The sequence below is a fragment of the Phytohabitans rumicis genome (genome assembly GCF_011764445.1).
Taxonomy (GTDB): Bacteria; Actinomycetota; Actinomycetes; order Mycobacteriales; family Micromonosporaceae; genus Phytohabitans; species Phytohabitans rumicis.
The window spans coordinates 1,719,198-1,776,868 of record NZ_BLPG01000001.1 but is presented as its reverse complement, the minus strand read 5'-3'; the positions used below and the strand labels follow the sequence as shown (position 1 = coordinate 1,776,868).

The window sequence follows — 57,671 nt, the reverse complement described above, 5'->3', positions numbered from 1 at the left end:
CGAGGAAGACGACGACGTCGAAGACAAGGACGCCGAGGAGAAGGACGCCGAGGAGAAGGACGCGGAACCGGAGTCGTGACCAAGCGCCTCGTCGACGCGTACGACCTGGTCATCTTCGACCTGGACGGCGTGGTTTACCTGATCGACCGGCCGATCCCGGGCGCCGTGGAGGCGGTGGGAGAGCTGCACCGGGCGGGCGTCGCGCTGGCGTACGCCACCAACAACGCCTCCCGCCGCTCGGGTGAGGTCGCGAACCTGTTAACGGGCCTTGGCGTACCCGCTGAAGCTGATGAAGTGATCACCTCGGCGGGCGCGGCGGCGGCTGTTTTGTCCGAGAGATTGTCGCCTGGATCCAAAATCCTGGTGGTGGGTGCCGAGGCGCTGCGCGCCGAGGTGCGCGAGGCGGGCCTGGTGCCGGTGTCGCTGGCGCAGGATGGGCCGGCGGCGGTGGTGCAGGGGTATGGGCCGCAGGTGGGCTGGGCTGACCTGGCCGAGGCGGCGGTGGCGATCCGCGGCGGCGCGCTGTGGATGGCGACGAACACGGACCGGACGCTGCCGAGCCCGCGCGGCCCGCTGCCGGGCAACGGGTCGCTGGTGGCGGCGCTGCGTACGGCGCTGGACCGGGAGCCGGACGTGGTGGTCGGCAAGCCGGAGCCGGGGCTGTTCGTGACGGCGGCGCGCCGGGTGGGGGCGCAGCGGCCGCTGGTCGTCGGGGACCGGCTCGACACCGACATCGAGGGCGCCAACCGGGCCGGCATGGACAGCCTGCTGGTGCTGACCGGCGTGAGCGGCCCGCGCGACCTGCTGGCGGCGTCGCCGGAGCGCCGGCCGACGTATGCGGCGGCGGACCTGGCCGGGCTGTTCGAAGTGGACGATGCGGTGCGGGTGCCGCCGGTGGACGTGGCCGGGTGGAGCCTGGCGGACGGGCCGGCGCCGCGCCTGGACGGTGCGGGGTCGACCGTCGACGCGCTGCGGCTGCTGTGCGGGATGGCCTGGTCCGGCGGCGACGTGGCGGCGCTGACCGCGCAGTCGTCGGCGGCGCGGGACGCGCTGCACGCCCTCGACCTGCTGGGTTGATCAGCGCTCTACAGGAGCTTGCGGAGTTTTAGCAGGTCGAAGGGGCTCGCCTTGAGAGAGACCCGGCGCGCGGCCATCGCCTGGGGCAGCGCCAGCGTGCCGGCGACCAGGGCGAGCAGGTCGTCGCTCGTGGTGATCAGGGCGATCTTGGCGCGCGGGTCGTCGCCGTCCGTGATGTCGAGCAACTGTCCGTTGAGCAGCCGGGCGTGGAAGGCCACCCCCAGATCGGTGATCCGGCAGGCCAGGGTGCGGTCGAGGTCGAGGCGACTGCGGGCGTCTTGGGCGTTGGCGGCCAGCCGTTGTGCCAGCTGCTCCAGCGCCTTGCGGCACTCCTGCTCCGTGGCCACACCAACCTCCTGATCGCGCCTGCGTGGTCCACCGCACGGTACCGCACAGAGGTGGCATGGCGGACCGGTAGCGTATGTGGGTGAACACTCCGTGATGGCGAAAGGAACTGGCATGCAGGAGGCGTGGCGGGCGTATCTGGAGCTGGCCCTCGGGCTCACAGACGCGTCCCGGAAGAAGGCGCAGAAGGTGGCCAAGAAGCTCGTCGGCAAGAGCGGCGCCACCGCGTCGCAGTTGCAGGCGGTGGCCGAGGAACTGGTCTCCACCAGCCTGGCCAACCGGGAGGCGCTGACCAAGCTGGTGCGGTTCGAAGTGGACCGGACGCTGGCGCGGGTCGGTCTGGTCAAGGCCGAGGAGGTCGCCGACCTGACCGCCCGGGTGCGCGACCTGGAGGAGGAGCTGCGGCAGGCCAAGGGCGCCGGCGCGCCGGTGCCGGCCGCCGTCGCCGCGACCGTGGCCGCCGAAGCGGCGGCGCCCGCGAAGAAGGTCACGAAGACGACCGTGGCGAAGAAGACCGTGGCTAAGAAGGCCGTCGCCAAGAAGACGGTGGCCACGAAGGCGTCGCCCGCGCCGGCTGCGGACGCGGCTCCCGAACAGGCTCCGGCCCCCGTCCCGACGCCGACTCCGGAGCACGCGAAGGCGGCGCCCGCCAAGAAGGCCGCGACGCCCCGCACGACGGCGGCCGTGAAGAAGGCCGCGCCCGCCAAGAAGGCGGCGACGCCGCGCAAGAAGGCCGCCCCTCCGGTGGCCGGTGACGCGTGATGCACCCGGTTCCGGGCCCATATCGGCCGCCCGTACCGGAGCCGCCCACTGTGGACAGTGAGGGTTCGTCGGGCCATCCGGCGGTCGACGCGGCGATCCAGGCGCTGTCCAACGCGGCCGACCTGCCGCTGCGCGACCAGATCGCCGAGTACGAGGCCGCGCACCAGACCTTGCAGGAAACCCTCGCCACCATCGACCAGAACTGATGGCACGCCGCGCCCGCCTCGACGCGGAACTCGTCCGCCGTGGCCTGGCCCGCTCGCGTGAGCAGGCCGCCGCGCTGGTCGAGGCCGGGCGGGTGCAGGTGCGTGGCGTACCGGCTCGCAAGGTCGCCGCGATGGTGGACCCGGCCGACGCGGTGCGTGTGGTGGGCGACACCGTCGAGTACGTCTCCCGTGGCGGCCACAAGCTGGCCGGGGCGCTTGCCGCCTTCGCGCCCGACGGGCTGGAGGTGTCCGGCCGGCGGTGCCTCGATGCCGGGGCGTCCACCGGGGGCTTCACCGACGTGCTGCTGCGCGCCGGGGCGGCCGAGGTCGTGGCCGTCGACGTCGGCTACGGCCAGCTCGCCTGGTCGCTGCGCACCGACAGCCGGGTCCGGGTGTTGGAGCGCACCAACGTGCGTACCCTCACCGTGCAGGACATCGGCGGGCCGGTGGCGTTGACGGTGGCCGACCTGTCGTTCATCTCGCTGCGGTTGGTGTTGCCGGCGCTGGCCGGCTGCACGGCGGCGGACGGCGACCTGGCCCTGATGGTCAAGCCGCAGTTCGAGGTGGGCAAGGAGCGGGTCGGCGCCGGTGGCGTGGTGCGCGACCCGGCGGTGCGGGCCGAGGCGGTGCTGGACGTGGCCGCCGCCGCGCGGGAGTTGGGGTTGGGCGTGGCGGGCGTGGCGGCCAGCCCACTGCCCGGCCCGAGCGGAAACGTGGAGTTCTTCCTGTGGCTGCGCCGCGGCGCGCCGGACGTGGACGAGGAGCGGGTGCGGGCGGTGGCGGGAGCCTTTCGCGGGGACGCCTCATGAGCGGGCGGAGCGCGCTGCTGGTGACGCACACCGGGCGGCAGGACAGCACCGACCACGCGCGTACGGTGGCGGCCGACCTGATCGCGGCCGGCTTCGAGGTGCGCGTGGTCGCCGAGGAGGTGGCCGACCTCGGCCTGCCGGAGGTGACGCCGGTGGGCGGGCCCGAGGCGGCCGACGGCGTCGAGATCGTCTTCGCCCTGGGCGGGGACGGCACGTTCCTGCGGGCGGCCGAGCTGGCCCGGCCGGCGGCGGCGCCGCTGCTGGGCATCAACCTCGGCAAGGTCGGTTTCCTGGCCGAGGCGGAGATCCACGACCTGGACCAGGCCGTGCGCGACGTGGTGTCACGGTCGTACACAGTGGACGAACGGCTCACCCTCGACGTGGTGGCCGAAGTGGACGGTGCGCCGATCGCCGAGTCGTGGGCGCTCAACGAGGTGACCGTCGAAAAAGGACAGCGCGCGCACATGCTGGAGCTGCTCGTCGACGTGGACGGCCGGCCGCTGTCCCGGTACGGCTGCGACGGCGTGCTGTGCGCGACCCCGACCGGCTCTACCGCGTACGCGTTCTCCGCCGGGGGACCGGTCGTCTGGCCGGAGGTGGAGGCGCTGCTGCTGGTGCCGATCAGCGCGCACGCGCTCTTCAGCCGGCCGCTCGTCACCGCCCCGACGTCCACCTTCGTGATCACCGTCGACCCGTACACGTCGTTCGCGGCGCTGTGCTGCGACGGGCGGCGGGTCTTCGACCTGCCGCCGGGGGCGCGGGTCACCGTGAAGCGGGGCGAGCTGTCGGTGCGGATCGTCCGGTTGGGCAAGGAGCCGTTCACCGACCGGTTGGTGGCCAAGTTCGCCCTGCCGGTGGGCGGGTGGCGGGGCAATCACAGGCCGTAGGCTGGGTCGCGTGTCCAAGACGCGGCAGGAACGCGATATCGAGCGGGGGGTGCGGGTCAGCACCCTGGAGCTGTTCTTCGATCTCGTCTTCGTCTTCACGCTGACCCAGCTGACCGCCCTGCTCGCCGACGAGCTCACCGTCCGCGGGGCGATCCAGATCACGCTGATGCTCGGCATCGTCCTGTGGATGTACGACGGGTTCGCGTGGCTCACCAACGCGATCGCGCCCACCAGCCGGCTGGTGCGCACGCTGATCCTGATCGCCATGGGCGGCCTGCTGGCGATCGCGCTTTCGATCCCCGACGCGTTCGGCGACGCGGGCTGGGTGTTCGGCCTGGGATACTTCGTCGTCAACGCGGTCCACACCGGACTGTTCATCCACGCGGGCGGTCCGGGCGCGGCACAGGCGATGCTGCGGTTGGCGCCGGTGAACCTGACCAGCGCGACGCTGGTGCTGGTCGGTGGGTTCCTGCCGGGCAACTGGCGGTACGCCGCGTGGGCGCTGGCGTTGCTGCTGGACGGGGTGGCGCCGTACGTGCGGCCGATCGGCGGATTCACCATCTCGCCGGCCCACTTCGTGGAGCGGCACGGGCTGCTCGTCATCATCGCGCTCGGCGAGTCGGTGGTGGCCATCGGCGTGGGCGCCGCCGGGCTCGAGCTCGACCTGGCGCTGGTGACCGTGGCCGCGCTGGGACTGACTCTGTCGTACTTCATGTGGTGGGTCTACTTCGGAGACGGCGAGGCACCCGCTGAGCGGGCACTCAGCGCGGTCCCACGGGAGCGGCGGGCGTTGGTGGCGGTCCGGGCGTACGGGTACGCGCACGCGCTGCTCCTGCTGGGCATCGTGGTCGCGGCGGCCGGGGTGAAGAAGGTGATGGGGCACGCCGGCGACGAGCTGAAACTCGCCGAGGCGATCGCGCTCGCCGGTGGTCTCACGCTGTACCTGCTCGGCGATGTGGCGTTCCGGCTGGCGCTGGGGCTGGGGCGGCTGCGCTTCCGGATAGCCGGCGCGCTGGTGGCGCTCGCGACGATCCCGCTGGGCATGGTGGTGGCGGCCGGCCAGCTGGTGGCCCTCATCGTGGTCCTGTTCGTGATGTTCGTGGTCGAGGCCGTCGCCTTCGGGTTGGACCTGCGCGGGCGGATGCCCGTCTGAGCCGGGGTGGGGCGCCGGGTGGTCAGATGTCGCAGGACGCCACTACTGTCTGATGGCGTGCTGGAAGAGCTGCGCATCACCGGCCTCGGCGTCATCGAGGACACCACCCTGCCGCTCACCGGCGGCATGAACGTGATCACCGGCGAGACTGGTGCGGGCAAGACGATGGTCGTCACCGGCCTCGGCCTGCTGTTCGGCGGGCGCGCCGACGCCGGCCGGGTGCGCGCCGACCCCGGGCGGGCGGTGGTCGAGGGGCGGCTGCGGCTGTCCGACGCGGCGGCGGGCGCGGTGGCCGCCCGGATCGCCGACGCCGGTGCCGAGCCGGACGAGGACGGCACGGTGCTGCTGAGCCGTACGGTCACGGTGGAGGGTCGCTCGCGGGCGCACGTGGGCGGGCGCAGCATGCCGGTCTCGGTGCTCGGCGAGGTGGGCGAGCAGGTCGTCGCCGTACACGGGCAGTCCGACCAGCTGCGCCTGCTGCGGCCGGCCGAGCAGCGGGCCTCGCTCGACCGGTTCGCCGGGCCGGAGCATGAAAAGCTGCTCGACACGTTCCGCGAGTCGTACGCGCAGTGGCGGCGGGTCGAGGACGACCTGGCCGACCGGCGCCGCAACGCCCGCGAGCGCAACCAGGAGGCCGACCTGCTACGGCTGGGCCTGGACGAGATCACCCGGGTCGACCCGCAGCCCGGCGAGGACGACGACCTCAAGGCCGAGGTGCAGCGCCTGGAGCACGCCGAGGGACTGCGTACGGCGGCCGCGCTGGCGTACCAGGCGGTGGCCGGGGGAGCCGAGGGCGGCGGTGACGACGCCCCGGACGCGACCGGGCTGCTCGGCACGGCCCGGCGCACCCTGGAGGCGCAGGCCGGCCTCGACAGCAAGCTCGGCGACCTGGCCGTACGGCTGGAGGAGGCCGCCACGCTGGTCGGTGACGTGTCGGCGGAGCTGTCGGCGTACCTGGACGCCCTCGACGCCGACCCGGCCCGCCTGGAGGCCATCTACGAGCGCCGGGCCGCGCTGCGCGGACTGACCCGCAAGTACGCCGACGACGTCGACGGGGTGATCGCCTGGGCTTCGCGTGCGCGCGAACGCCTGGGCGAGCTGGACACCTCCGACGAGCTGCTGGATGAGTTGGACCGCGAGCGGCAGCGGCTGGCGGCCGAGGTCACCGACCTGGCCGCCCGGCTCACCGCGGCACGCCAGGAGGCGGCCGGCCGCTTCGCCGAGCAGGTGACCGTGGAGCTGGCCGGGCTGGCGATGCCGCACGCCCGGATCCAGGTCGCGGTCGTGCCGCGCGAGGTGGGGCCGGACGGCGCCGACGAGGTCGAGCTGCGCCTGCTCGCGCACCCGGGAGCGCCGTCGCTGCCGCTGCAGCGGGGCGCCTCCGGTGGCGAGCTGTCCCGGGTGATGCTGGCGATCGAGGTGGTGTTCGCCGGTGCGGGTGGGCCGCCCACGCTGGTCTTCGACGAGGTCGACGCGGGCGTCGGCGGGCAGGCCGCGGTGGAGATCGGCAAGCGGCTGGCCCGGCTGGCCCGCAGCCACCAGGTGCTCGTGGTGACCCACCTGCCGCAGGTGGCCGCGTTCGCCGACCGGCACCTGGTGGTCGCCAAGGACACCGGGGGAGCGGTGACCACCAGCGGCGTACGGGTCGTGGAAGACACCGACCGGGCGCGGGAGCTGTCCCGGATGCTCGCCGGCCTGCCGGACTCCGACCTGGGCATCGCCCACGCCGAAGAGCTCCTCGCGGTAGCCGCCCGCGAAAAGCGCGCCTAGCCCTCCGCCCCGTCGCGCCCGCCCGGGCCCGGTTTTTGCGCGCCCGGTGCGGCGCGCCGATCAAGGACTTTCGCGCCGATCAAGGGCAAACGGCCGTGGATTGGAGATCAAACCACGACCGTTCGCCCTTGATCGACGGCGAATCCCTTGATCGGCGCGCCGGGCGGGGCGCGACGGGGCGGGGCGGGGGCGCGACGGGGTGAGGCGCATCGCGACGGGCGAGCCCCGTCAAGATCCCGGTGATCAGGGACTTGGTCGCTCGCCGCGCCGCGACACGCCCGAGGTACTCCCTGATCATCCGGATCTTGGCGAGGGGTGAAACGGGTGGGGAAAGGGCGTCAGGGGTGACGCCGGTCACAGGGTTTTCGCGTTGGTGCTGGTCAGGCGCGTCGTGGCCGGAAAAAGTTTGCCGGTCATGCCACGATGGTCACGATGCGTCTACCAGCCTTGCGCCGGACCCGGAGCGCAGAACCGGGCAATGTAACCGGCACCGCGCGCCTCGACCGCCGGACGAAGCGTCTGGCTGGCCGGTTGCGCCCGGGCGACATCGCGGTCATCGATCACGTGGACCTCGACCGGGTCGCCGCCGACTCGCTCGTCGCGGTCGGCGTCGCCGCGGTGCTCAACGCTAAGCCGTCCGTCTCCGGGCGGTACCCCAACCTCGGCCCCGAGGTGCTCGTGCAGGCCGGCATCCCGCTGGTCGACGACCTGGGCGAGGGCATCTTCGACCAGGTCCGTGAGGGCGACACCGTCCGCATTGACGACAACACCGTGTACATCGACGGCGAGCCGATCGCACTCGGCGTGCGGCAGGACGCGGAGAGCGTGGCCAAGGCTATGGCGGACGCCCGGGAGGGGCTGTCGGTCCAGCTGGAGGCGTTCGCGGCCAACACGATGGAGTACCTGAAGCAGGAGCGTGACCTGCTGCTCGACGGCGTCGGTGTGCCGGACGTCGACACGCACATCGGCGGGCGGCACTGCCTGATCGTGGTGCGCGGCTACGACTACAAGGCCGACCTGGACGTGCTGCGGCCGTACATCCGCGAGTTCAAGCCGGTGCTGATCGGGGTGGACGGCGGCGCCGACGCCCTGGTGGAGGCCGGCTACACGCCCGACATGATCATCGGTGACATGGATTCGGTCACCGACGACGTGCTGCGCTGCGGCGCCGAGGTGATCGTGCACGCCTACCCGGACGGACGGGCGCCGGGGATGGCCCGGGTGCAGCAGTTGGGCCTGGCGGCGATCACGTTCCCGGCGGCGGCGACCAGCGAAGACCTGGCCATGCTGCTCGCCGATGAGAAGGGCGCCTCGCTGATCGTGCTGGTCGGCACCCACAACAACCTTGTCGAGTTCCTCGACAAGGGGCGCGGGGGCATGGCGTCGACGTTCCTGACCCGGCTGAAGGTCGGCGGCAAGATGGTCGACGCGAAGGGGGTGAGCCGGCTGTACCGGCAGAGCATCTCCGGCTCGTCGCTGTTGTTGCTGGTCCTGTCGGCGGTGGCGGCGATGGCGTCGGCGGTCGCGGTGTCCACCGTTGGCAAGGCTTACCTCGCTGTGGTTTCGGAGTGGTGGGACAATTTGGTGTTCCAGCTCGGACAGCTTTTCTGAGGGCGGCTGTACTCGTGATCAACTTTCGGTACCACGTGGTGTCGCTGACCGCGGTGTTCCTGGCCCTGGCGATCGGCCTGGTGGTGGGCACGGCGGCGCTCAACGGCCCGGTGGCCGACTCGCTCAGCGACAACGTCAACGCGTTGCGCAAGGACAACCGGCAGCTGCGCGAGACGGTGAGCAGCCTGCAGGAGGAGGCCAACCGGGAGGAGGAGTTCGCCACCGAGGCGGCTCCGATCATGCTGGCCGGCAAGCTGACCGCCCGGCGCATCGCGGTGGTCACCACGCCCAGCGGCGACGACCACGTGGACGGCGTGGTGGAGATGCTGGAGCTGGCCGGGGCGACGGTGACCGGGCGGGTCGACATCGAGGACAAGTTCGTCAACCCGGACAACAGCGTGGAGCTGCTCGACCTGGCCGACCAGGCGTCGCAGCCGAGCATCCCGCGCACCGACCTGCCCAACAACGTCGACGGGGTGGAGAGCGCGAGCGCGCTGCTGGCGACCGCGCTGCTGGACCGGCCCTCGCCGCAGACGCCGGTCTCCTCGACCGACCTGCAGGCGCTGCTGACGGCGTACACGTCGGCGGGGTACATCAGCGTCAAGGACAAGGTGACCGGCCCGGCCGAGGCGGTCGTCGTGGTGTCCGGGCAGCCGCACACCGACCGCGACTCCGCCGCCAAGGACGAGGCCGTGGTGACCATGGTCGCCCAGTTCGACAAGGCCGGCCCGGTGATCGTGGCCGGCAGCTGGGGCGGCAACGGCAACCTGGTCGGGGCGGTGCGGGGCGACCCCACGCTGTCCAAGTCGATCTCCACGGTGGACAACGGCAACACCGCGCAGGGCCGGCTGGTCACGGCGCTCGCCGTGGTCGAGCAGCTGGTCGACGGCAAGGCCGGCCAGTACGGCCTGAACGCCGGCGCCAGCTCCCTGCTCCCGAAGCAAAAAGAGTGAGGCGGGTCCTCGCCGTCGCCGCCGGGGTCGCCGGGGCCCGGGCGGTGCTGCGCGCGCTCGGCACCCGGCAGGAGCTGGAACGCACGAACTTCCGCGGCCGTACCGTGTCGCTCGCGGGCGGGCCGGCGCTGGCCGCGGGCGCGTCGATCGCGGCCGCGGTGAGCGCGCCGAGCCCCGCCGCCGCGGCCGCCGCGCTGACCGCCGGGCTCGGGTCCGGGGCCGTCGGCATGTACGACGACGTGGTGGGCAGCCGGCCGGAGCAGAAGGCCGCCAAGGGGTTCGCCGGGCACCTGTCCGCGCTGCGCGAGGGGCGGGTCACCAGCGGCCTGGTCAAGATCGCCGGGGTGGGCGCGGCCGGGCTGGCCGCCGCGGCGCTGCTGGCGGCCGATCCACGCCGTCCCCGCCGGGCGACCCGCGCCGGCCGGGTCACCGATGTGCTGCTCGGCGCCGGCGTGATCGCGGGTACGGCCAACCTGCTCAACCTCTTCGACCTGCGCCCCGGCCGGGCGCTGAAGGCGGGCACGCTGATCGGTGCCCCGCTGGCCGGTGGGCGTACGGGCGGGCTGGCCAGCGGGCCGGTCGCGGTGGCCGCCAGCGTGCTGCCGGACGACCTGGACGAGCGGGTGATGCTCGGCGACAGCGGCGCCAACGCGTTCGGGGCGCTGCTCGGCGTCGCGCTGGCCGCCCGCACCGGGCCGGTCGGGCGGGCCGGCGTGCTCGCGGCGGTGGCGGCGTTGACCGCGGCCAGCGAGAAGGTCAGCTTCACGAAGGTCATCGAGGGCACGCCGGGGCTGCGCCAGCTCGACGCGCTCGGCCGACGCACCTCCTGACGTGGCCGGCGGCCCGGGTACGGCAAAGATCGCCGGTGCGGCGGCCCTGATCGCCGTGCTGACCGTGGCGGCCCGGCTGGCCGGGTTCGTGCGCACCGGCGTGTTCACCTGGGTGGTCGGCGACACCAACCTCGGCGGCATCTACGTCGTGGCGAACACCGTTCCCAACATCATCTTCGAGATCGTCGCGGGTGGGGCGCTGGCCAGTCTCGTCGTACCCCTGCTGGCGGGAAGTGTCGCGGCGGGCGACCGGGCCGCGGTCTCGGCCACGACGTCGGCGCTGCTGACCTGGACCTTGACCCTGCTCGTGCCGCTGGCGGCCGTGGTGGCGCTGGCCGCAGGCCCGATCATGGCGGCGCTCGGCGCCCCCGACGAGGTCGGCGCCCGGATGCTGCGGGTTTTCGCGCCGCAGTTGCCGCTGTACGGCATCGGGATCGTGCTGACCGGCGTGCTGCAGGCGCACCGGCGGTTCGCGTGGCCGGTGCTGGCGCCGCTGCTGTCCAGCGTGACGGTGATCGGGGCGTATCTGGCGTTCGGGACGGTGGAGGGGCGGCGCGCGGACCTGCCGCAGGTCGGCCGGGCCGGGGAGCTGATCCTGTCGGTCGGTACGACGCTGGGCGTGGTGGTGCTGTCGCTGTGCCTGGTGGTTCCGGTGAGCCGGCTGGGGCTGCGGCTGCGGGCCGGATACCGGTTCGCGACCGAGGCGCGCGGCGCGGTGGGCGGGCTGGCGCTGGCCGGCGCGGTGACCGTGGGCGCACAGCAGGTGGCGCTGCTGGTGGCGCTGCGGCTGGCGCTGGCCGGTCCGGTGGGTACGCCGGTGGTCTTCAACCTCGCGCAGACGATCTACCTGCTGCCGTGGGCGGTGCTGGCGGTGCCGGTGGCGACCGCGGCGTACCCGACGCTGGTGGCGGCGCGGGCCGGCGGCGACGAGGACCGGTACCGGGACACCCTGGCCCCGGCCACCCGCGGCGTGTGGCTGCTGTCCTGCGTGGGCGCGGCGGCGCTGGTGGCGGTCGCGGGCCCGGTGGCGCGGTTCTTCGAGGTGCCGGAGGCGGCCGCGGGCATCGCCGGGTTCGCGCCCGGCCTGCTCGGCTACGGGCTGTTCGCGGTGCTGACCCGGGCCCTGTACGCGCGTGGCGAGCCGCGACCGGCGGCGCTGGCGACGGCGGCCGGATGGGCCTGCGCGGCGCTGGCGGCGGTGGGGCTCGCGGCCGGGCTGGCCGAGGACCGGCGCGTGCTGGCCATCACGTTGGGTAACTCGATTGGCATGGTGGTGCTGGGGGCGTTTTTGGTGGCGGCGGTGCGGCGCCGGGTGGCGCTGGTCGGGCTGGGCCGGGCGGCCGGGGTGGGACTGCTGGCCGGTGGCCTGGCCGCGCTCGCGGGTTGGCTGGTCACCCGGGCGACCGGCACCCCGACCGACGGCGGTGCGGTTCTGCAGGGCATGCTGTCCGGAGCCGTCGTTGTCGCGGCGTTCCTCGCCGTCGCTTACCCACTGGACCGGCACGACGTGCGTCCGCTAGTGATGAAGGTGGCGGGCAGGCTGCGACGGGGGAAGGGGTAGCGCCTTGAGCTTTGACGGGGCCGTCGCGCTCGTGCTCGCCTCCAGCACCGGCGGGGTGGGTCAGCACGTCGCGTCGCTGGCCCGCGGGCTCGTCGCCGGCGGCGCGAGGGTCACTGTGTGTGGGCCGGCGGCGACCAACCAGCGGTTCCGGTTCAGCGAGGCGGGCGCCCTGTTCGCGCCGGTGGAGATCCCACCCAACCCGCGGCTGACCGACGCGCGCTCGGTCGGTGACCTGCGCCGCGCCATCGGGCAGGTCGACGTCATCCACGCGCACGGGCTGCGGGCCGGGTTCGTCGCGGCGCTGACCCGGCCGCGCCCCCCGCTGATCGTCACCTGGCACAACGCGGTCCTGGCCGCCGGCCTGCGCGGCACCGCGTCGCGCCTGCTGGAACGGGTGGTCGCGCGGGCCGCGCGGGTCAGCCTCGGCGCGTCCGAGGACCTGGTCGAGCGGGCCGTCGAGCTGGGCGCACGGGATGCCCGGATGAGTCCGGTCGCGGCGCCGGCGCTGCCGGCGCCGCGCCGCAGCCGCGCCGCGGTCCGCGCCGAGTTCGCGGTCGGCCCCAGCACAGGCCAGCTCAGCCGGCCGCTCATCCTGTCCGTCGGGCGGCTGCATCCGCAAAAGAGGTACGACGTCCTGATCGACGCCGCGGCCCGCTGGCGCGACCTGCCGCAGCCGCCGGTGGTGGTGATCGCCGGGAGTGGGCCGGCGTACATGCCGCTGGCCCAGCGGATCTCCGCCGCCCGGGCGCCGGTCACCCTGCTGGGGCACCGCACCGACGTGTCCGACCTGCTGGCCGGCGCCGACCTGGCGGTGGTGACCAGCGACTGGGAGGCCCGGCAACTGTTCGCGCAGGAGGCGCTGCGAGCCGGCGTGCCGCTGCTGGCCACCGCGGTCGGCGGGGTGCCCGGTCTGGTCGGCGACGCCGCGCGGCTGGTGCCGCCCGGCGACGTGGACGCGGTCGACGCGGCCGTCCGCGAGCTGCTGGCCGACCCGCAACTGCTGGCCTCGTACGCGCGGCGCGGGCCGGAGCAGGCGGCGACCTGGCCGGGGGAGGCCGACACGGTCGCGGCGGTCCAGGCCCTGTACGCCGAGGTCGTGGCCGCGGAGACGGCACATCCATGAGGCGGCCAGGGCCGGTCTGGTGGATCTTTGTGGGGCTGCGGCGGGTCCAGACGACGACCGGCGGCGCCGGGCGGAAGGCCGCATACAACACCGGTATGCGACCTTCCGCCCGGCTGGCCGGATCGCCGTCTGGACCTCGCCTCGCACCCACAAGATCCACCAGACCGGCCCTAGCGCTGGCCGTGCTGGCGCTGTTCGTCGCATCCTGGGCGACCCCGGCGCAGGCGGCACCCGCCACCACGCCCTCGGCCGACTACGTGATCATCGCCGGGGTGCCCGGGCTGCGCTGGGACGACGTGGACCCGCAGGGCACGCCGACGCTGTGGGCGATGGCCGAGCGCGGGTCGATCGCGTCGCTGTCGGTGCAGTCGGCGGCGCAGCCCACCTGCCCGCTGGACGGCTGGGTGACCCTGGGCGCGGGCGAGCGCGCGACCTGGAGTGACGGCACCGGCAGCGGCACCGCGCCGACCGCCGGGCCGCAGTGCCCGCAGATCGCGGTGCCGGTGCAGCGGCCGGACCGGATCGGCGCGTACCTGCCCAGCCAGCGCGGCGTGGTGCGGCACAACCAGGAGGTGGAGCCGTACGGCGCGGTGCCGGGCGCGCTGGCCACGTCGGTGCGGTGCACGGTCGCGGTCGGCGCCGGGGCGGCGGTCGCGGCGGCCCGCCCGTACGGCCGGGTGGACCAGTACCAGCCGACCCTGCCCGCCAACGCCGAGGAGTTGCTCGGCACCTGCGTACTCGGGATGGTGGATCTGGGCACGGTGTCCGCGGCGGACACGGCGACCCGGCAGGCCGAGGCCCGGCGGGCCGACGAGCTGCTGGCCCGGGTGCTGGCCGCGCGGCCGGCGAACTCGCTCGTGATCGTCGCCGGGCTGTCCGACACCGACCAGTCCCGCCGGCTGCACGTCGTGGTGGCCGACGGGCCGGGCTGGGACGGCGGCTGGATCACCTCGGCCAGCACCGGCCGCAACGGCTACCTGCAGCTGGTCGACCTGGCCCCGACCGCGCTGGCCGCGCTGGGCCGCACGCCGCCGGAGGGGATCTTCGCCGGCCACCCGGCCCGCAGCGTGCCGGGCCGCCCGGCGCAGCTGGACGTGGCGGTCGCTCAGCCGGCCGACGCCGACCGCGAGGCGGGGGCGCAGCGGCGGATCACGACCTGGTTCTTCGGGCTGCTGGCCGGCTTCCAGTTCCTGCTGGGGGTGGCGGTGGTGCCGCTGCTGCGCCGGGCCCGGCTGCCGGCCTCGACGCTGGGGTCGCCGTCGCCGCGGTTCGGGTTCGCCGGGCTGGTGCGCCGGGCCGGGCCGGCGCCGCCGCCGCACTCCGCGCCGCCCCGGCTGGTCGCCGTCGTCGAGGTGCTGCTGGTCGCGGCCGCGCTGGCGATCCCGGCGGCGCTGGTCGCGGACGCGGTGCCGTGGTGGCGTTCGGCCCATCCGGCGCCGCTGTTCGGGGCGGTCACGGTGCTGCTGCTGGCCGCCGGGACCGCGGCGGTGCGGTTCAGTCCCGCGTACCGGCGCACGCTCGGCCCGCTCGCGATGGTCGCCGCGATCGCCGCCGCGGTGGTGGCCCTGGACGTGGTGACCGGCGCCCGGCTGCAGCTCAACGGGGTGGCCGGCTACTCGACGCTGACCGGCGGCCGGTACGCCGGGCTGGGGCGGGTCGGGTTGGGTGTCTTCGCCGCCGGGGTCCTGCTGGTGGCCGGTTGCCTGGCGCAGCGGGTCCGGCGTCCCTGGCGGCCGTACGTCGTCGGCATCGTCGGCGGGCTGGGCGTGCTGCTGGCCGGCAGCCCGTACCTGGGCGCGGACGCGGTCGGCGCGATCGCGCTCACCGCCGGGGTCGGCATCGCGGCCGTGATCAGCACGGGTGGCTGGCTGACGTTCGCGCGGCTGGCCTGGGCGACCCTGGCGGGGCTGGCGGTGACCGCGGGGTTCGCGGCGCTGGACCTGAGCCGGCCGGACGCCGAGCAGGACCGGCTCGGCCGGTTCCTGACCGCGCTCGGCGACGGCACCGGTGGCCGGGCCGTGCAGCGGGCGGCGGCCTCCAGCGTCGGCGCGCTGGACAGCCCGCTGACCGTGCTGGCGATCGTGGGCGCGGTGCTGGTGTGGTTCGCGCTGCTGCGCCCGTGGGGCGGGTTGAAACGACTGTTCGGGATCTATCCGGCGATCCGGGCGTCGATGGCCGGTATCGCCACCGCCGCGGTGATCGGCGGCGTGCTGGGCGGGTCCGGGCTCGACGTGGCCGGGGCGGTGGCGGCGCTGACCGTACCGATGGCGGCGCTGGCCGCGCTGCGGGTGCTGCATCACGCATCGGATAGGACCCAGCCACCGGTTGTGCCGTTGTCGGTCCCGGTGCCCGCCGTCGCGGGCGACGAGCCCCGTGATCAACGACACGAGCAGGGCGGCGGCGTGCGCTTGGCGGCAGAGGTGTTACCGTGGAATCCCGTGGATGGCGCGATCAATCCTTGATCAAAATTATGCGCCGGTCTGCATGACAGGACCGACGACCACGGGAGCAGTCTTGGCCCCATCAGCACGGACGACCAGGCACATCTTCGTCACCGGGGGCGTCGCCTCCTCGCTGGGTAAGGGCCTCACCGCCTCCAGCCTCGGCAACCTGCTGACCGCGCGCGGGTTGCGGGTCGTGATGCAGAAGCTCGACCCCTACCTCAACGTCGACCCCGGCACGATGAACCCGTTCCAGCACGGTGAGGTGTTCGTCACCGACGACGGCGCCGAGACCGACCTCGACGTCGGGCACTACGAACGGTTCCTCGACCGGGACCTGTCCGGTAAGGCCAACGTCACCACCGGCCAGATCTACTCGGCGGTGATCGCCAAGGAGCGGCGCGGCGAGTACCTCGGCGACACCGTCCAGGTCATCCCGCACATCACCAACGAGATCAAGGCGCGGATCCGGGCCATGGCCGCACCCGACGAGGACGGCCGCACCCCCGACGTGGTGATCACCGAGGTGGGCGGCACCGTCGGCGACATCGAGTCGCTGCCGTTCCTGGAGGCGATCCGGCAGGTGCGCCACGAGATCGGCCGGGACAACTGCTTCTACCTGCACGTGTCGCTGGTGCCGTACCTGGCGCCGTCGGGGGAGCTGAAGACCAAGCCGACCCAGCACTCGGTGGCCCAGCTGCGCAACATCGGTATCCAGCCGGACGCCATCGTGTGCCGCTCCGACCGGGAGATCCCGGACAAGCTCAAGCACAAGCTGTCGCTGTACTGCGACGTCGACCGGGAGGCCGTCATCGCCGCCCCGGACGCGCCGAGCATCTACGACATCCCCAAGGTGCTGCACCGCGAGGGGCTCGACGCGTACGTGGTGCGCCGGCTCAACCTGTCCTTCCGCGACGTCGACTGGGCCAGCTGGGACGACCTGCTGGAGCGGGTGCACCACCCGCACCACACGATCACGGTCGCGCTGGTCGGCAAGTACGTCGACCTGCCCGACGCGTACCTGTCGGTCAGCGAGGCGATCCGCGCCGCCGGGTTCGGCCACCGCGCGCGGGTCCAGCTGCGCTGGGTGCCCAGCGACGACTGTGTCAGCGCCACCGGCGCCGCCACCGCCCTGGCCGGCGTCGACGGCATCGTCATCCCGGGCGGCTTCGGCGTCCGCGGCATCGAGGGCAAGATCGGAGCCAGCCGGTACGCCCGGGAGAACGGCATCCCGATCCTCGGTCTGTGCCTCGGCCTGCAGTGCATGACGATCGAGGTGGCCCGGCACCTGGCCGGCCTGGAAGGCGCGAACTCGCTGGAGTTCGACGAGCAGGCCGTGCACCCGGTGATCGCCACCATGGCGGACCAGGAGGACATCGTGGCCGGCAAGGGCGACCTGGGCGGCACGATGCGGCTCGGGGCGTACCCGGCCCAGCTGGCCGACGGGTCGCTGGTGGCCGGCGCGTACGGCGTCGACGAGGTCAGCGAGCGGCACCGGCACCGGTACGAGGTCAACAACGCGTACCGGGAGGCGCTGACCGCGGCCGGGCTGCGGATCTCGGGCACGTCGCCGGACGGCCGGCTGGTCGAGTTCGTCGAGCTGGACCCGGCCCTGCACCCGTTCTTCGTGGCCACCCAGGCGCACCCGGAGCTCAAGAGCCGGCCCACCCGGCCGCACCCGCTGTTCGCCGCGTTCGTGAAGGCCGCGGTGGCGTACTCGCAGGCCGACCAGTTGCCGGTGGAGATGCCTGCCCTGGAGTCCCCGCCGGCGGCGGCGCCGGCCCGGGCGCAGCGCAACACCCGCTCCGCGACGGCGGCCAAGCCGGCCAAGGCCGCGACGCCGTCATGACCATCAGTCACGCGTACGAGGTACGGGCGCAGCACGAGCGGTTCAAGGGCCCCGTCTTCCGGGTGGTCACCGACGATGTGGCCATGCCCGGCGGGCGGGTCGCCGGGCGGGACTACCTGCAGCACGTGGGCTCGGTCGGCGTGGTCGCGGTCGACGGCGACGGCCAGGTCGTGCTGATCCGGCAGTACCGGCACCCCGTGCGGCAGCACATGTGGGAGGTGCCGGCGGGGCTGGCCGACGTACCGGGGAGGAACTGCCCTCGCTCGCGGCGCGTGAGCTGGCCGAAGAGGCCGAGCTGGTGGCCGGGCGGCTGGACCTGCTGCTGGACCTGCACACCTCGCCCGGCTGCTCCAACGAGCGGATCCGGCTGTTCCTTGCCCGCGACCTGCGGCCCGTGGACGCGTCGTTCGAGTTCGAGCGGCACGACGAGGAGGCGGAGCTCGAGGTGCGCCGCTTCGACCTGGACGCGGCGGTGTCGATGGCGCTGGCCGGGGAGATCACGAACGGCCCGACGGTGGCGGGGCTGCTGGCCGCGGCCCGCGTACGGGACGCCGGCTGGAACGGCCTCCGCCCGGCGTAGGTGCGTTCCGCGGGGCGCGCCGCTTGCGGTGCGCCGATCAAGGATTTGCCCGCCGATCAAGGGCAAAGGGTCGTGGATCGGAGATCAAACCACGACCGTTTGCCCTTGATCGGCGGGCAGGGTGGGACTGGTTACTGGTCGCGGAGGCGGCGGCCCTGGGCGTCGGTGCCGCCGTTCACCAGGATCAGGATGCCGTCGATGACGCCCCACAGGCCGCCGAGGCCGCAGGTGAAGACGCCGACGAGCAGCTGGGCGACGCCGAGACCGGTGTGGCCGGTGTAGAAGCGGCCCACGCCGAACGTGCCGAGGAAAATACCCAGGAGGCCGGCCACGAGCTTGCTCTTGTCCGACCATTCGACCGGCTGGCCGGGGTACTGCTGGTACTGAGGAGTGGTCATGAGGCGCCACCATAGTGATCGAACCGGGTCGTGTCGGGCACCCTGTCCACTTAGTGAGACAGTAGGCTGAGAATTGTGTCCGATCGGGTAGCGGTTGACACATCGTCAGCCGAGGCGGTTACCGGCTGTCACGATGCCGCCTGATCCGGCCCCGCGCCGGATCTAGACTGCCGCGGACGGCGGCGTATCGGATCGCGGGGGCAATGGGGCCACCGCGGCCGGAGCCCGGGGATCGCCGCCCCGGGGAAGGGTATCGGCAAACGTGAAGGTCGGAATCCCACGCGAGGTGAAGAACCACGAGTACCGCGTGGCGATCACTCCGGCGGGCGTCAACGAGTTCGCCCGCAGCGGCCACGAGGTGTACGTCGAATCCGGCGCCGGTCTCGGGTCGTCCATCACCGATGAGGAGTTCGTCGCGGCGGGTGCGCGCATCCTGCCGACCGCCGACGACGTGTGGGGCACCGCGGAGCTGGTGCTCAAGGTGAAGGAGCCGATCGCCGAGGAGCACCACCGGATGCGCCCGGGACAGGTGCTGTTCACGTACCTGCACCTGGCCGCGTCGAAGGAGTGCACCGACGCGCTGCTGGACCGCAAGGTGACCGGTATCGCGTACGAGACGGTGGAGACCGCGGACCGGACGCTCCCGCTGCTGGCCCCGATGTCCGAGGTGGCCGGCCGGCTGGCTCCGCAGGTCGGCGCGTACCACCTGATGCGCTCCGGTGGCGGCCGTGGCGTGCTGATGGGCGGCGTGTCCGGCGTGTACGCGGCCAAGGTGGTCGTCATCGGCGCCGGCGTGTCCGGGATGAACGCCGCCGCGATCGCGCTCGGCATGCAGGCCGAGGTGCTGCTGCTGGACCGGAACATCAACAAGCTGCGCTCCGCGGACGCGATCTACCAGGGCCACCTGCAGACCGTGGCGTCCAACGCGTACGAGGTGGAGCGCGCGGTGCTGGACGCCGACCTGGTCATCGGGGCGGTGCTCGTGCCCGGTGCCAAGGCGCCCACGCTCATCTCCAACGACCTGGTGCGGCGCATGAAGCCGGGCAGCGTGCTGGTCGACATCTCCATCGACCAGGGCGGCTGCTTCGAGGACTCGCGGCCCACCACGCACGCGGACCCGGTGTACAAGGTGCACGACTCGGTCTTCTACTGCGTGGCCAACATGCCCGGCGCGGTGCCGCACACCAGCACGTACGCGCTGACCAACGTCACCCTGCCCTACGCGCTGGAGCTGGCCAACCACGGCTGGCGGGAGGCGCTGCGCCGGGACCCGGCGCTGGCCCTCGGGCTCAACACGCACGACGGCCACGTCACCTACGGCCCGGTGGCCGAGGCGCACGGGATGGCGAGCGTGCCGCTGCGGGAGGTACTCGCATAGCGGGGGACATCGAGCGAGCGGTGCGGACGTACCTGGACCACCTGACGGTGGAGCGCGGGCTGTCCGCGAACACGCTTTCGTCGTACCGGAGAGATCTGCACCGGTATGTGACCACCTTGACCGCCGCGGGCGTCACCGGCCTGGCCTCGGTGACGCACGCGGACGTGGCGGGTTATGTGGCGGCGCTGCGCGGCGGCGACAGCGAGCATCCGCCGCTGTCGGCCGCGTCGGCGGCGCGGGCGGCGAGCGCGGTGCGCGGGCTGCACCGCTTCGCGGTGCGCGAGGGTCTGGTGGAGCACGACGCCAGCCGGGACGTGCGCCCGCCGGCGCTGCCGCGCCGGCTGCCGAAGGCGCTCGATGTGTCCGATGTGGAACGGCTGCTCGCGGCCGCCGGCGAGGGATCGGCGCTCGCGCTGCGCGACCGGGCGCTGCTGGAGTTCCTGTACGGCACGGGAGCGCGCATCTCCGAGGCGGTGGGCGCCGCGGTCGACGACGTGGACCTGGACGAGGGGACCGCCCTGCTGCACGGCAAGGGCGGCCGGACCCGGCTGGTCCCGATCGGCGGGTACGCGTGCACCGCGCTGCGCCACTACCTGACCGGGGGCCGGCCGGAGCTGGCCGCCGGCGGGCGGGGTACCCCGGTGGTGTTCCTGAACGCCCGCGGCGGACCGCTGTCGCGGCAGAGCGCGTGGACGATCCTGCACCGCGCGGCCGGGCGGGCCGGGCTGCCGGTCGACGGCCCGCGCGCGGTGTCGCCGCACACGCTGCGGCACTCGTTCGCCACGCATCTGCTGGACGGCGGCGCGGACGTGCGGGTGGTGCAGGAGCTGCTCGGACACGCGTCGGTGACCACCACGCAGGTCTACACGCTGGTCACTGTGGAGCGGCTGCGGGAGGTGTACGCGACCGCGCATCCGCGGGCGCGGTAGCCTCGCAGTGCCGGTGGGGAATAGTTGTCACGCACGCGTGACAACTGCGAAGGTCGTGCGTTTGCACTAGTGTGAAGCGGCCCCGTATCCCCGGAGTGTCGGACCAGCTTGGTCCCCGCGCGTGGCGTACAGTCGGGCAACGGCCCGGACTACGTGCGGCGGCGCAGCGGGGTCCGGAGGGCTCCGGCGCCGAGCAGTCGTCGGGAGGGGGCGCGCAGACCATGGCTGGTAACGGTGAGCGGGTCGAGTCGTGGACCTCGACGCTGCGCGCTGAGCAGCACGCGATGGACCTGGGCGCCGAGCTCGGCCCCGCCGACCCGGCCGCCTACACCATGCGCCGCCCGATCCCCGAGCCGATGCCCACCGACCGCCACGGTCCGGCCCGCATCATCGCGATGGCCAACCAGAAGGGCGGCGTCGGCAAGACCACCACCACGATCAACCTCGGTGCCGCCCTCGCCGAGTACGGTCGCCGGGTGCTGCTGGTCGACTTCGACCCGCAGGGGGCGCTGTCCGTCGGGCTGGGCGTCAACCCGCACAACCTCGACCTGACCATCTACAACCTGCTGATGCAGGACGACGTGCACGCCGAAGACGTCGTCATCAAGACCGACGTGGCCGGGCTGCACATCCTGCCGGCCAACATCGACCTGTCCGCCGCCGAGATCCAGCTCGTCAACGAGGTCGCCCGGGAGATGGCCCTGGCGCGGGTGCTGCGCAGCGTCCGCAAGGAGTACGACTACATCCTCATCGACTGCCAGCCGTCGCTGGGCCTGCTGGCCATCAACGCGCTGACCGTCGCGCACGGGGTGCTGATCCCCCTGGAGTGCGAGTTCTTCAGCCTGCGCGGCGTGGCACTGCTGCTGGACACCATCGACAAGGTCCGCGAGCGGCTCAACTTCGACCTCGAGCTCGAAGGCATCCTCGCCACCATGTACGACTCCCGCACCACGCACTGCCGGCAGGTGCTGCAGCGGGTGGTCGAGGCGTTCGGCGACAAGGTCTACCAGACCGTCATCACCAAGACGGTCAAGTTCCCGGAGTCCACGGTTGCCGGCGCGCCGATCACCACGCTGGACCCGGCGTCCTCGGGCGCGCGCAACTACCGGCAGCTGGCCCGCGAGGTCATCGCCGCGCAGTCTGAGCGGTAGGTATACCGTTCCTGCTGTGGAAGCACCGCCCGCTGACGTCGCGCCCGCGTCGGGCAGGTTCACCGTGCGGCTGGCCAACTTCACCGGGCCGTTCGACCTGCTGCTGCAACTGATCGGCAAGCACAAGCTCGACGTCACCGAGGTGGCCCTGCACCAGGTGACCGACGAGTTCATCGCGTACATCCGGGGGATGGGCGACGCCTGGGACCTCGACGAGGCCAGCGAGTTCCTGATCATCGCGGCCACCCTGCTCGACCTCAAGGCCGCCCGGCTGCTGCCCGCCGCCCAGGTCGAGGACGAGGAAGACCTCGCCCTGCTGGAGGCCCGCGACCTGCTCTTCGCCCGGCTGCTGCAGTACAAGGCGTTCAAGGAGGCGGCCGCCCACATCGCCGGCCTGGAGAGCGCCGGCGCCCGCCGCTACCCCCGGGCGGTCACCCTCGAACCGCGGTACGCCGAGGCGCTGCCCGACCTCGTCCTCGGCATCGGCCCCGACCGCCTGCTGCGCCTGGCCGTCAAGGCGATGACCCCCAAACCGGTGAAGGTCGTCTCCGTCGACCACATCCACCAGGTCCGGGTCAGCGTCCGCGAGCACGCCGCCCTGCTGCGCGACCGGCTACGCCGGGCCGGCACCGCCACCTTCCGGGTGCTGTGCGCCGACTGCCAGTCCACCCTCGAAGTGGTCGCGCGGTTCCTGGCGCTGCTGGAGCTCTACCGCGAAGGGCTGGTGAGCTTCGCCCAGGTCCAGGCGCTGGGGGAGCTCACCGTCCGCTGGACCGGCGGCGACGACGCCGGGGGCGAGCTCGACATCGACGACTATGAGGGTACGCCGGCCGCGGCGGCTGACGGTAAGGAGTCGGACAGTGACGGGTGAGGAGCGGCGCGACTCGCTCGCCGACCAGGCCGCCGACTGGGTGCCACCGTGGGAGCGGCCGGACTACGTACCCCCGGCGCCCGCTCCGTCCGTGCGCCCCGAGCCTTCGCCTGAGCCTTCGCCCGAACCCGAGGTTGAGGCCGTCGTGGAGCCCGAGCCCGAGCCTGAGCCCGTCGAGGAGCAGAGCGCGCTCGCACTCATCGACGACGCCGAGCTGCGCGGCGCCCTGGAAGCCATCCTGCTGGTCGTCGACGAGCCGGTCACCGAGATCACCCTGGCCCAGGTGCTGGAGCAGCCGACCGAGCGGATCGCCGCTCTCCTCCCGGAGATCGCGGCGGCCTACACCACCGCCGGGCACGGGTTCGAGCTGCGCCGGGTCGCCGGCGGCTGGCGGCTCTACACCCGCCCCGAGTACGCCCCGTACGTCGAGCGCTTCGTCCTGGACGGCCAGTCGGTGCGGCTCACCCAGGCGGCGCTGGAGACCCTGGCCGTGGTCGCCTACAAGCAGCCGGTCACCCGTTCGCGGATCTCCGCCATCCGCGGCGTCAACTGCGACGGCGTGATCCGTACGCTGGTGTCGCGGGGCCTGGTCGAGGAGTGCGGCACTGAGCCGGACAGCGGTGCCTTCCTGTACCGTACGACGACCCTGTTCCTGGAAAAGCTCGGACTGGACACGGTGACCGACCTGCCGCCGCTGGCCCCGTTCCTGCCCGACGATGTCGAGGAGATCTCCGATGCCTCCTAACTCTTCGACGCCTCCCGGCCAGGAGCGCCTGCAAAAAGTGCTCGCGTCGGCCGGCGTCGGCTCGCGGCGGGCCAGCGAGGAGCTGATCGCCCGCGGCAAGGTCATCGTCGACGGGCGGGTCGCCCGGCTCGGCGACAAGGTCAACCCGGAAACCGCGGAGATCTACGTCAACGGCGAGCGGGTGGTGGCCGACACCCGGCTGGTCTACATCGCGATGAACAAGCCCCGCGGCGTGGTGTCCACGATGGCCGACGAGCGCGGCCGGGAGGCGCTCGCCGACTACCTGGGCAGCGTCGAGCAGCGGGTCTACCACGTCGGGCGGCTGGACGCCGACAGCGAGGGCCTGCTGCTGCTGACCAACGACGGCCAGCTCGCCCACAAGCTGATGCACCCGTCGTACGAGGTGCCCAAGACGTACCTGGCCGAGGTGGCGGGCCCGATGTCGCGGGCCGCGAGCCGGCGGCTGCTGGCCGGCGTGGAGCTGGAGGACGGCCCGGTGAGGGCCGACTCGTTCAAGATCGTGGACACGCTGGGGCGCACCGCGCAGGTCGAGATCGTCCTGCACGAGGGCCGCAAGCACGTCGTACGGCGGCTGCTGGAGGAGGTCGGGCACCCGGTGTCGCGGCTGATCCGGACGGCGATCGGTCCCATCAAGCTCGGTGACCTGAAGGTGGGCCGCACGCGCCGCCTGTCCGCCACCGAGGTCGCGTCCCTGTTCCGCGCCGTCGAGGATTAATTCATAGGCGGGTCAGGGACTAGCAGCGCGTCCCGCATGCGTTCGGACAGCCAGGCCCGGAACGCGTCCTCGGTCCAACCGCAGTGCCGCACCAGCGAGTCGTAGAGGGCCGGGTCGTTGAAGATCCACAGGACGTCGACCGCACGCTCCACATCGGAGCCCTGCCGCAGCGCGCCGAACGCCTGGACCTTTTCCACGACCATGCGCGAACCGGCTCGGCGGTTGCGCAGCAGCGTCTCCCACACCTCGGTCACCTCGGGCGCGTTGTCGGCGGCCCGCCGGACGGTCTCGAAGATCCGGGCCGCGCGGCTGCTGATCAGGGTGCACACGCCGGCGTACGCGTCCAGGACACTCGCCTGGGTGTCGGCCTCGAAGACCGGCCGGAACCAGGGTCGCTGCGCGACCGGTACCGGCTCGTCGTCGCCGGCCAGGGCCTCGTCCAGGACCTGGCGCAACAACGCCGGCTTCGACCCGAACGCGGCGAACACGGTGGGACGGGCGACGCCGGCGGCGACCGCGACGTCGGCCAGCGAGGTCCCGGCGTAGCCGCGCGTCACGAACAGCTCCGCCGCGGCGCCGACAACCGCCCGACGGGTACGGCGCGCGCTCTCCTCGCGTACCGCTGACCGGTATCGCCGTGTCGGCTTTTCGTCCTTGACACCGTCCATGACATGACCACACTATCAGTCTATTCACTAGACGCTGTCTATCGAAAGTAGGCTTCGTGTCCAGTCCGTACCTGCTGCGGTCCGGCGAGGGTGAGGCGCATTGGTTCCTGGGCAGCCTCGCCACCGTCAAGGCCGCCGGCGAGCAGACCCGCGGCGCCGTCACCGTCGTCGAGTTCGTCAATCCGCCCGGGTTCGCCCCGCCCCTGCACCGGCACCAGGTCGAGGACGAGATGTTCCTCCTGCTGTCCGGCGCCGCCGAGTTCCGCTGCGACGGCACGAGCTTCCCCGCCGGGCCCGGCGACTTCGTGCTGCTGCCCGTCGGGTTGCCGCACACGTTCCTCGTCGCACCGGATGAGCCGATGCGCGCCCTGCAAATCACCAGTCCCGCCGGCTTCGAGCGGTTCGCCGCCGAGGTGGGCAGGCCCGCCGGCGAGCGGCGACTGCCCGACCCGGCACCGATCGACCCGGCCGCTCTCGGCCACGCCGCCGCCCGGCACGGCATCGAACTGCTCGGACCACCCCCACAGCACTGACCACGGCCAAAAGCACGGGAGGACAGCACATGACAGATGTACGGGGTCGCGGGTGGCGCGCGTGGTGGTTGTCCGCCGCCGCTGTCGCCGTGATGAGCGCCGCGGCGGCCTGCGGGTCGACACCGGCCGAGCAGCCGGCCCGGGCGGGTGACGCCGCACCGGCCTCGGCCGGTGCGGCGGCCGAGGCGAAGCAGGTCGACGTCTGCGCGCTGCTGACCGTCGACGAGGTCACGCAGGTGATCGGGGCCCAAGGCGGCACCGACCCGCAGGCCCGCACCAAGGGCAACGGCGGCGGCTCCTGCGTGTGGGAGAACCCCGACACCTACCACTCGATCACCGTCGAGATCGGCGGCCCGGGCACCGCCGTCACCGGCAAGCTGCCGGACGAGTCCCCGTACGGCCAGACCGAAGCCGGTCCCGACGGCATCCGCTTCGCGTCCGGGGGCATCGCCGAGTTCGTCGTGCGGGACCGCGCGTGCGAGATCCAGGTGGTCACCAACGCCGCCGGCACCGCCGACCGGACCACCGCGGTCCGGCTGATCGGACTGGTCCGTGGCCGTGCCTGAGCGGCTCGCCGCGATCGTGGCCGCGGCGGTCGTGGCCCTCGCCGCGGCCGGTTGTGGCGGCGCCGACGAGGTCACGCCGCCGGCCTTCGCCGATCAGCCCGCCATCGAAACCACGGCCGGGGCGGACCCCGTCGCCAGCGCGACCCCGGTACGGGCGGTCGACCCGTGTGCGCTGGTGTCGAAAGTGGACGCCGAGCGGCTCGCCGGAACGCCGCTGCGGGAACCGGTGCCGGGAGCCGAATCCTGCACCTACACCGGCCCGGCGAGCGGACCCACCGCCCAGGTCGAGGTCTACGTCGGCGACGGGGCCAAGAAGATCCTCGACATCGATCGCGAGCTCGGCCACGACCTGCGGCCCATCGCGGGCGTCGGCGACGAGGCGCACATCGAGGACGGTGCCGTCTTCGTCAGCAGCGACGGCGTGTGGATCGCGATCCGGCTGGTCAGCCTGGCCGACCCGGCGGTGTACCGGAAGGCGCTGGAGGATCTGGTCCGGGCCGTGGTGACCCGGCTGTGAGACGCGGCTTGTGGCGTCCCGTGGCAGCGGCGGTGAGCGTCGCCCTCATGCTCACGACCGGGTGCTCGGCCGACGAACGGGTGCAGGACCCGTGGAGCGAGCCGGCGGTGCGGTTCGGCCAGGCGCCGCGAGCACACCCGGACGTCACCTTCCAGCCCGACGTCGTCATCGTCGGCGGGGGCGGCGACGCCATCAGGTCGGTCACCGCGGACGGGCTGACCTGGCGCATCGACGGCCGGGCCGAGCGGGCCGACCAACTCGTACCCGGCAAGGTCATGTTTGTCACCAACCGCGGCGTGGGCCGGGTGCTGCACGTCGAGAGCGACGGCGACGATCTGCTCGTGACGGCCGGACCGGTGGACCTGACCGAGGTGATCCGGGACGGCACGTTCGAGCGGACGGGCGTCACGCTCACCGAGACGCCCGTCATCTACCCGGTCGGCGACGCGTTCTGGGCCGATCCCGACCGGGCCGCCACCGGCCCGGCGGGCGGCACCGGCGGCGGCACCGGCACCCGCGCTCACGCACCGGCCCCGGGTCCGGACCGGCCGCTGCGACCGCCGCCGACCCGCGGCCGCAGCGCCGAGGCCAAGCCCGGCAGCTTCTCCGCGGGCGTGTCCCTGACCGACGGCGCCAACGTGAGCTTTTACTACAGCAAGGACGGCACCAAGGTCGCCGGAAACCTCACGCTCACCTTCACCGCCCCGTCGGTGGACTTCTCCTTCTCGGTCCGCGGCGGGCGCGTCACCCGCGCCGAGTTCGAGATCAACGGCGGGTTCGGCATCCGGGCGGGGATCGAGGCCGGCATCCACGGACAACAGCGGGACATCGTCATCGAACGCCCCATCCCGTTCGAGTTCGCGTTTCCGCTCGGCCAGGTGCTGGGCGTGCCACTCAGCCTCACCATCGGACAGACGATCAAGGTCGTCACGGCGTTCGGCACCAGCCTGGGCACCATGAAGGGCACCGGCGAGTTCTCCGTCGCGGGCGGGCTCGGCTTCGGGTACGCGAACGGGTCGTTCGGCCCCCGCGTCACCCGCAACGTCGCGCGCAAGAAGAGCCTCCTCAACTCGATCACCGGGCTGCCCGTCGGCGTCATGGGCCTGCTGGTCGAGCACCGGGTCAGGTTCAACGTCGGCTTCAACGCCCACGTGCTGGCCGCCGGTGTCTACTTCGAGCTGCGCACCGCGTACGGCATGACCGCCGGGTCCACGCTGGGCGCGGTCGGCACGCTGGGGACCCCGTTCGTGCAGTGCCGAGGGGTCGGGCTCGGCGTCTGGGCGCACTACGGCATCGGGTACACGATCCTCAAACCGGTCGCCGACGCGATCAACGCGTTCATCGATCTGCTCAACGTGGGACCCATCCAGATACCGCACATCAGCACCACCGGAGGTATCGCCTCCCGCCCGTGGGAGGTGTACACGAACGAGGAGGTCACACCGGACGTCAAGCTCTGCGGGCACACACCCGGTCACGCCGGAGCCTGAGCCCGCTGTCGGGCGCCGTTCATGCCGGGTCGGGGGTAGGACGAGCGCTTGGCTCGGTCGCTCCCACAGGCGGCTCGGGTCGTTGAGCGGGTCGACGTGCCACATCCGGACCGGGATGGTGGGCGCGGACAGCCGGCCTTCCCGCACGGTGGCCAGCACCCCGGTCGTGAGCGGGGTCGCCGTCGTTTCGAGGCTGGTCAGGTAGTCCTTGCCGGCCGGTGGGCGGTCGGGCAGTACGGCGTCGGCCAGCAGCACGGCGTCCCACATGGAGATCAGGTAGGTGCCCAGGTCGTTGGGCCGGCACGGTTGGCTGGTCAGTTTCGCGGCGGCGTCGAGGGTGCAGGCGTTCAGGAGTTGCCCGTCCTGGGCATTGCCGGCGCGACCCGCGCAGGCGAAGGTCTCGCCCGGGTCGAGGTTCAGTACGTCGCGCGAGGCGTCCATCTGCTCGGTGAGCGTCGTGAACATCTCCGGCGTCAGGTCCGAGCATCCGGGACCGCCGACGTAGTAGTCGACCGGCCAGTCCGCGTTGCTGACCGCGCGTAGCTGGTAGTTGGCCATGAATCGGCTCACCGAGACGTCCGCGATGACCAGCTGGGGCCTGGAGTGGCCGCAGACGTCGTTGATTCGCCGGACGAAATCGGCGAACCGCGTCCATCGGTCGGCGAAGTACAGCACCGTCGGCGGCCCGTCGGCGTGGGCCGCGCAGGCGGTGTCGTCGATGCGATCGAGGTTGGACAGGTGCCTGGCGGTGGCTCCCGCGGTTGGCTTCACCGCGGCGAGCAGGTCGTTGACCAGGGAGGTGGTGTATTGGTCGGTCGGGTCGATGTGTTGGTAGATGTCCAGCCGGAATCCGTTGGGGAAGCGGTGTTTCAGTCGGTCCGCGGTGTCCCCGGCATAGTCCATGTTGGACGGAGCGAGTTGAAGGTATCCGGGGCGATCCACGAACGGCCGGCCCGGCGCGCCCAGGTCGGCCAGCAGGTTCGGGGCGATGAAAGGGATGCCGGCGTCGAGGAGCCGGTTGATCGCGCGTTGCGTGATGTCGCGGCTGTCGCCGCCGCCGATGACGACCACGCGCGGGCCCAGCGCCTCTCGACGTTCGATGATCAGCTTTGCGATGTCGTCGGCGTGCCTGACGTCCTGGGTGGCGTCGGCGATGACCACGTGTAGCCGGTGGGTGCCGGCGTCGGCGATCTGGGTCTGCGCGAACAGCAGCGCGCGCAACTGGTCCCGCTCGGACGGGTAGTCCCGGCCGTCCGCGCATCGGGTGGCATCGGCCGGGAGCGGGTCGCAGGACAGGGCGCCCAGCCACACCACGGTGAGGTCGCCTTCGCGCAGTGGCTGGTTGTTCGTCAGGATCCGGTGCTCCAGCGCGGTGGTGACCGGGTCCCGGCCGAAGGCCGGCGTGGCGAACACGCCGGGGTCGGCGGTGTCGAGCAGGCCGTAACAGCGGTCGCCGTCGGCGGTGGCGCGCAGCACCGTGATGCCGGTCGAGGTCGGCAGCGTGTAGCAGCGGTTCATGACGCCGGGCAGCCAGTCGGCGCGGGTCCAACCGAGAAAGCCCAGCATGAGGGTGAGTACCACGAGGATGGCGTGGTGTGTGGTGGTGAGCGCCGGTTGCCGGATGAGCCGGCCGAGCTTGTCCGAGACCAGGACCGGAAGGACCACCGCGGCCACGGAGATGGCCAGGGCGCGGGCCTCGGTGCTGCCCTGGAAAATGTTGGACACGAAGACGGTGGCGACCGCGAAGACGACGGCCGTGCCGCCCAGCAACGCGACCAGCCGGAGGTTGGGGCTCAGCAGCGTGGCGATGGCGGCCACGGCGATCGCCACCAGGATCGTCCACACGCCGACGTAGCCGGTGATCGCCGCGTGGACGACCAGGATCAGCAGGGCGAGCACGGCGGCGAGTCGGGACCGGGAGCGGGTGGCCACGAATGAGGTCAGGCGGGACGTCGACAGCCAGTCCCCGGACTCGGAGGACGCCTGCGCCTGGGTGAGCAGTGTGCGCAGCTTCCCGTAGAGCCAGATCGCCGCCCAGAGCGCGGCGGAGGCGGCCACGACGAGGACGATCGACCAGAACCCGGAGGCCCCGGCGAACAGCGCACGGACCACGATGAGACCCGCCAGGATTACCGCTGCCAGCCGGAGTACGACGTCCACGGTCAGCAATGACCGCAAGAACCTGCCCGGATGCTCACGGTCTGGCATTGGCACCTCACGAGGCCGACGGCATAGGTCCTCCCGATGGTATTGACCTTCGCCAACTCCAGCCTCCGACGTCCCTGAAGCGTCGATCTTGAAGTTGTCATGCCCAGATGTCCAAAAGGGAACCTGACAACTTCAAGATCGGCGAGACGGGTCTTGGCCGAGTGCCAGGTCGGCGAGGAGATCGTCCAGCAGCCGCTCCTCCATCACGGCCCGGCCGACGCGGCCCATGGCCGCGGACAGCGACGGATCCCACGGGCTCTGTGCCGGCACGCCGAGCAGCGCCGGTCCCGATCCGGCCGCGCCGAGATAGTCCGCGCTGGTCATGCGCCAAGGGACGGCGCGTGGGTAGCGTCTGAGCGCGCCAGCGGTCAGGCGTATGCCGGACCAGTCAAAGTCGTTGCGCCACCTGATCCGGGCGTGTGGCGCGTACCCGAGAAGCCGGTGCGCGGCGGCCGAAGGCGTGCCCTCGGTGCAGACAAGCGGCTTGGTCCGTGCGCCGAGGGTGGCCGTGGCGGCGCGGAGGACCGCGGGGTTCTCGCAGACGAAGATCTCATCGCAGGCCAGCCGTAGGGGCGCGAGTCGCAGTTGGTGGAGTGTGACGCGCATCGGGATGCCGGCCAGCCGTGCCTGGTCGAGCCAGGAGCCCACCAGGCCGCCGGCGGCCGGCAGGTTGAGCACCAGTACCTGACTGGCGAGGTCGTCAGGGACCACCCCGGCCGACTCCCACAGCGCCCGTTCCTCTTCGCTGTTGGTCGGGGCCGGGATCCCCTGCCATGCGGCGAGGGCGCGTAGGACCAGGCCGCGCACCGCCCCGTCGGCGAGGGCCTTCGTATCGTCCAGGACCCGTTCGGCGAACACGGGCATCGGTTCGTCGGCCGCTGGCAGCGCGTCCAGCACTCGGATGACGTTCCGGAAAGGCAGTCCGGCGCGGACGATGCGGGTCAGGGTGCCGTCCCGGCGTAGGCCGTCCAGCCATTCCTCGTACCAGCCGGCCGTGCCGTGGCGTCCCCGCCGCGCGGCGGCGAGGGCCGCGTCGCGGGCCTGTACCTCCTGCTTGAGCTCGCCTGGCCGGTCGCGTAACGGCTTGTCCGCCGACAGGATGTCGGCAAGGCCGATCGCATGCGTGGCCCGCAGAAACGCGTCCAGCTCCGCCAGGGGGACGGTCAACCGCTGGGCGCCCGCCGACCGGTGCGTGCCGGTGACCCCGATGACCACCAGACGCTCCGCCTCGGTGGGCGCGGTCACTGAGACGGAGCCGTCGAGTGATCCGCCGGTGCGTTCGAGGCTGCGCCGCGCCGCCGCCAGCAGCCTTGCCCAGCCGGGGTCGCCCAGCAGGTCGGTCATTCGTCGGCGCTGTCGAAGGCCAGTTGAGGCACGGCGTCGTCGGGGGCGGCGGGTGCGCGGCGAGTCTCGGGCGAGCCGAGAGCGCGGGCGAGGCTGCCGTCGAAGTCGGCGATGTTCGCCGAGCCGTCCCAGACCAGCAGCACCGTGGAGACCGTATGCTCCACCGCCGAGTGCGACAGGTCGTAGTGGGCGGCACCGCTAACCGCCGGGTGTGCGGCCCAGAGGTCGTACCCGGTCATGAACAGGTCCAGGTCGAACTGCTTGGCCAGTGCCATCAGCTCGCCCCGGCCGTTGTCGTCGACGCCCGCGAATGCCTCGTCGAGCCCGAGCAGGCGAGGTGCCTCCGGACGCGCGGAGCCGAAGAGGGCGTTCGCGGCCGCGAAAAGGGGCAGGTGCAGGGATACCGACTGCTCACCGCCGGAGAGCTGGCTGTGCCGTGCCCGGGTGAGCGCCTCGGTGCCGCCGCCGGGGCGGTGCAGGGTGAACGCGAAGACCCGCCACCGCCGGTAGTCGAGGACGTCGGCCAACAGGTCGCGGTACGGCTGTTCGGGCGCGGTCGCGCGGGCCGTCTTGATACGGGCGGCGAAGTGCCGCCGAAGCGTGGTGAGCTGGGTCGGTCCCAGGCGCGCCGGATCACGCTCCAGCAGCTTGCACACTTCGCGTTGCTCCGGGTCGAGGTCGTCGGAGAGCCGCCAGCCCACGCCGACGGTCAGCCCGGACGACATGCGGCGGGCCCGCATCTGGGTGTCCATGCCTTCGACCAGGTCGCGTGCCTCGATGGTGCGGCGGTGGATCTGGCGGGCGAGCTGGCCCAGCAGCGCGTCCTCCAGGATTCGCTGCTCGGCGTCGGTGAGGAGCTGCTCCTGGTCCGCCCGCTCGCGGCCGATCCGCTCCGCGAAGCGGGCGACCGGGCTGAGCCCCTGCTCGTCGGCGACCCGCACGACGATCACGCCGTCGTCGGTGTCCCACTCCGGCCGGTGGTCGAGGCCGGATGCGGGAAGCTGCGCCTGGAGCTCGGACAGTGCGGAGGTCAGTCGGGTCGCACTCTGCTTCAGGGAGGTTTCCGTCGGGCTCAGCTCGCGGGTGGCGGCGAGGATCGCGTCGTGCAGCGCCACGATCTGCGGGTCCAGGGCGGCGTCCGCCGTCCCCGCCTGTGCCGGCCAGCGCAGATCGGTCGGGCAGCGCAGCAGGCCCAGCAGGTCGGGATGCGAGTACGGCCGCAGCCGCAGCGCCTCGTGATGCGCCTCCTGGACGGCGTCGGCCAGGGCCTGCTCGCTCAGCTCCACGCGGGTACGGGCGGAGGAGCATCGCTCGCGCGCGGCGGTGACCTGTTCGCGTGCGTGGGCCAGTGCCGCCTCGGCCTCGGTGATCTCGCCCTGGACCCGGGCCACGTCGGCCAGGACCTGCTCGGCCTCGGCCCCGATGGTGGCGCGCAACGTCTGGTACGCCTCGTTCTTCTCCTCGTACCGCAGGGTCGCCTCGTGCTGCGCGGCCTGCGTGTCGGCGAGCCGGTCGTGCGCCTCCTCGTGCCGGCCCTTCGCCTCCCGCTGGGCCTCCGCGGCCCGGGTGGCGGCCGGGCCGGCCGCGTCGAGGCGTACACCCAGCTTCTCGAACCGGGCGGTGGCGTCGGCGACCTCGTCGACCCGGTCGGCGGGGAGGGCGCGTTCGGCGGTGGTGCGCCGCAGTGCCGCGCCGGCCGCGGCCTGTTCGGCGAGCGCCTGGTCGAGGCGTTGCGCGGCGGCGGCCGCGGCCGCCTGGTGGGTGCGCAAGGTCGCGGCGGCCCGGTCCAGCGCGCGCAGTGCGGTGTGGATGGGCGCCGAGGACGGCAGGTCACCGGCGGCAGTGTCGATCGCGGTCAGCACGCCTTCGATGGCCGTTCGCTGCCGCTCCACGTCCGCGATCTCGGCGTCGAGTGTGGACAGTGTCCGGTCGCAGTCGGCGATCCGGGCTGCGCGGCGGGCCGCGCGCGCGGTCGCGCCGATGTACTCCGGTGCCGGCTTGGTGTACGCGCCGAGGATGACATCCTGCGCGTACTGGCCGGATTGGCCGATCGTCGTGGCTGCCGGTGTGTCCGGCGTGAGGGTGTCTGTCAGCGCGATCGACGCCAGCACGGCGCTAATCCGGTCGACGGTGACGTCGTCCTGTTCCTCGGGCAGGAGCACGTCGGCGAGTGTCCGGCCTTCGGGCCGGCGGCTCTGCGGCAGTGCGATGAGGTAGCCGTCCTGCTCGCCGCTTTGCAGAGCGGTCGCGGTGGCCGGTTGGGCCGGGTGCACCCAGGCGTCGAGCAGTCCCGCGGCCTGCAACGCCGACTCGATCCCGGCCGCGTCGGTGTCGCTGACGGCGTCGGCGAACCGGACCAGCCGCCACAGCGGGGCGCCGGCCCGGCCGTCGCGCGCCGCCGGCCGGGTCGCCGCCGCCGGCGGGGCGTCGTCGTGCTCGGCGGCGATCCGTGCGCGTTCCGCGGCCACCTCGGCCCGCCGCTCTCGCAGCGACGCGTGGCGCGAGCGCACCGTGGCGAGCGCGTCGCGCCGGATGGTGACGGCCGGCGCGGTCGCCTCGGCGTACGCCTCCTTGAGGGTCGGCGCGCCCGGCTCGCCGGTGGCGCTGACGGCCGCGCGCAGGGCCGGTGCGAGCTGCGGCGTGCCGATCTCGGCCAGCAGGTCGGTGTGGAGCTTTTCCCATCGCTGCACGTCCGCGTCGCCTTGGCGTCGTGCCTGCTCGACCGCGGCTTCGGCGCCGCGTTCGGCCTGCTCGGCTTCCTCGGCCGCCGCCACCGCGGCGGCCGAGTCCTGGGCCGCCCGTACGTGATCGCGTTCGGCCTGCAGCAGCCGGTCGGCGTGCTCGCGGACCGCCCGCACGTCGTGGCGCCGGGCGGTGACCCGGGCGCTGATCCGGGTGGCCAGGCCGTCGCCGCGGGCGTCCTCGGCGGACCAGGAGATGCCCGCCGCCTCGGCGTCGAGTAGCAGGTCGGCGGCGAGGCGGTGGACCGCCGTTTCGGCGTCGTGGGCGGCCGCCGCGGCCCGTTCCCACTCCTCGTGCCGCCGCGTGACCGTGGCCCGCTCGGCCCGTACCGCGGCGACGGCCCGCTCCGCGGCGGCGGACAGGTCGCGGACGTGCCGTTCGAGGTCGGCGAGCTGTTCGTGTGACCGGTACGCCGCCGAGCTCTTCAGGCTGTCCAGGTGGGCGCGGAGCCGGCCCGGCTCGCCATCGGCGGACAGCAGTTGGCCGGTCGCCGCCTGCTCGGCCGCGGTGGCTTCGACCAGCGCGCTCCGTGCGGCGGCCGAGGCCGTGCGGCGCTGCTCGGCCGTGGAGCGCCGCCCGGTCAGGGCATCGGCCGCCGCTCGCGCGTGGGTGCGCAGATAGGTCGAGTACACGGACAGGAAGGCGGCCGTCGCGGCATCGGCGGCGACCAGACCCTCCAACGTCCGGGCCACCGCCTCCATGTCGTCGAAGGAGGCGGCGGCCTCGACCAGCAGGTGGTCGTCGACGGGTCGAAGGCCGCGCTGCAACGTGCGGGACAACTCAACCGGGTTGAGATCCTTGGCGAGCTGCGGCTTGCGGAGGGTCAGCACGAGGTCGAGCATCTGCTCGTAGCGGGCTGGCCCGAGCCCGAAGAGCCGGGCGTCGACCAGGTGTCGGTACTCCTCGGGCGAGTCGCGTACCGCGTCGGCGCCGAGCCGCGCGATCAGGTCGCGGCGGCTCAGCGGCCGGTCATCCGCGTCGAGCAGGGAGAAGTCGACGCCTACCCGGCCCTCGGTGACGAAGTGCCACCGCGTGACCCGGTCGACGTGGCGGTGTGCCCGCAGGCCGATGCCGATCGTGACGTACTGGTCGCCGTAAGCGAACTCCATCCAGACGTACGAATGCGCGACCTCCTGGCCGCGGTAGAGCAGGTTGGACTTCATCGTGCGGTCTTCGCTGGCGAAGGGGTTGAGCCGGCGGGGCTCGATGCGCCCGTCCAGCAGAAATGGAAACAGCACCTCCAGCGCCTTGGTCTTTCCGGAGCCGTTCGGCCCGCGCAGCACCAGCCAGCCATCGACGAAAAGGAACTCCTCGTCGCGATAGTCCCAGAGGTTGATGATGCCGGCACGAGTGGGCGCGAAGCGCAGTTCGTACATAGCGTTCCTTGGCTACAGAAGGGTCTGCTGTGCGGGCCTTTTCTTGACCGTCGCGACGGTATTGCGGTAACGCCCCACCAGGGGACGGACCAGCACGCCGCCCGGCATGACGCTCACCGCGCCGAAGCGGGCCAGCAACGCCACCGCCTCGGCGCGCAGCCGCTCGGGATCCGCGTGCCACTGCGCACCGAACGCTGACGCGTACCGGTGCAGAATGTCCGCGACGGCGGTGCGGACGTAGCTGTCGGTGACGAACGGCAGCTTGGCCGGATCTTCATCGCCGTCGTCCGGCTCCGCCACCACCGCGGTTTCGAGCTCCTCGATGGGTACGAGCGTGGCGGTCGGCAGTCCCGCGTCGATCTCGGCGATCACCGCCTGTTGATGGTCTCGCAGGTCCGGCGGGGCCATCCGCTTGACCCGCCGACCATCCGGATCGACCACCCGCTCGGCCATCTCCGTGGCGAGCAGGACGGCCGCCTGGGCCACCGAGCCGGTACCGGGAAACCGCTCTATCGAGAAGTTGGCGGTGTCGACGAGCAGCACGCCCTCGGCACGCCGCTCCACCCGCAGCCCGGTCAGGCGTTGCAGGTCCGCGGCGAGCGCCGAGCCGCGCAGGTGGTTGGCGGCCGCGTCGTCCACGTCGGAGTAGTAGACGACCGCGCGCTCCACCACGGCCCGGCGGGCCAGCTGTGCCGCAGCGCGCCGCTCGGCGTTGCCGCTGCTGGCGAGCGATCGCATCAGCAGTGCCGACACCGAGTCGACGTGCTGCAGCACGCGGCTCGGCCGGAAGAGCGCGAACACCACGTCCCGCGCCACGTCATAGAGGGCTTCACCGGCTCCCGGATCGCTGGCCCACGCGGCGCTGGACCCGTCGGCGAGCCGCACCGCGCCCCGGTCCTCCAGCCAACCGACCACGTCGACGAACGCCCGCCGGTCGGCACCCCGGTCCGGGTCCAGACCCAGCCCGGTGATCCGGTTGGCGTCGGCGGCCACCCACTCGGCCAGCTCACTCAACGCGATCTGCACGCCGGCCCGGCCCAGCACCGCCAGGCACAACGCGAGATAGGCGTACCGCTGGCGGTCGAACGGGCGGTCGGTGCGGGACAGCGCGTGCTGGGTCGCATCGATCCGGTCCTTGGCCCGGACCAGCCGGGCGGTCGCTCCGTGCAGCTCCAGGCGGTACCCGAACGCGTCAGCGAGGTCTTGCCGAAGCGTGGCACCGAACCGGCGTACCCGCGAGAGCGCCTTGTCGTCGGGCCAGCTCGCCGTGATCAGCGGGTGGCGCAGGACCAGCCGCACGGCGCGCTGGTAGTCCCCGAGCTCCAGATCGGAGACGTCCCTGGCGAACCTGGCCTCGCTCATACCGCGACCAGCTCCCGCTCGCGCGCGGCGGTGTGGTCGGCGGGGCCGATCGACAGGGTGAAGCCATCGAGGTACAACGTGCCCGCGGCCGTCGGCACGGCGGTGAACCGACCGGGCGCCGGCAGCAAAGTCAGGCGAACGCCGTACGCGGCCGCGGCCATCGCCACTCCCTGGCGTCCGGGCACCCGCGCCGCCAACGCGATGTCGAGCAACCGCAGCAGCACCGCCGCCTGTGCCTCGTCGAGCGGCTGCTCGCCCACCGCGAACTCCACCAGCCCGGCGGCCGCCTCCACCGATCGCCGCTCCTGCGCGAGCTGAGCCCGGCGCAGCCGCGCCCGGGACTCCGGTGACCTGTCCAGCCGCGCCGGACGGCCGTTGCCCTGACCGGGCGCACGGCCGGCTTCGACCAGCGTGCGGGACAGCTCCACCGCCGGCGCCTCCCACCAGGAATGGCGGGTCGGGATCGCCTCCGGGTCGCCGTGGGCCACGCTGACATGCCGCGGACCGCCCAACGCGAAGGTCGCGTCGAAAAGGGCGTGTGCCGCCTCCTGGCTGCCGACCGCGGTGAACCAGGCGGCCAGATGCCGAAGCTGCGACTCCCGGCTGACCCCGCCCCGGCGGGCCTCCGTCACCCGCCGCAGCAGCGCCAGCACGTCGCCGATCGCGGAAATCGTGGCGTCGGACAGCCGGTCGGCCTCGCTGACCTGGTCGGTGTCCGGTGGCGCCAGCCAGGACCGCAGCCCGTCCCACCGGCGCCCCCAGTCCGCCAGGCGCTCCGCCGGCGTGCGGAAGATCCGCTCGTCCGCCTCGGCCGCGGCCTCGATCATCCGCTCCAGCCCGGTGTCCTCGACCGCGTACACGGCCTCGCGCAGCCGAGGGGTGTACCGCTGAAGCTCGTCGTGGAAGTCGCGGAGGTGGGCCAGCAGGGCGTCCTTGTGCGCCAGAAACGTCTCCGGTCGCGCGTCGTTGGTGCGGCTCAGGTCACCGAGCATGTGATAGAACCGCGCGGCCCGCTCGGCGATGTCCGCCAGCGCCCGGTCGAGCCGGTTGAGCTTGCGGTAGACCTCCTCCGCGTCGCCCGCCGCGTTGGCCGAGGCGAGCGCCACCAGATCGGCCAGCAGGTCGGCGAAGACCAGGCGCGACAGCGTCGCGTCATCCATGGTCGCGGCCAACACGCTCTCCACCGCGCGATGCGCCCGGAAGCCGGCCTCGGTGAACTGGTACACCGAATGCCGGTTGCGGTACTCCGCCAGCGTCGTCGCGCGGGTGCCGTCCTGGCTGCGGTCGAGCACGCCCCACTCCACCAACGCGTCGAGCAGTCGAGGCAGCTCCAGGTCGGCCGGATCGGGGCAGTCGCCATGCGTGCCGTGCAGACCGGCGAGCGCCGTCCCCACGTCCGAGGTATGCAGGAGCACCTGGTAGTTGGCGCGGGCCGCGTCGAAGGCACGTAACACCCACAGATACGCCAGCCGGTTGTCGGCTGTCACGTACCCGAAAAGGCGCATCCGATCGTCGAGCCCGAAGACGTCGAGCCCGAACGCCGGCCGGGGTGTCTGAATCTCCTCCATAGCGCAGCCAACCCTACCGAGCGGGTCCGACAAGTCGCCGCCCCCGCAGGGGTGACCCCAAGGCCACGCGGCATCCGGGTCCTACGGGCGGACGACGTCCTCGGCGATCTTGGAGTTGTCAGGTTCCATATCGGGCATCTGGACCTGACAACTCCAAGATCGGCGGAGAGATCAGCGGGAGGCGGCCTTCACCAGAGCGACGACGGCGTCGGGTTTCGAGATCATGGCTACGTGGGAAGCCGTCACCTCGCGGGTTATGGCGCCGGCCCGGGCGGCCATGAAGCGTTGGGCGGCCGCGGGGATGACGTTGTCCTGCTTGGCTACCAGGTACCAGGACGGGATGGTCTTCCAGGCCGGTGCGCCGGAGGGCTGCTGCAGGGTGTGCAGGTCGCCGGGGCGTTGGGTGGCGTGCATGACGGCGGTGACGCTGGCCGGCAGGTCGGCGGCGAAGATGTCCCGGAACACGCTCGCCTTGATGTAGCCGTCCGCGCTGCCGGTGCCGTCGGGCATCGTGTACGGGTAGATGTCCAGTGCCGCCGCGCCCAGCTTGCTGCCGGGGTACTTGGTTTGCAGGCCCTCCAGCGTTTCGCCCGCATCGGGGGCGAACGCGGCGACGTACACCAGGGCCTTGACGTTGGGGTTGCCGGTGGCGGCGTTGGTGATGACAATGCCGCCGTACGAGTGGGCGACCAGCACGATGGGGCCGTTGATGTTCTTGAGGGTGTCGGCCAGGTACGCGGAGTCGGACGGGACGCCGCGCAGCGGGTTGGCCGGCGCGATCACGGGGTAGCCGTCGTGCAGGAGCTTGCGGGCCACGTCGTTCCAGCCGGAGGCGTCGGCGAAGGCGCCGTGCACGAGCACGATGGTGGGCTTGGGGCCATGCGAGCCGCCAGACGCGGACGCGGCGGGGGAGGCCAGCAGGCCGGTCGCCGTGAGCAGCAGGGCGACGGCAAGGAAAAGGCGCCGGAGAGGCATCAAGTCTCCAAGTCGGTAGGGGAGCCGATCGGCACCCAGCGGACGGGTACGTCCGGTGCCCGCGCGAACTCGCGCTGGGCCTGCGAAAGCGGCTGCTGGAAGTGCTTCCAGCCTTCGTAGTGGACGGGTACGGCGGTGTGCGGGCGGACGGCGCGGCACAGGTCGACGGCCTTGCGGGCGGTCATCGTGTACCGCAGCGGTCCGGTCACCGGGAAGCGGACGCCGCCGAGGTGGACGAGGGCGAGGCCGACGTTGACCCGGTGGGCGACCTGGCGGACGCCGCCGTACAGGACGGTGTCGCCGGAGACCCACAGGGCGCCGTGCCGCTGGCCGTCCCAGGTCAGCGCGAACCCGATGACGTCGCCGGTGATCGGGTGGCTCAGCGGCGGTCCGTGCCGGCACGGGGTGGCGGTCACCTCGATGGCCGGCATGCCGGGGCGTTCCAATGTGGTGGATGACCACGGCGCGAGCCCGACGGCGTTGCCGCCGAGCCGCGCCGCCCCCGAGGTGGTGGTGATGACCGTGCCGGCGGACGGCAGCAGGGCCCGGCCGGCGTCGTCGAGGTTGTCGCCGTGGTGCTCGTGGGTGAGCAGGACCGCGTCGATCGGGCCCACCGCGCCGGCGTCCAGTGCCGGCCCGGCGAGCTTGCGCGAGAAGGCGCCCCAGCCGAACGCGTACCGGCGGCCGGGCGGGTCGAACGTCGGGTCCGTCAGGATCCGCCACCCGCCGGCCTCGATGAGCGTGGTCGGCCCGCCGATGTGGGTGAGGCGGACCGCGCTCATGGCAGAGTCTCCTGGTGCGCGCGCGTAGCGGCGCCCGAAGGCGACGCCTTCTTCCCGGCGGCGATGTCAGTACGGGGTCGGGGTTCGCGACGCCGGAAAGAAAGCGCCGCCGCGCCGCTACGCGCGCGCACTGGCGTGCGTGAGGGCCCAGTCGAGCACGTGGTCGGCGATCTCCTCCCAGCCCTTCTGGGCTGGCAGCAGGTGCGCGTACCCCTCGTACTCCTTGATCTCGGTGATGGTGTTGGACTTGTAGTGCTTGGCGTTTGACTGCTGGATGGCCGGCGGCATGATGTGGTCCTCGGAGCCGGAGACGAACAGCAGCGGTGCCCGGTTGTCGTTGTGGTAGTCGACCCAGGTGTCCTGGTGACCGGGCTGGAAGTTGGCCAGCACGCCGCCCCACAGGATCGCGCCGGAGGCCGGGATGTGGTAGCGCTCGTAGAGGGCGCGGCCCTCCTCCTCGGTGAAGGTGTTGGTGAACGCGTACTGCCACTGCTCGGCGGTCAGGCCGACCGCCTTGTGCCGGTTGGCCGGGCTCTTGAGCACCGGGAACGTGGACTTGATCTGGGACAGCGGCACGACGCGCACGCCCTCGGTGGGTGCCGAGTTGAGCGCCACGCCGGCGGCGCCGAGGCCGTGGTCGAGCAGGATCTGGGTGAACGCGCCGCCGGCCGAGTGGCCGATGATGATCGGCTTGGACGGCAGCTCCTTGATCGCCGCGGTGTAGCGTTCGATGATCTGCGGGACGGTCACGTTGACGATCGGCGTGGGGTCGGCGTTGAGCGCCTCCACCTCGACGTCGAAGCCGGGGTACGCCGGGGCGATGACGCGGAAGCCGCGCCGCTCGTAGTGGCTGATCCAGTGCTCCCAGCTGCGTGGGGTGACCCAGAAGCCGTGGACGAGCACGATGGTGTCGGGTGCGGTCATGGCACGCTCCTTACGAACGCGAGTAGGTCGTCGGACAACTGCTGCTTGTGCGTGTCGGTGATGCCGTGCGGCGCGCCCGCGTACACGGTGAGGGTCGCACCCTTGATGCGGGCGGCGGACGCTTTTCCGCCGACCTCGAACGGCACGACCTGGTCGTCGTCGCCGTGGATGACCAGCGTGGGTACGTCGAACGCGTCCAGGTCGGAGCGGAAGTCGGTGGCCGAGAAGGCGGCGACGCACTCGTACGCGTTGCGGTGCCCGGACTGCAGGCCCTGCCGCCAGAACGCGTCGCGGATGCCCTGGGACACGTCGGCGCCGGGGCGGTTGTTGCCGAAGAAGGGTCCGTCGGCCAGGTCGCGGTACAGCTGGGAGCGGTCCGCGAGGGAGCCGGCGCGGATGCCGTCGAACACGTCGATCGGTACGCCGCCGGGGTTGTCGTCGGTCTGCAGCATGAGCGGTGGTACGGCGGAGACGAGCACGGCCTGGGCGAGGCGGGCGGTGCCGTGCCGGCCGATGTAGCGGGCCACCTCGCCGCCGCCGGTGGAGAAGCCGACCAGGGTGACGTCGCGCAGGTCGAGCGCGTCGATCAGGGTGGCCAGGTCGTCGGCGTACGTGTCCATCTCGTTGCCGTGCCAGGTCTGCGTGGAACGGCCGTGCCCGCGCCGGTCGTGGGCGATCGCGCGGTAGCCGTTCTGGGCCAGGAACAGCTGCTGCGCCTCCCAGCTGTCGGAGCTCAGCGGCCAGCCGTGGCAGAGGACGACCGGGCGGCCCTCGCCCCAGTCCTTGTAGTAGATCTGCGCGCCGTCGGCGGCGGTTACGTAGGTCATGGGTAGATCCTTCGGCGCGGCGTCAGGGGCTCGAATCCCGCGAAGCGCGTAGTCGCAACTGGCGGCGCGAGGTCACGCCGAGCTTCCGGAAGACCTTGCGCAGGTGGTAGTCGACGGTGGTGGCGCTGATGAACAGTTGGGCGGCGATCTCGGCGTTGGTGGCGCCGGCGGCGGCCAGGTGGGCGATCGTGAGCTCCTGCGGGGTCAGGTCGGTGGCGGTCTCGATGGATCGGCGGCGGGCGCTTTCGCCGGTGGCGGCCAGCTCCTGCGCGGCGCGGGCGGCGAACCCGGCCGCACCCATCCGCTCGAACATCGCCAGCGCGGTCCGCAACTGGTCGCGGGCGTCGCGGCGGCGTTTCTGGCGGCGCAGCCACTCGCCGTACAGCAGGTGGGCGCGGGCCAGGTCGGCGCGGGCGCCGGTGCCGGACAGCAGCGTGACCGCCCGCTGGTAGAGCGGTTCGGCGCCGCCGGCGGGGGCGAGCAGGGCCTGCGTGCGGGCCAGGACGCCCAGCGCCCAGCCGGTGCCGGCGGCCGTGGCCCGGGGTGTGAGCGTGGCGAGCGCGGCGCTGGCCTGGATCCGGTCGCCGCAGCGCACGGCCGCCTCGACCAGGTCGGGCAGGACGCGCGAGTGCACCCCGATCACGTCGGACTCGACCACCTGGTGGGCGACCGTGCGGGCCCGGGCGTAGTCGCCGCGGCCGAGGTACAGGACCGCCAGGCCGATGCGGATCAGGGCCTGGACGGATCCGCCGCCGAGCCAGGCCGCCGCCTCCAGCGATTCGTGCAGCAGGGCCTCGGCGTCGTCCGCGGCGCGCCAGCCGAGCAACTCCGGCTGGCGGTGGATGGCCCACAGCTCGTCGGTGGCGCCGATCGCCGCGCGGACCTGGTTGCACTGGACCACCAGGTCGTCGGCCGCGGCCAGGTCGCCGAGGTACGTCTCGACCGTCGCCAAGCAGTACAGGGCGGTGACCAGCCGCCACAGGGCGCCGCCGTCCCGGGCGGCGTCGGCCGCGCGGCGCCAGACCGCCCGGTGCAGCTGCTCGTCCCACAGCAGGATGCTCAGCGTGGTGCCGGTCAGGTGCCGGCGCAGCACCTGCTCTTCGGGGGTCGCCGGGGCCAGCAGCGACTCGGCGGCCACCCGGATGTGCGGCAGCGCCCGCTCGCAGCCGTCGTCGATGAGCACGGCGAACGCGCGCAGCAGCAGGTCGTTCAGGGTGGAGCCGGTGACCTCGTCGATCGCGCGGGCGATGTGCGCGGTGGAGGTGTCGCGGATGAGGTGCCCGCCGCGGATGGTGTGCTCGATGGCCTCCAGGATGGCCTCGCGGGCCAGCCGAGGTGCGCGTTCGCCGAAGGCCGCGGCGGCGTCGAGGCACAGCGCGGTGCCCTGCGCGTACCCGCCCTCGCCGCCCATCGCGACCAGGGTGCTGGCGCGGACGACCAGGGCCCGGCCGCGGCTGACGTCGTCGATCTCGTCGGTGGCGACGCCGTCGATGAGCTTGTGGGCCTGTAGCGGTGCGCCGGCGGTCAGGGCGGCCTCGGCGGCGGCGAGCATCCGGTCGGCGCGCGGGGAGCCCTCGGGGGTCAGCTCGGCGGCGCGGGTCAGGAACGTGGCCCGGGCCGCGTAGCCGCCGCGCCCGCCGGCCCGGTCGGCGGCGCGTTCCAGTTCGGCGGCGACGGCGTCGTCGGGGCCGACGCAGGCGGCGGCCAGGTGCCAGGCCCGCCGGTCCGCGTCGGCCGGGCGGGTGGTCGCCGCGGCCAATGCGGTGTGTACGCGCTGGCGTTGCACGCTGGTGGCGCCGCCGTAGACGGCGGAGCGGACCAGCGGGTGGCGGAACTCGGCGGTGGCCCGCAGCGCCAGCAGGCGGGCGGCCTCGGCGGGTCCGGTGGCGTCCAGCCCGATGCCCAGCCGCGCGGCGGCGGCACCGATGTAGCCGATGTCGCCGCCGGGTTCGGCCGCGGCCAGCAGCAGCCAGGTCTGGGTGGCCGCGGGCAGCGCGCGTACCCGGCGCAGGTAGTGCTCTTCGAGCTGGCCGCCCAGCGGCAGCGGGTCGGGCAGGGCCTGCGTGCCGGTCAGCTGGTCCGCGGACAGCTCCTGGCCCAGGTCGGTCAGCGCGAGCGGGTTGCCGCCGGTCGCGGCCACGATCCGCGCGCCGACCCGGCTGTCCAGCGGCGCGGTCACCACCGCGCGCAGCAGGGCGACCGCGTCCGGCTCGGCCAGCCCGGTGATCTCGGCCCGCGGCAGGCCGGCCAGCCCGTCGGCGCCGCCGCGCGCGGCGAACAGCAGGCCGAGGCCCTCGGCGTGCAGCCGGCGGCCGACGAACGCCAGCACGCCCAGCGACTCCTCGTCCAGCCACTGCGCGTCGTCCACTGTGCACAGCACCGGGCCGGCCGCGGCGACCTCGGCCAGCAGCGTCAGCGTGGCAAGGCCGACCAGGAACCGGTCGGCGGGCGGCCCGTCGGCCAGCCCGCACGCCACCCGCAGCGCCCGGTGCTGCGCCGGCGGTAGGCTTCGTGGGGCGCTCAGGAAGGGGATCAGCAGCCGGTGCAGCGCGGCGAACGGGAAGCCGGCCTCCGCCTCGACCCCACCGACCCGGATGACGCGCAGTCCGGCGGCCTGCGCGGCGGCGTGGTCCAGCAGCGCGGTCTTGCCGATGCCGGCGTCGCCCTGCAGGACGAGTACGCCGCTGAGGCCCTCGCGGAGCGCCCCGACGAGGTGGTTGAGCCGCTCGCGTTCCGGATGTCGCCCATGGATAAAAACGACCGACACGTGAAAAACCCCCACGTAACCGTGACGTCATTTGTCTAGCTCAACGTTAGAAGCGAGACAGATTTGCGGAACGGGCTGTGCGTGCATTGTTGTCGGCTGACGGTGCACCATGGGAGCGCGACCACGGAGGTGCCCGATGGGGTTCGTACTGGACACAGTGGAAATTCCGGCCCGCGACCGGTTCGAGGCGATCTTCGCGGCCATGATGGCGGCCTCGGCGCCCTGCTACGTGATCCACGAGGACCTGGACGGGGACGTGCACGCCCGGATGGGCGTGTGGGACCTGGGCAGCGCCACCATCTTCACCAACCGGTCCTCGGGGATCCGGCTGCTGCGCACCGCCAAGCAGGCCCGGCAGGACGTCGCCCCGGTGGTCGCGCTGTCCGTGCAGCAGCAGGCCGAGGGCCAGCACGAGCAGCTGGCCGTACGTCAGGTGGTCGTCCCCGGGCAGCTGATGGCGGTCGACCTGTCCGCGCCGTACGACTTCTCCTGGTCCGGCACCGGTGCGGCCGGGTGCGTGCAGATCCCGTTCGAGCAGCTCGGCCTGCCGGTCGACCTGATCCGCCGGGCCGCCGGCAACCTGCGCGCCAGCCCGCTGTACGAGCTGTTCACCGAGCACGTCACGCACCTGACCCGGGACCCGGACCGGCTCAGCGCCGATGCGGGCGCGGCCTCGCTGGGCGCCGCCACCGTGGAGCTGGCCCGGGCGCTGCTGACCTCGGCCGCGCACTCGGGCCGGCGCGCACGGGCCGTGCTGCACGAGGCGCTGCTGACCCGGGTACGCGCGTACGTGCGCCAGCACCTGGCCGACCCCGACCTGCGCCCGGCCACGATCGCGGCCGCGCACAACGTCTCGCTGCGCTACCTGTACAAGGTCTGTGCCCAGGCCGACTTCAGCCTCGAACAGTGGATCATCGGGGAACGGCTCCAGGGCGCCCGCGAGGAGCTCATCCGGCCGGATGGCCAGGGCCGGACCATCGCGATGATCGCCCAGCGGTGGGGGTTCGCCGACCCGACCCACTTCGCCCGCCGGTTCCGGGCCAAGTACGGCGTCACCCCACGCGAGTGGCGTCGCGCATCGGGTGTCTAGTTCTTGCACTATCTGCGTCGTGTTATTTCGTAGTAGCGTCTGTCCATGTCTCTGGAGCGCATCGCGGTCGGGCTGGTGGCAGTCGCGATCGTCGTCACCGTGGCCGCCCCGCGCAGGCCCAGCCCCGCACCCCCGGCGTCGAAACCGTCGCCGCGCTGCCGCCGCAGCTGACCGCCGGACGCGGCGCCGCCGTGCCGTTCGTCGAGCAGGAGGCGGAGAACGCGGCCACCACCGGCGAGATCATCGGCCCGGACCGGCGCGCGTACACGCTGCCCGCCGAGGCGTCCGGCCGCCGGGCGGTACGCCTCGACGCCCCCGGCGAACACGTCACCTTCACCCTGACCCGCCCCGCCAACGCGATCACCGTGCGCTACAGCATCCCGGACGCGCCCACCGGCGGCGGGATCACCGCGCCGCTGCGGGTCACGGTCAACGGCAAGAACCCCAAGACCATGACGCTCACCTCGCAATACGCGTGGCTGTACAACCAGTACCCGTTCACCAACGACCCGGACGCCGGGCTGCTGCACCCCGACTGGTGGATCACCGAGTGCTCGTGCGTGCCCGCGGCCACCACACCGCCGCCCACGATCAGCAAGCCGTTCCGCCCGATGCACTTCTACGACGAGCAGCGCCTGCTGCTCGGCAAGACCTACCGCGCCGGCGACCAGGTACGGCTTACCATGCCGGCCGGCAGCCCCGCCGCGTGGACGGTCATCGACCTGCTCGACGCGGAGGTCGTCGCGCCGCCGCGGATCCGGCTCGCCGCCGCGAACGTGCTGGCCTTCGGCGCCGACCCGTCCGGCCGCCGCGACTCGGCCGGCGCGTTCGACCGGGCGATCGCGTTCGCCAAGCGGGCCAAGCTCACCGTGTACGTGCCGCCGGGCACCTACCAGGTCAACCGCCACATCATCGTCGACAACGTGACGATCGAGGGCGCCGGCAACTGGCACACGATCATCAAGGGCCGGCAGGTCGCGCTGGCGGAGCCGGCGCCCGACGGGTCGGTGCACACCGGCGTCGGCTTCTACGGCAAGGACGCCGCGGCCGGCGGCAGCAAAAACGTGCGCCTGTCCGGCTTCACGATCGAGGGCGACGTGCGCGAGCGCATCGACAAAGACCAGGTCAACGGCGTCGGCGGGGCGATGAGCGACTCGATCATCGACGGCCTCTACATCCGGCACACCAAGGTCGGCCTGTGGTTCGACGGGCCGATGACCAACCTGCGCGTCACCAACAACATCATCGTCGACCAGATCGCCGACGCCCTCAACTTCCACACCGGCGTCACCAACTCCGTGGTCGCGGGCAACTTCGTGCGCAACACCGGCGACGACGGCCTGGCCATGTGGTCGGAGAACACCGCGAACAGCGGCAACACGTTCGACCACAACACGGTGCAGACGCCGACGCTCGCCAACGGCATCGCGATCTACGGCGGCACCGACAACACCGTCTCCAACAACCTCGTCGCCGACCCCATCCGCGAGGGCAGCGGCATCCACGCCGGCTCCCGCTTCGGCGCCGAGGCGTTCACCGGGCACCTGCGGATCACCAACAACACCACCGTGCGCGCCGGCACCTACGACCTGAACTGGAACATCGGCCTCGGCGCCATCTGGTTCTACGCGCTGGACTCCTCGATCGACGCGGACATCCAGGTGACCGGCGACCACTACCTGGACAGCACCTACAACGCGATCATGCTGGTGAGCGAGTGGCCGGTGAAGGACCTGTACTCGATCACCGGCGTGCAGTTCACGGACATCCGGGTCGACGGCACCGGCACCTCGGTGCTCAGCGCCCGCACCGAAGGCTCGGCCTCCTTCGAGAACGTCGACGCGCGCAACGTCGGCGCGGTCGGCGTGAACAACTGCGGGTCGTTCCACTTCACACCGGCCGGGTCGGAGTTCGTCCTGACCGACCGCGGCGGCAACGACGGCTGGCTCGCGCCCTGGATGCTGCCGAACACCATCACCTGCGACGATCGTCCCCCGGTGCTCCCACCGCCGCCGCCCGCGCCGTGGTGATCAGCGGCGTAGCGTCAGAATCATGTTCCTGTTCACTCTCGATCTGAAGAACGAGCCCGGCGAACTGGCCTACGTGGGCGAGAGTCTCGGACAGCGCGACATCAACGTCGAGCTGGGCGCCGTCACCCTCGGCGACCACGGCCTGGTGAGCCTCACCGCCAGCGACGAGGACGCCGCCCGGGCCGCGCTGATGGAGGCGAGCCTGCCGTACACCGAGCACCCCGCGCTGCAGATCAAGTGCGCCGACCGGCCCGGCGAACTGGGCCGGATCGGCCGCCTGCTGGCCGACGCCGGCATCAACATCGAGGGCCTGGTGCCCGTGTCCATCTGCCAGGGCGAGGCCGTGTTCGCGGCCGCGTTCGACAAGATGGACGACGCGCGCCGGGTCCTCGGCGACCTGGTGATCGATTAACGGGTGGCATGGTAGGCCTGGCCCACCGCGCCGTACTCGTGGACCGTCACCCGGTAGCCGTGCCCCGCCAGCCAGCCGGTCAGCACGGCCCGGTGGTACACCGACGAGGTGAACGGTGCGGCGGTGAAGTGCACCCCCGTCCCGTCGGCCACCAACTCGCCGGCCAGGCCGCACGCCCGGTAGTACTCCGACCGCACCGCCGCCGCCCCGGCGCTCGTGTCGTACGTCAGCACCAGCGCGTCGGCGCCGCTGGCCGCGACCGCGCCCAGGGCGCGCTCGGGCTCGGGCAGGTTGCCGAAGACGTTGAACGGGAACGCCACCAGCAGCGGCCCGGCCGGCAACGCCAGCCCGGTCAGCTCCAGCACGTCGGCGCGGACCGCGTCCGCGCCCGCCGCGCGGGTCGCCGCCACCGCGCCCGCGGCCAGGTCCAGGCCGAGGTAGTCCAGGGCGCACCGGCGGGCCACCGGCAGCAGCAGGCTGCCGTCCGCGCACCCCACCTCGACCATCGCCCGGTAAGCCGGCAGCACCGACTCGGTCAGCCGGCGCTCGGCGGCCAGGTGGACGCGGACGCTGGCCGGCTGCGTCGCGATGATCCGCCGCCACGCGGTGTCGAAGAAGCTGGCGACCCTCTGATCAGTAGACACGGCCACCGGGCTGCCCCCGCGGTCCGGGCGCAGCAGGGACAGGCCGCCGTCGTCGGCCGGTACGCCGAGGATCAGCGCCTGCGACTTGAACCCGGCGATGTTCTTCTCCGGCATGTTGACCACGCCGACGACGAGCGTGTCGAGCAGGTCCTCCGGGCGGTAGTCGCGGGCCGCCTGCATGCTGGACCAGCGCTCGCCCACCTCCGGGCCGAAGTCGACGAGCACCTTGTAACTGGGCGTGCGGGCCCGGGGAAACTCCTCGACCTTCACGATGCGGCCGGCCCGCATCTGCACCTTCGCGAAGTCGGCGTACTCGATCAGCTCGTCCACGCTGTCAGTGTGCCAGCGCGGGACCAGCGCCGCCGCGCGGCACGAGCCGCAGGATCACGGTGTGCGCGTGGCTGGTGCCGTACTTGGCGTCGAACAGCGCGATCACCGTGGCCCGCCGGGACTGGTCGTGCGGGTCCAGGCGGACCATGTCGTACACCGAGCCGCGACCCCCGTCGACCGCCAGGCTCAGCCGGCGGGCGCCGTGGTCGGTCAGGTGGTCCAGCAGCACCGAACCGTCCACGAACCAGTCCTCGCCGAGGCGGACGAAGTGCGTCTCGCTGGTGGCCAGGTCGGCCGCGTCGAGGCGTACCGTCACCGACAGCGTCATGAACTCGTCCATCCGCCGGGTGGTGCGGTCGCTCCACAGCTCCTCGAAGCGGCTGGCCACGAACTCCCCGAGCGGGCTGCTCATGAACGCCTCGATCTGCCGCGCGTCGTACGCGCGTACGCCCACCGGGAAGAACGAGATGTACGCCTTGTCGTCCCAGCGGTACAGCTGGATCGACGGCGACGCGTCGTACACCCGGACCCGCAACTGCCGGGCGGTGAGCGGGTCCAGGGTGCGGTGCAGGTGGTACAGGTGGCGCAGGTTGTCCATGATCAGCACCGGCACCTGGGTGTGGTGCAGCTCCTCGGCGCGCTGCTCGGCGGCCGCCGACTCCGGATCCAGCAGCAGGATCCGTACCTCCACGCCCCGGGCCAGGGCGACGCCGAGGGCGGAAAGGAACCGCTCGCGGTGGCTGTCTTCCAGCAGCCCGGTCCAGGTCTCCAGGATGTCCACCTCGGTACGCGCCGCCGCGATGTGCGCCACCAACTGGTCGTGGTTGAGGGTGCGGTGCTGCTCGACCGCGTTGCGGCGCATGTCCTCGAAGATCGGGTCGAACACCACGAACGACAGCGCCACCATCACCAGGCTGGCGCCCAGGTTGACCATGATGTCCTGGCCGTACCCGGCAACGCCCTTGCCCGCGACCAGCAGCGCGATGCCGGACAGGCCCAGCAGCGCGGCCCAGATGATCTGCCGCTGCCGCGAACGCACGAACAGCGCCATGGCGGACGCGGCGGCCTGTCGCATCGGGCGACCCTCCCCAGGGGCATCAGTTTGAATGCAGCCTACGGCGGGTGACCGGTGTCGCTGGCGGACGACCCCACCCGACCGGGCATGATGGACCATGGAAGGGTAGTGCCGTGAGGAAGGCGTGGTGACGGAAATGGTGGGATCCGGGCGTTGTGTGGTCGCCGTGGACGGCCCGTCCGGTTCGGGTAAATCCACCGTTTCCCGACGGCTCGCGGCCGCGCTCGACGCGAGCTACCTGGACACCGGGGCGATGTACCGGGCGGTCACCTGGGCGGTGCTGCAGTCCGGCGTCGACCCGCACGACGCCGACGCGGTCATCAAGGTCGCCGGCGACATCGAACTGGCCGTCGGCACGGACCCGCAGGCCCCGCACATCCAGGTGAACGGCACCCCCGTCGACCGTTCGATCCGCGGCCCGGAAGTCACCGGCGCGGTGTCCGCGGTGGCCGCCGTGCCCTGGGTACGGCAGCTGCTCGTGGCCGAGCAGCGCAAGCTCATCGCCGCCGCCCCGCGGGTCGTCGTGGAGGGCCGCGACATCGGCACCGTCGTCGCCCCCGACGCCGACCTCAAGGTCTACCTGACCGCGTCGGCCGACGCCCGGGCCCGCCGGCGCAGCGCCGAAACCCTCGCCGACGTCGCCGCCACCGCCGCCGACCTGCACCGCCGCGACAAGCTCGACTCCACCCGCGCCGCCGACCCGCTGCAGCAGGCCGACGACGCCGTCGTGCTGGACACCACCGAACTGGGCATCGACGAGGTCGTGTCCCGGCTGCTCGCGCTCCTCGACTGGCGGGTGGGGCGTGACCTACGAAGAGCTCGAGCTGGTCGCGCCCGAGATCACCGGCCCGGTGCCGGTGGTCGCCGTTGTCGGCCGCCCCAACGTCGGCAAGTCCACGCTCGTCAACCGCATCATCGGCCGCCGCCAAGCCGTCGTCGAGGACACCCCGGCGTCACCCGCGACCGCGTGCCGTACGACGCGCAGTGGTCCGGTCGGCAGTTCACCGTCGTGGACACCGGCGGCTGGGAACCGGACGCCAAAGACCGGGCCGCCGCCATCGCCGCCCAGGCCGAAATCGCCGTCGCCACCGCCGACGTCGTCCTGTTCGTCGTCGACTCCACCGTCGGCGCCACCGACGTCGACGAGGCCGCCGTCAAAATGCTGCGGCGCAGCGCCAAACCCGTGCTGCTGGTCGCCAACAAGGCCGACAACCAGAACATCGAACTCGAATCGTCCGGACTGTGGTCGCTCGGCCTCGGCCAGCCGTACGCCGTCTCCGCTTTGCACGGGCGCGGCTCCGGCGACCTGCTCGACGCCGTACTCGAAGCGCTGCCCGACCCGCCCCCGGTGGGTGAGCCCGGCCCGCGCGGCCCGCGGCGCGTAGCTCTCGTGGGCCGTCCCAACGTCGGCAAGTCCAGCCTGCTCAACCGGCTCGCCCGCGAAGAGCGGGCGGTGGTCGACTCGGTCGCCGGCACCACCGTCGACCCGGTCGACAGCCTGGTCGACATCGGCGGCGAAACCTGGCAGCTCGTCGACACCGCCGGCCTGCGCAAACGCGCCGGCCGGGCCAGCGGCACCGAGTACTACGCCAGCCTGCGCACCGCCGGCGCCATCGAAGCCGCCGAGGTCGCCGTCGTGCTCCTCGACGCCAGCGAACCCATCAGCGAACAGGACCAGCGCATCCTCGGCATGGTCGTGGAAGCCGGCCGCGCCCTGGTCATCGCCTTCAACAAATGGGACCTCGTCGACGAAGACCGCCGCTACCTGCTGGACAAGGAGATGGACCGCGAACTGCGGCGCATCCCCTGGGCACTGCGCGTCAACATCTCCGCCAAAACCGGCCGCGCCGTCGACAAGCTCGCCCCCGGCCTACGCAAGGCCCTGGCCAGCTGGGAAACCCGCATCCCGACCGGCCAGCTCAACCAGTGGCTCACCGCGCTCGTCCAAGCCACCCCCACCCCATCCGCGGCGGCCGCGCGCCACGCATCCTCTTCGCCACCCAGGCCGGCATCAGCCCGCCACGGTTCGTGCTCTTCACCACCGCACCGCTGGACGCCGGCTACCAGCGCTTCGTCGAGCGCAAGCTCCGCGAGGAGTTCGGGTACGAGGGCAGCCCCGTCGAAGTGTCGGTGCGGCCCCGCAAGCGCCAGGGTCCAGGAGGGCGAGGCAAGCCGCACGGGTAACGGTGGGGCGCATGCGCAGCGGTACACCCGTTGCGCTACGCTGTACCGGCTGTCGCGGGTGGGTTTCCGCCGGCGGCAACGGGACGTGGCGCAGTTTGGTAGCGCACTTGACTGGGGGTCAAGGGGTCGTCGGTTCAAATCCGGCCGTCCCGACAGTGCATCACCGCAGGTCAGCGGCGGGTTCTCGGTTGTCGGGGAGCCCGCCCTGTACCCGTATTGGGGACCACATGGGGACCCGAGGGTGATCGCATGGTGGCCCCGAACGGAAGTCCGCTGCGTGGCCGGGAGGGCTTGTGCCGGAGTTCGAGGTCGTGGTCAGCGAAGGCTATGAACACGTCGCTGAGCTGTGCTCCATGTACTGGGCCACGAATGAGGACGGTTCCTTTACGCACACCGTGAAGGCGCTGGCGGATCTATTCGGCGAACCCTCACATAAGATCAGCAAGGTAGTCGGCGAGGCATGCTTTGCTTGCTCTGCCAGTCGACGTTGCGCCGAGTGTGACAAACGGTACATTTACCGCTCACGGAACGATTGGACGTCAGGTCTTCGCTATCCGCCGGGGCGGTGTCGAACCTGTATCAACGCGGAACAACGTCGACAGAAGGAACAACGTGAGCAGGCTGAGGCCGCTCGGAGAGCAACGATCATTGATCGCCTCCCGATCGTGGTCGACCAGCCCATACCTCGTGCCGAGCATCTCGACATGCCAGTGGCGTTTGCGCTAGCGGCTCTGCTTGAGGACGCGGAAGAGATTTCACCTGGGACAACCGTCCCGGTGGTAAACCGGACCGATAGTCTTTCCCCAACGTCGGACTACGACTTCAAGCTCGTGAGCCTGGTTGCGGATTCAGAACTGCTGCGGCTTCATCCTTCGTCGTCGCCGGAATCTTTGGTGTGGAACGACGACAACACGTTGAGCGACTCATATTACCCCGTGCTGGTGTCTTACTATGTGCGTGGCAGTGGCGCGCTAGGTGATCGCGTAAGAGAATACCTTGAAAGCTTTGCCCAGGTGGTCCCGCGCGAGAACTGGCCGGACCGGTGGGTAGGTCAGTTCTCTGAATTCTGGCTTGATCTGGCTGTGGAGGAATGCAAGGCGCGTTTGGTTCACATGCTTGCTCGCCACGGTCTCGACTTTACGCCGGGGCAGAAAACAGACGATGTGTTTCGCCGCGCACTCAAGTGGTACTCAGTCGGCCAGATGTACTATTTTATATGGCGGGCCGCAAGGGATAGTGCGGCCTATCTTGCCCGAGAAAAGGTCCCTGCCAAACAGGCGGCAAACAGTGCGGTGACTAGGATATCGGCAGACGTCGACCGTGCATATGCGCAGGGTTGGCAGGTGAGCGTTTATCACCGAGATGCGCAGCTTCCGCCCTCGACCCTATCTCACATCCTCACTACTCGGGCGCTTAAGCTCGATGATCCGATGGCCTACTCGCCCATTGACCTGCCGCTTAGGCGGCCTGGGCTAGAGCTGGCGTGGAAAAAGATCGACTCATCGGCCTTCGAGCGACTCCTCTTCCAGTTGGTTGCAGAGACCGAGGGTTACGAAAACGTCGATTGGCTGATGCACACAAATGCACCCGATCACGGTCGAGATGTAAGTGCCGTGCGGCTCCGGAAAGATCCGCTTAGCGGTCACAGTTCACAAAGAGTGGCAATCCAGTGCAAGCATTGGTTAAGCCGCGCTGTCCGAGACGTCGACGTGAGTTCCGCGATCGTGAGCCTCAGCCATTGGCAGGACCCGCCGTTTGACGTACTCGTAATTGCTACGAGTGGACGCTTCACGTCCGATGCTGTTGCGTGGATTGAGCGCCACAACGCTCGTGGAGACAGGCCGAGTATCGAGGTGTGGAATGACGCACGACTGGAGTTCCTACTGAGCGAGCGCCCGTATCTCATTCGAAGCTACGAGCTGCGCTGACCTCGGCCGTACTCGACGCGGGGCGTCGAAGGGTAACGGGGTATGGCCGCTCGCTGAGCGTACCGATTGGCGGCCATACCCTACCCGTCAGGTTAAACGGCCTGAACTCTCGGAACGTCCAGCGAACGTCCAGCGGACAAATGAGCACTGAGGGCGGCCCCAGCGTCGCTGATAGCGCGACGGTTGGGGTGTAGATATCGCTGCGTCGTAGTGATCTGCCCGTGCCCGGCAATTTTCTGTAGGACGTGGGGCAATACGCCCGCGTCAGCCAGCCAGGTCAGTCCGGTGTGGCGTAGGTCGTGCCGCCGTAGCCACTCATACCCAAGGTCGCTCACCACGTCGTCCCAGTGGGTCGCGTCTCGCAGTACCGCCGTGCTGATCCGTCCGCCCGGGGACCGGTGAACAGCCGGCCCTGCGGGTCGGTGAGCGCGTCGAGCCGCGCGGCCACCATCGGGCGAATCTCTTCAATGATCGGCACGGTGCGGGCGCGCTTGCCCTTGGTGCCCTTGTCGATCAGGCCACCAGGCCCGGGGTCGTCTGCCGCCGGACCGTCCACATCCACGTTTCCCGGTCGATGTCCTCCTTCCGTACGCCGGACACCTCGCCGATCCGCGCGGCGGTGCATGCGCCGTACCTCACCACGTCACCCCATCCGGGGAACTCCCCGTGCGATCGCTTGACCAGTCCATCGGCCAGCGCGCACAAGGTGTCCCAGTCCGGCAGAGCGAGAGCGCGCGGGTCGTCTAGCTCGTCTTCCGCTTGCTGGTACTCGCGTTGCCACCCGGTGACCCTGGCCGGGTTGCGGTCGATGATGCCGTCTCTGACTGCCTGTTCCATGACCCTGACCAGGATGGCAAGGCTGTTCTTGACGGTCGATCGGCTGTGTTCGTCGGCGATCCAGCCGTGCACGGCGCGGTCTACCGCACCGTTCGTGATCATCCGGATTGGCAAGTGCCCGAGCGTCGGAACGACGCGTTTTTTCCACCCGGCGAGGTACGGATCGAGGGTCTTGCGCTCCAGTCCTCGGGTGGCCAGCGTCATCACGGATTCGCCGTACGCCCGGAGTCGCATTGTGGCCGCGTGCGGGTCGACCCCGCCTCGCGCAGCACGCTCCATGGCGTCGAGCCAGTCTTGAGCCGCCTCCGGTGTCTCGTGAGACTCCGACTTTGATCGACGCTGACCGGTTGCCGGGTCGATCCATCGGACGCGTGCCCGGTACGGCTTGGGTCGTCCCTCCCGAATCTCCACATCAGACGAGAGCGAGACGCCGATAGGTGGCATGACGCGGTTGCCCATCAGGCCGCCATCGGGTCGACGCGGCGACGGGATAGCCACAGCCGTACGTCCTCGGGTGCGTAGAGCGTCAGCCGTTCCGACATTTGGATGAACGGCGGTCCCTGAACGGGCCGCGACGTACGCCACCGGCGGACGGTCGAGGGGTCAACGCGGAGCAGCTTCGCCACTTCCTCCGTGGTGAGTAGAGCGTCGGTCAGGGTGCTCACTCGGACTCCTCTCGGGTTTGACGGGATTCAGCGTCGAGGTCGATCCGTTCCAAGGTGGACGGTGGCCGGTCGGGGTAGGGCCGGCTTGTGGTTCGGATGTCTAGCACGTCGGCGAGGGTCGCGAGCATGGCGCGGTTCTCTGCTGGGGTGCCGTGGAGCCTGAGACGCATTGTGGGCGCCTTTCCGGCGGGCGGAGGGGTTCGGGGTGGGTACGGGTGTCGATCCGATAGCGGGACGTAGGGCGGCCCGCTGAGAGCGTCGTAGAGCCAAGATCTGCCTTGTCCTGATGTCAGGACATATGTGGACTCGTCTGCGTGGCTCTCAGCGGGCTGTTTCTGCGGCGGCCGTGGTTTGATCGGGTACGGCTTGTGGGGTGCTGGTGTGGGGGTCAAGCCGTACCAGCCGTACCAGTGGCCTGTTTGTGCAGGTCAGGGGTGGTACGGCTTGTGGGGGCTGGTACGGCTTAAGCCGTACCAGCGTGGTCGTCGTCGTGGTCGTGGTACGGCTCAAGCCGTACCGGCCGTAAAAGCCGTACCGGGGGTTGACCTGCGGGAAGGTCGTCTTGGTACGGCTGGTACGGCTCGGCAGCGGGTTCGTCTTCCGGTGGGCAGTAGCGTTCCCACGCGTCGGCGAAGGCGCCGCGGTGGAAGCCCTTGACCTGACCGACCGGTGCGGGAAAGCGGATCGTTCTTGAGTTGATCTCGTATTCCTTGAGGAGCACGCCGAGTTTCATCGCGGTGAGGCCGGCGCCGCTGTTGTAGTCGGCCCACGGCGCCTCGGGCAACGCCTTGAGCCGGTCGAGTAGCACGGTGGAGGGCATGGCGTCGAAGCTGCCGAAGACGGTGCGGCAGTCGATCAGCAGTCGCAGCCGGTCGGAGAACTCGGTGTCCCCTTCCCGCGCGGCGTTGAGCGCTTGGGCCGTGCGTCGGGCTCGTTCGGGCCAGTTGCTGCCGGCCAGGTCGGCGAGTGCGATGAGCGGTTCCCAGGTGTCGGCGGCTCGGTCTTCTAGGGGCATGGTCGGTTCGGCCTGTTCCAGCTCGACGATGTTTGCGCGGATCCAGGTGGTCAGGTCGGAGGCGATCTGCCGCAGGGCCGGGCCGTCGCGGCGGTGCCGGTAGGGTGCGACCTTTTCGGCCCGGGTGCGGCGGCGCATCTTGACCACGACGGCGCGGTCCTCGATGGTGTCGGGCATTTGGCCGATGCCGGCGAGGGCGGCCATGGCGAACGTGGCGATCCGTTCGACCTGCTGTTTTTGCTGGTTCCATCGGGTGGTGGGCCGGTTGCGTTGGTGGCCGGCGTTGAGCAGGCCGCGGAGGTCTTCGTTGGCTTCGGCCTGTTTGCCGCCGAAGATGGTGTCTGCTTCGTCGAGCAGGATGGTGGGTGGGTCGTCGCCGCCGATAGACCGGTATATCGCGGCGGTACTGCAATTGACGGTGATCAGTGGGCTGTAGCAGGTGCCCTCGATGACGTCGAGCAGGCGGGATTTGCCGCACCGCTTCTCCGGTGCGCGGATGACCAGGCGTGGGGCGTGCGCCCATGCCGGTTGCCCATGGGTGGCGGCGGTCCACAGGACCACGGCGTCGAGGGCTTCGGGGCTGGGCAGGATCACGTACCGGGCGATGATCGTGTGTAGGCGGTTGAGGATCGCCGCCCCTCTCCGGT

The 57,671-nt window shown here is 71.9% G+C and carries 47 protein-coding genes, 1 tRNA gene and 5 pseudogenes (1 of these 53 only partly in view); 36 read left to right on the top strand and 17 right to left on the bottom strand.

Features of this window, described 5'->3' with window-relative positions; all coding sequences use genetic code 11:
* Both Prum_RS07395 and Prum_RS07390 read left to right on the top strand, forming a co-directional pair.
* Positions 1-79 carry the final stretch of a tetratricopeptide repeat protein gene (locus Prum_RS07395; protein ID WP_246278536.1) on the top strand. It extends 674 nt beyond the left edge of the window, so only the last 79 of its 753 coding nucleotides appear in the window; its start codon lies beyond the left edge, outside the window; it ends in the stop codon at positions 77-79.
* On the top strand, positions 76-1,077 hold the full coding sequence (locus Prum_RS07390) for an HAD-IIA family hydrolase (protein WP_173075087.1): 1,002 nt from the start codon (positions 76-78) through the stop codon (positions 1,075-1,077). Before Prum_RS07395 ends, Prum_RS07390 begins: the two co-directional genes overlap by 4 nt.
* An 8-nt stretch (positions 1,078-1,085) precedes the next feature.
* Here the strand turns inward: Prum_RS07390 and Prum_RS07385 are convergent, their stop codons facing one another.
* Entirely contained in the window at positions 1,086-1,424 is a 339-nt protein-coding gene (locus Prum_RS07385) for an alkyl sulfatase C-terminal domain-containing protein (protein ID WP_173075085.1), read from the bottom strand.
* A 112-nt stretch (positions 1,425-1,536) separates the two neighbouring features.
* Between Prum_RS07385 and Prum_RS07380 the strand changes: the two genes are divergently transcribed.
* The 14 genes and pseudogenes from Prum_RS07380 (at position 1,537) to Prum_RS07315 (ending at position 17,957) form a co-directional block, all read left to right on the top strand.
* Entirely contained in the window at positions 1,537-2,184 is a 648-nt protein-coding gene (locus Prum_RS07380; protein ID WP_246277717.1) for a phasin family protein, read from the top strand.
* Positions 2,184-2,390 (top strand): hypothetical protein, encoded by a 207-nt coding sequence (locus tag Prum_RS07375; RefSeq protein WP_173072725.1) that lies wholly within the window; start codon positions 2,184-2,186, stop codon positions 2,388-2,390. The genes Prum_RS07380 and Prum_RS07375 overlap by 1 nt, the downstream gene beginning before the upstream one ends.
* The gene (locus Prum_RS07370) at positions 2,390-3,199 is read left to right on the top strand and encodes a TlyA family RNA methyltransferase (protein ID WP_173075083.1); all 810 of its coding nucleotides are present in this window, start codon (positions 2,390-2,392) and stop codon (positions 3,197-3,199) included. Before Prum_RS07375 ends, Prum_RS07370 begins: the two co-directional genes overlap by 1 nt.
* Positions 3,196-4,086 carry an NAD kinase gene (locus tag Prum_RS07365; protein ID WP_173075081.1) on the top strand — a complete coding sequence of 297 codons (891 nt, stop codon included), beginning with the start codon at positions 3,196-3,198 and terminating at the stop codon, positions 4,084-4,086. Before Prum_RS07370 ends, Prum_RS07365 begins: the two co-directional genes overlap by 4 nt.
* Positions 4,087-4,096: 10 nt before the next feature.
* Positions 4,097-5,239, top strand: coding sequence for a low temperature requirement protein A (locus Prum_RS07360; RefSeq protein WP_246277716.1), 1,143 nt, complete (start codon positions 4,097-4,099; stop codon positions 5,237-5,239).
* Between the two features lie 57 nt (positions 5,240-5,296).
* Positions 5,297-7,009 (top strand): DNA repair protein RecN, encoded by a 1,713-nt coding sequence (gene recN, locus Prum_RS07355; protein WP_173075079.1) that lies wholly within the window; start codon positions 5,297-5,299, stop codon positions 7,007-7,009.
* A gap of 432 nt (positions 7,010-7,441) precedes the next feature.
* Positions 7,442-8,620 carry a putative cytokinetic ring protein SteA gene (gene steA / locus Prum_RS07350; RefSeq protein WP_173075077.1) on the top strand — a complete coding sequence of 393 codons (1,179 nt, stop codon included), beginning with the start codon at positions 7,442-7,444 and terminating at the stop codon, positions 8,618-8,620.
* Positions 8,621-8,634: 14 nt separating this feature from the next.
* A complete protein-coding gene (locus Prum_RS07345; RefSeq protein WP_173075075.1) occupies positions 8,635-9,573 on the top strand; it encodes a copper transporter in 939 nt (312 codons plus the stop codon).
* Complete coding sequence (locus Prum_RS07340; protein ID WP_173075073.1) at positions 9,570-10,403, top strand: hypothetical protein; 834 nt, start codon at positions 9,570-9,572, stop codon at positions 10,401-10,403. The genes Prum_RS07345 and Prum_RS07340 overlap by 4 nt, the downstream gene beginning before the upstream one ends.
* A gap of 1 nt (position 10,404) precedes the next feature.
* A complete protein-coding gene (gene murJ / locus Prum_RS07335) occupies positions 10,405-11,964 on the top strand; it encodes a murein biosynthesis integral membrane protein MurJ (protein WP_173075071.1) in 1,560 nt (519 codons plus the stop codon).
* A 4-nt stretch (positions 11,965-11,968) separates the two neighbouring features.
* Positions 11,969-13,087, top strand: a complete 1,119-nt coding sequence (locus tag Prum_RS07330) for a glycosyltransferase family 4 protein (protein WP_173075069.1) — start codon at positions 11,969-11,971, stop codon at positions 13,085-13,087.
* 95 nt (positions 13,088-13,182) lie between these two features.
* Positions 13,183-15,546 (top strand): annotated as a pseudogene (locus tag Prum_RS07325) (hypothetical protein); the annotation flags it as partial.
* A 55-nt stretch (positions 15,547-15,601) separates the two neighbouring features.
* Positions 15,602-17,377: a CTP synthase gene (gene pyrG, locus Prum_RS07320; RefSeq protein WP_173075065.1), complete on the top strand. Its 1,776-nt coding sequence runs from the start codon at positions 15,602-15,604 to the stop codon at positions 17,375-17,377.
* A pseudogene (locus tag Prum_RS07315) lies at positions 17,374-17,957 on the top strand (NUDIX domain-containing protein). The gene pyrG and the pseudogene Prum_RS07315 overlap by 4 nt, the downstream one beginning before the upstream one ends.
* Positions 17,958-18,088: 131 nt before the next feature.
* On the opposite strand, the gene Prum_RS07310 reads toward Prum_RS07315, so the two are convergent.
* Positions 18,089-18,439 (bottom strand): TM2 domain-containing protein, encoded by a 351-nt coding sequence (locus Prum_RS07310; RefSeq protein ID WP_371871359.1) that lies wholly within the window; start codon positions 18,437-18,439, stop codon positions 18,089-18,091.
* 178 nt (positions 18,440-18,617) lie between these two features.
* Here Prum_RS07310 and ald point away from each other — a divergent pair, with 178 nt between their 5' ends.
* From ald to Prum_RS07280, 6 genes are all read left to right on the top strand, one after another.
* Positions 18,618-19,733 (top strand): alanine dehydrogenase, encoded by a 1,116-nt coding sequence (gene ald / locus Prum_RS07305; RefSeq protein ID WP_178132642.1) that lies wholly within the window; start codon positions 18,618-18,620, stop codon positions 19,731-19,733.
* A complete protein-coding gene (locus Prum_RS07300) occupies positions 19,730-20,662 on the top strand; it encodes a site-specific tyrosine recombinase XerD (RefSeq protein ID WP_178132688.1) in 933 nt (310 codons plus the stop codon). The genes ald and Prum_RS07300 overlap by 4 nt, the downstream gene beginning before the upstream one ends.
* 221 nt (positions 20,663-20,883) lie before the next feature.
* Positions 20,884-21,813: a ParA family protein gene (locus Prum_RS07295; RefSeq protein ID WP_173075061.1), complete on the top strand. Its 930-nt coding sequence runs from the start codon at positions 20,884-20,886 to the stop codon at positions 21,811-21,813.
* A gap of 16 nt (positions 21,814-21,829) precedes the next feature.
* Positions 21,830-22,684 (top strand): segregation and condensation protein A, encoded by an 855-nt coding sequence (locus Prum_RS07290; RefSeq protein ID WP_246277715.1) that lies wholly within the window; start codon positions 21,830-21,832, stop codon positions 22,682-22,684.
* Complete coding sequence (gene scpB, locus Prum_RS07285) at positions 22,629-23,429, top strand: SMC-Scp complex subunit ScpB (protein ID WP_371871198.1); 801 nt, start codon at positions 22,629-22,631, stop codon at positions 23,427-23,429. Before Prum_RS07290 ends, scpB begins: the two co-directional genes overlap by 56 nt.
* Positions 23,401-24,165, top strand: coding sequence for a pseudouridine synthase (locus Prum_RS07280; protein WP_173075057.1), 765 nt, complete (start codon positions 23,401-23,403; stop codon positions 24,163-24,165). The genes scpB and Prum_RS07280 overlap by 29 nt, the downstream gene beginning before the upstream one ends.
* Here Prum_RS07280 and Prum_RS07275 read toward each other — a convergent pair.
* Positions 24,162-24,833: a TetR/AcrR family transcriptional regulator gene (locus Prum_RS07275; protein WP_173075055.1), complete on the bottom strand. Its 672-nt coding sequence runs from the start codon at positions 24,831-24,833 to the stop codon at positions 24,162-24,164. The genes Prum_RS07280 and Prum_RS07275 overlap by 4 nt on opposite strands.
* Positions 24,834-24,889: 56 nt before the next feature.
* Here Prum_RS07275 and Prum_RS07270 point away from each other — a divergent pair, with 56 nt between their 5' ends.
* From Prum_RS07270 to Prum_RS07245, 6 genes are all read left to right on the top strand, one after another.
* Positions 24,890-25,366: a cupin domain-containing protein gene (locus Prum_RS07270; RefSeq protein ID WP_173075053.1), complete on the top strand. Its 477-nt coding sequence runs from the start codon at positions 24,890-24,892 to the stop codon at positions 25,364-25,366.
* Positions 25,367-25,395: 29 nt separating this feature from the next.
* Entirely contained in the window at positions 25,396-25,932 is a 537-nt protein-coding gene (locus tag Prum_RS07265) for a hypothetical protein (protein WP_173075051.1), read from the top strand.
* The gene (locus Prum_RS07260) at positions 25,919-26,449 is read left to right on the top strand and encodes a hypothetical protein (RefSeq protein WP_246277714.1); all 531 of its coding nucleotides are present in this window, start codon (positions 25,919-25,921) and stop codon (positions 26,447-26,449) included. Before Prum_RS07265 ends, Prum_RS07260 begins: the two co-directional genes overlap by 14 nt.
* A 47-nt stretch (positions 26,450-26,496) precedes the next feature.
* Positions 26,497-27,939 carry a hypothetical protein gene (locus Prum_RS07255; protein ID WP_173075049.1) on the top strand — a complete coding sequence of 481 codons (1,443 nt, stop codon included), beginning with the start codon at positions 26,497-26,499 and terminating at the stop codon, positions 27,937-27,939.
* A gap of 603 nt (positions 27,940-28,542) precedes the next feature.
* Positions 28,543-29,106, top strand: a complete 564-nt coding sequence (locus Prum_RS07250) for a hypothetical protein (protein WP_173075047.1) — start codon at positions 28,543-28,545, stop codon at positions 29,104-29,106.
* 3 nt (positions 29,107-29,109) lie between these two features.
* Positions 29,110-29,877 carry a hypothetical protein gene (locus tag Prum_RS07245; protein ID WP_173075045.1) on the top strand — a complete coding sequence of 256 codons (768 nt, stop codon included), beginning with the start codon at positions 29,110-29,112 and terminating at the stop codon, positions 29,875-29,877.
* A gap of 402 nt (positions 29,878-30,279) precedes the next feature.
* Here the strand turns inward: Prum_RS07245 and Prum_RS07240 are convergent, their stop codons facing one another.
* From Prum_RS07240 to Prum_RS07200, 9 genes are all read right to left on the bottom strand, one after another.
* Positions 30,280-31,491 (bottom strand): TIGR02679 family protein, encoded by a 1,212-nt coding sequence (locus Prum_RS07240; protein ID WP_173075043.1) that lies wholly within the window; start codon positions 31,489-31,491, stop codon positions 30,280-30,282.
* Positions 31,488-35,609, bottom strand: a complete 4,122-nt coding sequence (locus tag Prum_RS07235) for a TIGR02680 family protein (protein WP_173075041.1) — start codon at positions 35,607-35,609, stop codon at positions 31,488-31,490. Before Prum_RS07235 ends, Prum_RS07240 begins: the two co-directional genes overlap by 4 nt.
* A 12-nt stretch (positions 35,610-35,621) precedes the next feature.
* Positions 35,622-36,971, bottom strand: a complete 1,350-nt coding sequence (locus Prum_RS07230; protein ID WP_173075039.1) for a DUF2398 family protein — start codon at positions 36,969-36,971, stop codon at positions 35,622-35,624.
* Positions 36,968-38,539, bottom strand: a complete 1,572-nt coding sequence (locus Prum_RS07225) for a TIGR02677 family protein (RefSeq protein ID WP_173075037.1) — start codon at positions 38,537-38,539, stop codon at positions 36,968-36,970. The genes Prum_RS07230 and Prum_RS07225 overlap by 4 nt, the downstream gene beginning before the upstream one ends.
* 171 nt (positions 38,540-38,710) lie before the next feature.
* Entirely contained in the window at positions 38,711-39,514 is an 804-nt protein-coding gene (locus Prum_RS07220; protein WP_173075036.1) for an alpha/beta fold hydrolase, read from the bottom strand.
* The gene (locus Prum_RS07215) at positions 39,514-40,296 is read right to left on the bottom strand and encodes an MBL fold metallo-hydrolase (RefSeq protein WP_173075034.1); all 783 of its coding nucleotides are present in this window, start codon (positions 40,294-40,296) and stop codon (positions 39,514-39,516) included. Before Prum_RS07215 ends, Prum_RS07220 begins: the two co-directional genes overlap by 1 nt.
* A gap of 117 nt (positions 40,297-40,413) precedes the next feature.
* Positions 40,414-41,220 (bottom strand): alpha/beta hydrolase, encoded by an 807-nt coding sequence (locus Prum_RS07210; RefSeq protein WP_173075032.1) that lies wholly within the window; start codon positions 41,218-41,220, stop codon positions 40,414-40,416.
* Entirely contained in the window at positions 41,217-42,047 is an 831-nt protein-coding gene (locus Prum_RS07205; protein ID WP_173075031.1) for an alpha/beta fold hydrolase, read from the bottom strand. Before Prum_RS07205 ends, Prum_RS07210 begins: the two co-directional genes overlap by 4 nt.
* 22 nt (positions 42,048-42,069) lie before the next feature.
* Positions 42,070-44,814, bottom strand: coding sequence for a helix-turn-helix transcriptional regulator (locus Prum_RS07200; RefSeq protein WP_173075029.1), 2,745 nt, complete (start codon positions 44,812-44,814; stop codon positions 42,070-42,072).
* Positions 44,815-44,950: 136 nt separating this feature from the next.
* Here Prum_RS07200 and Prum_RS07195 point away from each other — a divergent pair, with 136 nt between their 5' ends.
* Genes Prum_RS07195 through Prum_RS07185 form a run of 4 tightly spaced genes read left to right on the top strand, consistent with a single transcriptional unit; the run spans position 44,951 to position 48,346 of the window.
* On the top strand, positions 44,951-45,904 hold the full coding sequence (locus tag Prum_RS07195; RefSeq protein ID WP_173075027.1) for a helix-turn-helix domain-containing protein: 954 nt from the start codon (positions 44,951-44,953) through the stop codon (positions 45,902-45,904).
* Between the two features lie 45 nt (positions 45,905-45,949).
* Positions 45,950-46,075 carry a hypothetical protein gene (locus tag Prum_RS54445; protein ID WP_308785342.1) on the top strand — a complete coding sequence of 42 codons (126 nt, stop codon included), beginning with the start codon at positions 45,950-45,952 and terminating at the stop codon, positions 46,073-46,075.
* Positions 46,076-46,095: 20 nt separating this feature from the next.
* Entirely contained in the window at positions 46,096-47,934 is a 1,839-nt protein-coding gene (locus Prum_RS07190; protein WP_308785341.1) for a glycosyl hydrolase family 28-related protein, read from the top strand.
* A 22-nt stretch (positions 47,935-47,956) separates the two neighbouring features.
* Positions 47,957-48,346: an ACT domain-containing protein gene (locus Prum_RS07185; RefSeq protein ID WP_173075025.1), complete on the top strand. Its 390-nt coding sequence runs from the start codon at positions 47,957-47,959 to the stop codon at positions 48,344-48,346.
* Here Prum_RS07185 and Prum_RS49330 read toward each other — a convergent pair.
* Positions 48,343-49,320, bottom strand: a complete 978-nt coding sequence (locus Prum_RS49330; RefSeq protein WP_218577132.1) for a tRNA-binding protein — start codon at positions 49,318-49,320, stop codon at positions 48,343-48,345. The two genes, Prum_RS07185 and Prum_RS49330, sit on opposite strands and share 4 nt — an antisense overlap.
* A gap of 4 nt (positions 49,321-49,324) precedes the next feature.
* The gene (locus Prum_RS07175; protein ID WP_173075023.1) at positions 49,325-50,395 is read right to left on the bottom strand and encodes a phospholipase D-like domain-containing protein; all 1,071 of its coding nucleotides are present in this window, start codon (positions 50,393-50,395) and stop codon (positions 49,325-49,327) included.
* 136 nt (positions 50,396-50,531) lie between these two features.
* Between Prum_RS07175 and cmk the strand changes: the two are divergent.
* The 4 genes and pseudogenes from cmk to Prum_RS07155 all read left to right on the top strand — a co-directional run.
* A pseudogene (gene cmk, locus Prum_RS54985) lies at positions 50,532-51,119 on the top strand ((d)CMP kinase); the annotation flags it as partial.
* 79 nt (positions 51,120-51,198) lie between these two features.
* Positions 51,199-52,579 (top strand): annotated as a pseudogene (gene der / locus Prum_RS07165) (ribosome biogenesis GTPase Der).
* Between the two features lie 79 nt (positions 52,580-52,658).
* Positions 52,659-52,732: transfer RNA gene (locus Prum_RS07160), tRNA-Pro, on the top strand.
* Positions 52,733-52,872: 140 nt separating this feature from the next.
* The gene (locus Prum_RS07155; protein ID WP_173075021.1) at positions 52,873-54,507 is read left to right on the top strand and encodes a restriction endonuclease; all 1,635 of its coding nucleotides are present in this window, start codon (positions 52,873-52,875) and stop codon (positions 54,505-54,507) included.
* A gap of 92 nt (positions 54,508-54,599) precedes the next feature.
* On the opposite strand, the pseudogene Prum_RS54440 reads toward Prum_RS07155, so the two are convergent.
* The 3 genes and pseudogenes from Prum_RS54440 to Prum_RS07140 form a co-directional block, all read right to left on the bottom strand.
* Positions 54,600-55,803: pseudogene (locus Prum_RS54440) on the bottom strand (tyrosine-type recombinase/integrase).
* Positions 55,803-56,009, bottom strand: a complete 207-nt coding sequence (locus Prum_RS07145; protein WP_173075019.1) for a helix-turn-helix transcriptional regulator — start codon at positions 56,007-56,009, stop codon at positions 55,803-55,805. The pseudogene Prum_RS54440 and the gene Prum_RS07145 overlap by 1 nt, the downstream one beginning before the upstream one ends.
* A gap of 463 nt (positions 56,010-56,472) precedes the next feature.
* Positions 56,473-57,618, bottom strand: a complete 1,146-nt coding sequence (locus Prum_RS07140) for a DUF3631 domain-containing protein (RefSeq protein ID WP_246277709.1) — start codon at positions 57,616-57,618, stop codon at positions 56,473-56,475.
* Positions 57,619-57,671 lie beyond the last annotated feature (53 nt).

Coding starts and splice junctions, on each gene's coding strand:
- Prum_RS07380 (WP_246277717.1), top strand. CDS start 1,537: ATGCAGGAGGCGTGGCGGGCGTATCTGGAGCTGGCCCTCGGGCTCACA.
- Prum_RS07375 (WP_173072725.1), top strand. CDS start 2,184: ATGCACCCGGTTCCGGGCCCATATCGGCCGCCCGTACCGGAGCCGCCC.
- Prum_RS07370 (WP_173075083.1), top strand. CDS start 2,390: ATGGCACGCCGCGCCCGCCTCGACGCGGAACTCGTCCGCCGTGGCCTG.
- Prum_RS07365 (WP_173075081.1), top strand. CDS start 3,196: ATGAGCGGGCGGAGCGCGCTGCTGGTGACGCACACCGGGCGGCAGGAC.
- steA (WP_173075077.1), top strand. CDS start 7,442: ATGCGTCTACCAGCCTTGCGCCGGACCCGGAGCGCAGAACCGGGCAAT.
- Prum_RS07295 (WP_173075061.1), top strand. CDS start 20,884: ATGGCTGGTAACGGTGAGCGGGTCGAGTCGTGGACCTCGACGCTGCGC.
- scpB (WP_371871198.1), top strand. CDS start 22,629: ATGAGGGTACGCCGGCCGCGGCGGCTGACGGTAAGGAGTCGGACAGTG.
- Prum_RS07280 (WP_173075057.1), top strand. CDS start 23,401: ATGTCGAGGAGATCTCCGATGCCTCCTAACTCTTCGACGCCTCCCGGC.
- Prum_RS07275 (WP_173075055.1), bottom strand. CDS start 24,833: ATGGACGGTGTCAAGGACGAAAAGCCGACACGGCGATACCGGTCAGCG.
- Prum_RS07265 (WP_173075051.1), top strand. CDS start 25,396: ATGACAGATGTACGGGGTCGCGGGTGGCGCGCGTGGTGGTTGTCCGCC.
- Prum_RS07255 (WP_173075049.1), top strand. CDS start 26,497: ATGCTCACGACCGGGTGCTCGGCCGACGAACGGGTGCAGGACCCGTGG.
- Prum_RS07240 (WP_173075043.1), bottom strand. CDS start 31,491: ATGACCGACCTGCTGGGCGACCCCGGCTGGGCAAGGCTGCTGGCGGCG.
- Prum_RS07235 (WP_173075041.1), bottom strand. CDS start 35,609: ATGTACGAACTGCGCTTCGCGCCCACTCGTGCCGGCATCATCAACCTC.
- Prum_RS07230 (WP_173075039.1), bottom strand. CDS start 36,971: ATGAGCGAGGCCAGGTTCGCCAGGGACGTCTCCGATCTGGAGCTCGGG.
- Prum_RS07225 (WP_173075037.1), bottom strand. CDS start 38,539: ATGGAGGAGATTCAGACACCCCGGCCGGCGTTCGGGCTCGACGTCTTC.
- Prum_RS07220 (WP_173075036.1), bottom strand. CDS start 39,514: ATGCCTCTCCGGCGCCTTTTCCTTGCCGTCGCCCTGCTGCTCACGGCG.
- Prum_RS07215 (WP_173075034.1), bottom strand. CDS start 40,296: ATGAGCGCGGTCCGCCTCACCCACATCGGCGGGCCGACCACGCTCATC.
- Prum_RS07210 (WP_173075032.1), bottom strand. CDS start 41,220: ATGACCGCACCCGACACCATCGTGCTCGTCCACGGCTTCTGGGTCACC.
- Prum_RS07205 (WP_173075031.1), bottom strand. CDS start 42,047: ATGACCTACGTAACCGCCGCCGACGGCGCGCAGATCTACTACAAGGAC.
- Prum_RS07195 (WP_173075027.1), top strand. CDS start 44,951: ATGGGGTTCGTACTGGACACAGTGGAAATTCCGGCCCGCGACCGGTTC.
- Prum_RS54445 (WP_308785342.1), top strand. CDS start 45,950: ATGTCTCTGGAGCGCATCGCGGTCGGGCTGGTGGCAGTCGCGATCGTC.
- Prum_RS07185 (WP_173075025.1), top strand. CDS start 47,957: ATGTTCCTGTTCACTCTCGATCTGAAGAACGAGCCCGGCGAACTGGCC.
- Prum_RS07175 (WP_173075023.1), bottom strand. CDS start 50,395: ATGCGACAGGCCGCCGCGTCCGCCATGGCGCTGTTCGTGCGTTCGCGG.